Annotated in this window: 59 protein-coding genes (2 of these 59 only partly in view); 16 read left to right on the plus strand and 43 right to left on the minus strand. The window is 69.1% G+C overall.

The annotated features are described in order from the left end of the window. The 7 genes from ASG48_RS07275 to ASG48_RS07305 all read right to left on the minus strand — a co-directional run. Window positions 1–132, minus strand: partial view of a sugar kinase gene (locus ASG48_RS07275; RefSeq protein ID WP_055847294.1) — the beginning only. The gene continues 819 nt to the left of window position 1, outside the view; 132 of the gene's 951 nt are visible here — the first part of the coding sequence; its start codon is at window positions 130–132; its stop codon lies off the left edge, out of view. Between the two features lie 11 nt (window positions 133–143). Then, a complete protein-coding gene (locus ASG48_RS07280) occupies window positions 144–1,211 on the minus strand; it encodes an ABC transporter ATP-binding protein (protein WP_055847297.1) in 1,068 nt (355 codons plus the stop codon). Beyond that, entirely contained in the window at window positions 1,211–2,302 is a 1,092-nt protein-coding gene (locus ASG48_RS07285) for an ABC transporter ATP-binding protein (protein ID WP_055847300.1), read from the minus strand. The genes ASG48_RS07280 and ASG48_RS07285 overlap by 1 nt, the downstream gene beginning before the upstream one ends. 5 nt (window positions 2,303–2,307) lie before the next feature. Beyond that, window positions 2,308–2,592, minus strand: coding sequence for a hypothetical protein (locus ASG48_RS07290; protein ID WP_055847303.1), 285 nt, complete (start codon window positions 2,590–2,592; stop codon window positions 2,308–2,310). Window positions 2,593–2,596: 4 nt separating this feature from the next. After that, on the minus strand, window positions 2,597–3,424 hold the full coding sequence (locus tag ASG48_RS07295; RefSeq protein ID WP_055847305.1) for a carbohydrate ABC transporter permease: 828 nt from the start codon (window positions 3,422–3,424) through the stop codon (window positions 2,597–2,599). Between the two features lie 4 nt (window positions 3,425–3,428). Beyond that, window positions 3,429–4,352 carry a sugar ABC transporter permease gene (locus ASG48_RS07300; protein WP_055847308.1) on the minus strand — a complete coding sequence of 308 codons (924 nt, stop codon included), beginning with the start codon at window positions 4,350–4,352 and terminating at the stop codon, window positions 3,429–3,431. A 179-nt stretch (window positions 4,353–4,531) separates the two neighbouring features. After that, entirely contained in the window at window positions 4,532–5,926 is a 1,395-nt protein-coding gene (locus tag ASG48_RS07305; RefSeq protein WP_244486801.1) for an extracellular solute-binding protein, read from the minus strand. 416 nt (window positions 5,927–6,342) lie between these two features. Between ASG48_RS07305 and ASG48_RS17855 the strand changes: the two genes are divergently transcribed. Further along, window positions 6,343–8,349 carry a bifunctional sugar-binding transcriptional regulator/dihydroxyacetone kinase subunit DhaK gene (locus tag ASG48_RS17855; RefSeq protein WP_244486806.1) on the plus strand — a complete coding sequence of 669 codons (2,007 nt, stop codon included), beginning with the start codon at window positions 6,343–6,345 and terminating at the stop codon, window positions 8,347–8,349. Between the two features lie 139 nt (window positions 8,350–8,488). Beyond that, on the plus strand, window positions 8,489–9,097 hold the full coding sequence (gene dhaL, locus ASG48_RS07315) for a dihydroxyacetone kinase subunit DhaL (RefSeq protein WP_055847312.1): 609 nt from the start codon (window positions 8,489–8,491) through the stop codon (window positions 9,095–9,097). A 286-nt stretch (window positions 9,098–9,383) separates the two neighbouring features. Here dhaL and ASG48_RS07320 read toward each other — a convergent pair whose 3' ends face one another. The 3 genes from ASG48_RS07320 to ASG48_RS07330 all read right to left on the minus strand — a co-directional run bounded on the left by ASG48_RS07320 (window position 9,384) and on the right by ASG48_RS07330 (window position 11,099). After that, on the minus strand, window positions 9,384–9,839 hold the full coding sequence (locus tag ASG48_RS07320) for a DUF6481 family protein (RefSeq protein ID WP_156381491.1): 456 nt from the start codon (window positions 9,837–9,839) through the stop codon (window positions 9,384–9,386). 127 nt (window positions 9,840–9,966) lie between these two features. Then, a complete protein-coding gene (locus tag ASG48_RS07325) occupies window positions 9,967–10,332 on the minus strand; it encodes a hypothetical protein (protein ID WP_082529300.1) in 366 nt (121 codons plus the stop codon). Window positions 10,333–10,463: 131 nt separating this feature from the next. Beyond that, window positions 10,464–11,099 (minus strand): exopolysaccharide biosynthesis protein, encoded by a 636-nt coding sequence (locus ASG48_RS07330; protein ID WP_055847318.1) that lies wholly within the window; start codon window positions 11,097–11,099, stop codon window positions 10,464–10,466. 314 nt (window positions 11,100–11,413) lie between these two features. Between ASG48_RS07330 and ASG48_RS18535 the strand changes: the two genes are divergently transcribed. Both ASG48_RS18535 and ASG48_RS07335 read left to right on the plus strand, forming a co-directional pair. Beyond that, complete coding sequence (locus ASG48_RS18535; protein ID WP_200939572.1) at window positions 11,414–11,560, plus strand: hypothetical protein; 147 nt, start codon at window positions 11,414–11,416, stop codon at window positions 11,558–11,560. 190 nt (window positions 11,561–11,750) lie between these two features. Further along, window positions 11,751–13,304 carry an adenylate/guanylate cyclase domain-containing protein gene (locus ASG48_RS07335; RefSeq protein WP_055847326.1) on the plus strand — a complete coding sequence of 518 codons (1,554 nt, stop codon included), beginning with the start codon at window positions 11,751–11,753 and terminating at the stop codon, window positions 13,302–13,304. Between the two features lie 18 nt (window positions 13,305–13,322). On the opposite strand, the gene ASG48_RS07340 is transcribed toward ASG48_RS07335, so the two are convergent. Further along, window positions 13,323–14,795, minus strand: a complete 1,473-nt coding sequence (locus ASG48_RS07340) for a HAMP domain-containing sensor histidine kinase (protein WP_055847329.1) — start codon at window positions 14,793–14,795, stop codon at window positions 13,323–13,325. Beyond that, window positions 14,792–15,466 (minus strand): response regulator transcription factor, encoded by a 675-nt coding sequence (locus tag ASG48_RS07345; RefSeq protein WP_055847332.1) that lies wholly within the window; start codon window positions 15,464–15,466, stop codon window positions 14,792–14,794. Before ASG48_RS07345 ends, ASG48_RS07340 begins: the two co-directional genes overlap by 4 nt. Window positions 15,467–15,652: 186 nt before the next feature. Here ASG48_RS07345 and ASG48_RS07350 point away from each other — a divergent pair, with 186 nt between their 5' ends. The 3 genes from ASG48_RS07350 to ASG48_RS07360 all read left to right on the plus strand — a co-directional run bounded on the left by ASG48_RS07350 (window position 15,653) and on the right by ASG48_RS07360 (window position 17,750). After that, complete coding sequence (locus ASG48_RS07350) at window positions 15,653–16,621, plus strand: hypothetical protein (RefSeq protein ID WP_055847335.1); 969 nt, start codon at window positions 15,653–15,655, stop codon at window positions 16,619–16,621. A 236-nt stretch (window positions 16,622–16,857) separates the two neighbouring features. Beyond that, window positions 16,858–17,442, plus strand: a complete 585-nt coding sequence (locus ASG48_RS07355) for a HupE/UreJ family protein (protein ID WP_055847338.1) — start codon at window positions 16,858–16,860, stop codon at window positions 17,440–17,442. Window positions 17,443–17,558: 116 nt separating this feature from the next. After that, window positions 17,559–17,750: a hypothetical protein gene (locus ASG48_RS07360; RefSeq protein WP_156381492.1), complete on the plus strand. Its 192-nt coding sequence runs from the start codon at window positions 17,559–17,561 to the stop codon at window positions 17,748–17,750. A gap of 200 nt (window positions 17,751–17,950) precedes the next feature. Here ASG48_RS07360 and ASG48_RS07365 read toward each other — a convergent pair whose 3' ends face one another. Together ASG48_RS07365 and ASG48_RS07370 are read right to left on the minus strand one after the other, a co-directional pair. Further along, a complete protein-coding gene (locus tag ASG48_RS07365; RefSeq protein WP_156381493.1) occupies window positions 17,951–18,289 on the minus strand; it encodes a response regulator in 339 nt (112 codons plus the stop codon). Window positions 18,290–18,482: 193 nt separating this feature from the next. Further along, window positions 18,483–20,468, minus strand: a complete 1,986-nt coding sequence (locus ASG48_RS07370; protein ID WP_082529302.1) for a bifunctional diguanylate cyclase/phosphodiesterase — start codon at window positions 20,466–20,468, stop codon at window positions 18,483–18,485. Window positions 20,469–20,763: 295 nt separating this feature from the next. Here ASG48_RS07370 and ASG48_RS07375 point away from each other — a divergent pair, with 295 nt between their 5' ends. Continuing rightward, on the plus strand, window positions 20,764–21,180 hold the full coding sequence (locus ASG48_RS07375; protein ID WP_244486830.1) for a L,D-transpeptidase: 417 nt from the start codon (window positions 20,764–20,766) through the stop codon (window positions 21,178–21,180). An 18-nt stretch (window positions 21,181–21,198) separates the two neighbouring features. Here the strand turns inward: ASG48_RS07375 and ASG48_RS07380 are convergent, their stop codons facing one another. From ASG48_RS07380 to ASG48_RS07400, 5 genes are all read right to left on the minus strand, one after another. Further along, complete coding sequence (locus ASG48_RS07380) at window positions 21,199–22,116, minus strand: lipid A biosynthesis lauroyl acyltransferase (RefSeq protein ID WP_055847351.1); 918 nt, start codon at window positions 22,114–22,116, stop codon at window positions 21,199–21,201. After that, window positions 22,113–23,159, minus strand: a complete 1,047-nt coding sequence (locus ASG48_RS07385; protein ID WP_055847354.1) for a zinc-binding dehydrogenase — start codon at window positions 23,157–23,159, stop codon at window positions 22,113–22,115. Before ASG48_RS07385 ends, ASG48_RS07380 begins: the two co-directional genes overlap by 4 nt. Window positions 23,160–23,190: 31 nt before the next feature. Next, complete coding sequence (locus ASG48_RS07390) at window positions 23,191–24,474, minus strand: beta-ketoacyl-ACP synthase (protein WP_055847356.1); 1,284 nt, start codon at window positions 24,472–24,474, stop codon at window positions 23,191–23,193. 54 nt (window positions 24,475–24,528) lie between these two features. After that, entirely contained in the window at window positions 24,529–25,734 is a 1,206-nt protein-coding gene (locus tag ASG48_RS07395; protein WP_055847360.1) for a beta-ketoacyl-ACP synthase, read from the minus strand. Between the two features lie 119 nt (window positions 25,735–25,853). Next, window positions 25,854–26,135 carry an acyl carrier protein gene (locus ASG48_RS07400; RefSeq protein WP_055847363.1) on the minus strand — a complete coding sequence of 94 codons (282 nt, stop codon included), beginning with the start codon at window positions 26,133–26,135 and terminating at the stop codon, window positions 25,854–25,856. Window positions 26,136–26,386: 251 nt separating this feature from the next. Between ASG48_RS07400 and dusA the strand changes: the two genes are divergently transcribed. Then, entirely contained in the window at window positions 26,387–27,427 is a 1,041-nt protein-coding gene (dusA, locus tag ASG48_RS07405) for a tRNA dihydrouridine(20/20a) synthase DusA (protein ID WP_082529332.1), read from the plus strand. Between the two features lie 57 nt (window positions 27,428–27,484). After that, a complete protein-coding gene (locus ASG48_RS07410) occupies window positions 27,485–28,309 on the plus strand; it encodes a sulfite exporter TauE/SafE family protein (RefSeq protein WP_055847366.1) in 825 nt (274 codons plus the stop codon). Window positions 28,310–28,318: 9 nt separating this feature from the next. Here the strand turns inward: ASG48_RS07410 and ASG48_RS07415 are convergent, their stop codons facing one another. The 3 genes from ASG48_RS07415 to ASG48_RS07425 all read right to left on the minus strand — a co-directional run bounded on the left by ASG48_RS07415 (window position 28,319) and on the right by ASG48_RS07425 (window position 30,798). Then, a complete protein-coding gene (locus tag ASG48_RS07415) occupies window positions 28,319–29,026 on the minus strand; it encodes a TIGR02281 family clan AA aspartic protease (RefSeq protein ID WP_055847367.1) in 708 nt (235 codons plus the stop codon). Continuing rightward, window positions 29,019–29,198 (minus strand): DUF1289 domain-containing protein, encoded by a 180-nt coding sequence (locus ASG48_RS07420; protein ID WP_055847369.1) that lies wholly within the window; start codon window positions 29,196–29,198, stop codon window positions 29,019–29,021. The genes ASG48_RS07415 and ASG48_RS07420 overlap by 8 nt, the downstream gene beginning before the upstream one ends. Window positions 29,199–29,289: 91 nt before the next feature. Further along, entirely contained in the window at window positions 29,290–30,798 is a 1,509-nt protein-coding gene (locus ASG48_RS07425) for an ATP-binding protein (protein WP_055847372.1), read from the minus strand. A gap of 126 nt (window positions 30,799–30,924) precedes the next feature. On the opposite strand from ASG48_RS07425, the gene ASG48_RS07430 reads away from it, so the two are divergent. The 3 genes from ASG48_RS07430 (at window position 30,925) to ASG48_RS07440 (ending at window position 32,720) form a co-directional block, all read left to right on the plus strand. Further along, window positions 30,925–31,536 carry a glutathione S-transferase gene (locus ASG48_RS07430; protein ID WP_055847375.1) on the plus strand — a complete coding sequence of 204 codons (612 nt, stop codon included), beginning with the start codon at window positions 30,925–30,927 and terminating at the stop codon, window positions 31,534–31,536. Beyond that, the gene (locus tag ASG48_RS07435; protein WP_055847377.1) at window positions 31,536–32,168 is read left to right on the plus strand and encodes a uracil-DNA glycosylase family protein; all 633 of its coding nucleotides are present in this window, start codon (window positions 31,536–31,538) and stop codon (window positions 32,166–32,168) included. The genes ASG48_RS07430 and ASG48_RS07435 overlap by 1 nt, the downstream gene beginning before the upstream one ends. A gap of 66 nt (window positions 32,169–32,234) precedes the next feature. After that, a complete protein-coding gene (locus ASG48_RS07440; protein ID WP_055847381.1) occupies window positions 32,235–32,720 on the plus strand; it encodes an Lrp/AsnC family transcriptional regulator in 486 nt (161 codons plus the stop codon). A 168-nt stretch (window positions 32,721–32,888) separates the two neighbouring features. On the opposite strand, the gene ASG48_RS07445 is transcribed toward ASG48_RS07440, so the two are convergent. From ASG48_RS07445 to moaA, 11 genes are all read right to left on the minus strand, one after another. Beyond that, entirely contained in the window at window positions 32,889–33,758 is an 870-nt protein-coding gene (locus tag ASG48_RS07445; RefSeq protein WP_055847385.1) for an NAD(P)-dependent oxidoreductase, read from the minus strand. A 57-nt stretch (window positions 33,759–33,815) separates the two neighbouring features. Then, a complete protein-coding gene (locus ASG48_RS07450; protein ID WP_055847388.1) occupies window positions 33,816–34,238 on the minus strand; it encodes a type II toxin-antitoxin system death-on-curing family toxin in 423 nt (140 codons plus the stop codon). After that, entirely contained in the window at window positions 34,235–34,426 is a 192-nt protein-coding gene (locus ASG48_RS07455; RefSeq protein ID WP_055847391.1) for a hypothetical protein, read from the minus strand. Before ASG48_RS07455 ends, ASG48_RS07450 begins: the two co-directional genes overlap by 4 nt. Before the next feature lie 67 nt (window positions 34,427–34,493). Next, entirely contained in the window at window positions 34,494–35,300 is an 807-nt protein-coding gene (locus ASG48_RS07460) for an ABC transporter permease (protein ID WP_055847394.1), read from the minus strand. Next, window positions 35,297–36,007, minus strand: coding sequence for an ABC transporter permease subunit (locus tag ASG48_RS07465; protein WP_055847398.1), 711 nt, complete (start codon window positions 36,005–36,007; stop codon window positions 35,297–35,299). The genes ASG48_RS07460 and ASG48_RS07465 overlap by 4 nt, the downstream gene beginning before the upstream one ends. 84 nt (window positions 36,008–36,091) lie before the next feature. Beyond that, entirely contained in the window at window positions 36,092–36,889 is a 798-nt protein-coding gene (locus tag ASG48_RS07470) for an ABC transporter substrate-binding protein (protein WP_055847401.1), read from the minus strand. A 123-nt stretch (window positions 36,890–37,012) separates the two neighbouring features. Beyond that, complete coding sequence (mobA, locus tag ASG48_RS07475) at window positions 37,013–37,621, minus strand: molybdenum cofactor guanylyltransferase (protein WP_055847404.1); 609 nt, start codon at window positions 37,619–37,621, stop codon at window positions 37,013–37,015. Then, entirely contained in the window at window positions 37,618–38,874 is a 1,257-nt protein-coding gene (locus tag ASG48_RS07480; RefSeq protein ID WP_244486808.1) for a multidrug effflux MFS transporter, read from the minus strand. The genes mobA and ASG48_RS07480 overlap by 4 nt, the downstream gene beginning before the upstream one ends. A 14-nt stretch (window positions 38,875–38,888) precedes the next feature. Continuing rightward, entirely contained in the window at window positions 38,889–39,809 is a 921-nt protein-coding gene (locus ASG48_RS07485) for a DMT family transporter (RefSeq protein ID WP_244486811.1), read from the minus strand. A gap of 130 nt (window positions 39,810–39,939) precedes the next feature. Next, the gene (locus ASG48_RS07490; protein WP_055847406.1) at window positions 39,940–40,413 is read right to left on the minus strand and encodes a hypothetical protein; all 474 of its coding nucleotides are present in this window, start codon (window positions 40,411–40,413) and stop codon (window positions 39,940–39,942) included. 4 nt (window positions 40,414–40,417) lie between these two features. Then, entirely contained in the window at window positions 40,418–41,461 is a 1,044-nt protein-coding gene (gene moaA / locus ASG48_RS07495; RefSeq protein WP_082529303.1) for a GTP 3',8-cyclase MoaA, read from the minus strand. Window positions 41,462–41,582: 121 nt separating this feature from the next. Between moaA and ASG48_RS07500 the strand changes: the two genes are divergently transcribed. Then, entirely contained in the window at window positions 41,583–41,945 is a 363-nt protein-coding gene (locus ASG48_RS07500) for a DUF971 domain-containing protein (RefSeq protein ID WP_055848028.1), read from the plus strand. A 51-nt stretch (window positions 41,946–41,996) separates the two neighbouring features. Here the strand turns inward: ASG48_RS07500 and ASG48_RS07505 are convergent, their stop codons facing one another. The 3 genes from ASG48_RS07505 to ASG48_RS07515 form a co-directional block, all read right to left on the minus strand. After that, entirely contained in the window at window positions 41,997–42,728 is a 732-nt protein-coding gene (locus ASG48_RS07505; protein ID WP_055847408.1) for a proteasome-type protease, read from the minus strand. Between the two features lie 176 nt (window positions 42,729–42,904). Beyond that, window positions 42,905–43,852 carry an alpha-E domain-containing protein gene (locus ASG48_RS07510; protein WP_055847412.1) on the minus strand — a complete coding sequence of 316 codons (948 nt, stop codon included), beginning with the start codon at window positions 43,850–43,852 and terminating at the stop codon, window positions 42,905–42,907. A 7-nt stretch (window positions 43,853–43,859) separates the two neighbouring features. After that, a complete protein-coding gene (locus tag ASG48_RS07515) occupies window positions 43,860–45,254 on the minus strand; it encodes a circularly permuted type 2 ATP-grasp protein (protein ID WP_200939584.1) in 1,395 nt (464 codons plus the stop codon). A 298-nt stretch (window positions 45,255–45,552) separates the two neighbouring features. On the opposite strand from ASG48_RS07515, the gene ASG48_RS07520 reads away from it, so the two are divergent. After that, window positions 45,553–46,005 (plus strand): hypothetical protein, encoded by a 453-nt coding sequence (locus tag ASG48_RS07520; RefSeq protein ID WP_156381494.1) that lies wholly within the window; start codon window positions 45,553–45,555, stop codon window positions 46,003–46,005. A 1-nt stretch (window position 46,006) separates the two neighbouring features. On the opposite strand, the gene ASG48_RS07525 is transcribed toward ASG48_RS07520, so the two are convergent. From ASG48_RS07525 to ASG48_RS07555, 7 genes are all read right to left on the minus strand, one after another. Then, a complete protein-coding gene (locus ASG48_RS07525; protein WP_055847419.1) occupies window positions 46,007–46,675 on the minus strand; it encodes a hypothetical protein in 669 nt (222 codons plus the stop codon). A 157-nt stretch (window positions 46,676–46,832) separates the two neighbouring features. Continuing rightward, complete coding sequence (gene dmeF / locus ASG48_RS07530) at window positions 46,833–47,867, minus strand: CDF family Co(II)/Ni(II) efflux transporter DmeF (RefSeq protein WP_055847422.1); 1,035 nt, start codon at window positions 47,865–47,867, stop codon at window positions 46,833–46,835. A gap of 12 nt (window positions 47,868–47,879) precedes the next feature. After that, on the minus strand, window positions 47,880–48,146 hold the full coding sequence (locus tag ASG48_RS07535) for a metal-sensing transcriptional repressor (RefSeq protein ID WP_055847425.1): 267 nt from the start codon (window positions 48,144–48,146) through the stop codon (window positions 47,880–47,882). A gap of 154 nt (window positions 48,147–48,300) precedes the next feature. Further along, on the minus strand, window positions 48,301–49,749 hold the full coding sequence (locus ASG48_RS07540) for a tripartite tricarboxylate transporter permease (protein ID WP_200939585.1): 1,449 nt from the start codon (window positions 49,747–49,749) through the stop codon (window positions 48,301–48,303). Between the two features lie 61 nt (window positions 49,750–49,810). Then, window positions 49,811–50,278 carry a tripartite tricarboxylate transporter TctB family protein gene (locus ASG48_RS07545; protein ID WP_156381495.1) on the minus strand — a complete coding sequence of 156 codons (468 nt, stop codon included), beginning with the start codon at window positions 50,276–50,278 and terminating at the stop codon, window positions 49,811–49,813. An 83-nt stretch (window positions 50,279–50,361) separates the two neighbouring features. After that, window positions 50,362–51,270 (minus strand): tripartite tricarboxylate transporter substrate binding protein, encoded by a 909-nt coding sequence (locus tag ASG48_RS07550; RefSeq protein WP_244486832.1) that lies wholly within the window; start codon window positions 51,268–51,270, stop codon window positions 50,362–50,364. A 319-nt stretch (window positions 51,271–51,589) separates the two neighbouring features. Then, on the minus strand, window positions 51,590–52,756 hold the full coding sequence (locus tag ASG48_RS07555; protein WP_055847434.1) for an SRPBCC family protein: 1,167 nt from the start codon (window positions 52,754–52,756) through the stop codon (window positions 51,590–51,592). Between the two features lie 130 nt (window positions 52,757–52,886). On the opposite strand from ASG48_RS07555, the gene ASG48_RS07560 reads away from it, so the two are divergent. Continuing rightward, window positions 52,887–53,129, plus strand: the 5' portion of a protein-coding gene (locus tag ASG48_RS07560) for a LysR family transcriptional regulator (RefSeq protein ID WP_055847437.1). It continues 669 nt past the right edge of the window; the window shows 243 of its 912 coding nt (coding positions 1–243); its start codon is at window positions 52,887–52,889; its stop codon lies off the right edge, out of view.

Consider the following 53,129-nt stretch of genomic DNA (forward strand, 5'->3'; position numbering starts at 1 on the left):
GCCGGCCGTGCCCGCGACCGTGAGCCTGATCTCCTCGATGAAGTCGACATTGCCGCGCTCGGGGATCGCGGTCACCGGGCGGCCAAGAATGTCGAGGATGTAGAGGCCGATGACGGAGACGTCGTAGCGCATGGGACAGGCTTTCAGGCGATGAAGCGGTTGCCGTCGGCGAAAAGCATCAGGCGCTCGCGCGGGACGGTGAGATGCACGGTGCCGCCAAGCGCGGCCGGCGGGCGGCGCTCGGTGTTGACCTTGATGTCGGTGTCGCCGATGCGCGCCTTGGTGAGATAGCGGCCGGCGATGCCGATGGCCTGGTCGACGAGGACGGCCGGCACGCTGCCGGCTTCCGGCGCGCCGACCATGCGCACGCGCTCGGGGCGGATGCCGATGGTGATCTTGGCGCCCCGCGGCAGGCCGGCGGGCGCGGGCAGGGGGTCGGCGAGGATCGGCGAACGCACGAGCCCGCCCTCGACGCTGGCGGCGACGAAGTTCATGCCGGGATTGCCGAGGAACCAGCCGCCGAACTCGGAGGTCGGCTCGTTGTAGAGCACCTGCGGCCTGTCATATTGCAGGATGCGCCCGCTCTTCATCAGCGCGATCCGGTCGGCCAGCGTCATCGCCTCGGTCTGGTCGTGCGTGACGTAGACGATCGTCTGGCGCAGCCGCTGGGTCACGAGCTTGAAGGCCCGGATGAGCTGCAGCTTGGCGTTGACCTCGACATTGGTCGTCGGCTCGTCGAACAGCACGATCTCGGACTGGCGCGCCACGGCCCGGCCGACCGCCACCTTCTGGCGCGTGCCGGCGTCGAGATCCTCGATGAAGGCCTTGGCGAGGGGGCGGATGTCGAGGACGTCGAGCACCTCGTCCACGCGGCGCTGGCGCTCGGCGGCCGAGACGGAGCCGTCATGCACCATCGGCAGGGCGATGTTCTCGGCGACCGAGAGCGTCGGGTACATGACCGGATACTGGAAGACCATGCCGACATTGCGCTTCCTCGGCGGCAGGGCCGTCACGTCGCGGCCGCCGAAGAGGACGCGGCCGGTGGTCGGGCGCTCGAGGCCCGCCAGCATGCGCATCAGCGTCGTCTTCCCGCAGCCGGACGGCCCGAGAAGGCAGGCCACCTCGCCGTCGGCGAAGCGCATGTCGATATCGTCGACGGCGGTGAAGGCGCCGAACCGCTTGGTGACGCGGTCGATGGTGATCTCGGCCATCAGAGCCTCCCTGCGCCGAGCCGCGCGCCGCTCCCGGCGTCGAACAGCATGATGTCGGCGGGATCGACGGCAAGGCGCAGCCGCGTGCCGAGTTCGGGCGGCGGCGCGCCGGTGAGCGGCATCGTCGCCGTCAGCGGATGGCCACCCGCCTCGACATAGACGACGGCCTCGCCGCCGAGATTCTCGACCAGCGTCACCTCGGCGTCGATCTGGAGAAGCGCGGCGTCGGCCGGCCGGGCGCCTGCCTGCGGCATCAGCCGGATCGCCTCCGGCCGCAGGCCCGCGATCACGGCGCCCTCGAAACCCTGGAACAGGCCGGACGCGCGCAGCGGGCCGGCGTCCAGGCGGCCGCCCGAAAGCGTGCCCGGCACCAGATTGGCATGCGGGAAGCCGACGAGATCCAGCGAGCGCATGTGCCGCGGGTCGTCGTAGACGGCGATGGCGCCGTCGTGCTGGACGACGCGGCCCTTGTCGAGGACGACGAGGCGCTGGGCCATGGTGAGGGCTTCCAGCGAATCCGAGGTCGCATAGAGGAAGGTCGCCTTCAACTCCTCGCGAAGGGCCTTCAATTCATCCATCAGGCGCTCGCGCAGCTTGTAGTCGAGGCCGACGAGCGGATCGTCGAGGACGAAGATCTCGGCGTTCTTCAGAAGGCCGCGGGCCACCGCCACGCGCTGCTTCTCGCCGCCCGAGAGCTGGTCGGGCGTCTTCTTCAGGAGATGGGTGATGGCGAGGATGCCGGCGGTTCGGTCGACGCGGCGGGCGATCTCGTCCTTCGGCGCCTTCGCCAGCGTCAGCGGATAGGCCATGTTCTGCGCCACCGTCTGGTGCGGGTAGAGCGCGAAGCTCTGCGGCACGTAGCCGATGGGCCGCTCGGCGGGCGGGGCACCGGTGATGTCGCGGCCCGACAGGAGCACCTGCCCGGCATCGGGCGTCTCGAGCCCGACGAGGATGCGGAAGAGCACGGACTTGCCGGAGGCCGGGGGGCCGCACAGGACGGTGAAGCTCTGCGGCTCGACCGCGAGATCGAGACCGTCGAGCGCGCGCTTGGCACCGTAGGAGCGGGTGAGGGATCGAAATTCGACGGACACGGCGCCTATCGTCCGAGCTGCGAGAAATAGGGCACGAGCAGGATGCCGGCGCCGAAGATGGCCGCCACGATGGCGAGCACGGTCGCGATGAAGACGAGGCTGCGGCCGACGGACGCGTCCTTGCGCAGGTTGCCGACGGCGATCTGGAGCAGCGTCGAGACGACGAGGATCGACAGGCCGAGCTTGTAGAGCGTGAGATTGTAGCGCTGCGCGATGAGGAGGATCCCCGCCAGGAGGCCGAGGATCAGCGTCGTCTCCAGCCGTTCGGGAAAGGAGCGGGCATGCTTCATGGGATCAGACCTCGCCGCGCACCGTGCCGAAGGTCATGCCGACGAGCAGGTATTTCTGAAAGAAGTAGATGAACGCGATGGGAGGGATGATGTAGATCGAGGTCATCGCGGAGATGAAGGTCCAGTTCACGCCGCCGTCCGCATAGGTTCCGACCGCCAGCGCGTAGGGAATGTTCTGCGTGGTGACGCCGCCGATGATGAAGTTGAACAGGAACTCGTTCCACACGAAGATCAGGTTGAAGATGAAGGCGGCGATGAGGCCGGGGCGGACCTGCGGCAGCACGACCTTGAAGATGACGTGGAACCAGGAGCCGCCATTGACGATGCCCGTCTCGTCGAAGCGCGTGGAGACGCCGTCGAGGAAGCCCTTCAGGATCCAGACCGAGAAGGGGATCGAGAACATCGCGTAGAAGAGCATCAGCCAGAGATGCGAGTCCTTCCAGCCGAAGGCCACATACATCAGGAAGACCGGCAGGATGACGGCCGGGCCCGGCAGCATGCGGATCGACAGGAGCAGGAACATCAGGAAGTCCGTGCCCTTCGGCCGGAAGCGCGAGAAGCAGAAGGCGGCGAGGAAGGACACGAAGACGGCGATGACGACGGCGCCGAGCGACAGGAGGATCGAGTTGCCGATCTGCAGGAACAGCGAGTCCCGGCCGAACAGCGCGACGTAGTTCTCGAGCGTCGGCTGGAACACCAGCTTCGGCGGCACCGCCAGGATGTCGGTGCGCGTCTTGAAGGAGGCGAGCACGATCCAGGCGATGGGCGCGAAGAAGAAGAGCGAGATGGCCCAGAGGCCGGCATAGTAGAGACCGTTGCGCAGGCGCTGCATCGGCTCAGCCCTCCCGTCGACGTCTGAGATTGAGGACGAAGATGAAGACGCTCGTCATCGCGATCGAGATGAGGAGGAGGAGGACCGAATAGGCCGAGGACCAGCCCATGTTGAAGCTCTCGAAGGCCTGCTTGTTGAGCTCCAGCGCCACGAGCCGCGTCTGCTGGCCGGGCCCGCCCTTGGTCATCGGGATGATGAGGTCGAGCGTCTTGAAACTGTCGATCGTGCGCAGGAGGATGCCGAGCATCAGGATGAACTTGCCGTGGTGCCAGATCACGAGGCTGAGGCGTCGGTGGAAGGGCACGCGGTCGATCTCGGCCGCTTCCAGCTCGGCTTTCGGCACGGAGCCGAGGGCCGCGAGCGTCATCAGCGTCATGAAGGGCGTCCACATCCAGCAGTCCACGGCCAGCACCGCCCAGAAGGCGATGTTCGGATTGCCGAGGAAGTCGATCGGCCCGGTGTCGAACAGGCCGTGCGACATGGCGTTGAGAACGCCGAAGGTCGGGTCGTAGATGAAGCGGAAGAAGGTGCCGGTGGCGACGGGCGTCAGCACCATCGGCGCGAAGAGGAGCGTCAGCGCGAGGCGCCGCCCGGGCATTTCCTTCGAGCCCCAGAAGAGAAAGCCGAGCGCGGCGCCGAGCACGGTCTGGATGCCGACGCCGAAGAGCACGAAGGTGAAGGTGCGCGACAGGTCGTACCAGATGGCGTTCTTGGAATTGAAGATCTGGACGAAGTTGCGCAGGCCGACGAAGTCCGGCGGCGTGCCGCCCGTCAGCGAGAAGTTGTAGAAGGAGAGGCCCAGCAGCCAGAGCGTCGGGATCGTGTTGAAGACGATGAAGAAGACGAGGACGGGCGCCAGAAGCGCCGGCACCAGCGATCGTCTCGTCTCGAAGAGGCGCATGCGCCTGCGCGGCGGGGCAACTGACATCGGGGCATGTCCAAAAGTTCGCAGGGCCGGGGCGTCGACGCCCCTCGGCGGCATGGGGCGTTCCGGCGCGGAGCGGCGCGCTCGTCTGCGCTGCAGGCCGGGTCCGGGCGCTTCGCGCCCGCTCCGATCGTGAAAGCCCGGAGCGGGCGCGTCGTCGCGTCAGGCGGCGAAGCCGCGCCTCAGAGCGAGGTCATCGCGCATTTGTCGGACGGCTCGGTCTTGGCCGTGCCGCTGTCGTAGAGGATCTGCTGCTGGGCGCAGGCGATGTAGTCGAGCACCGCCTGCGGATCGGTCGACTGGCCGGTGACGAAGGAGGAATAGCCCTCCTGCTGCACGGCGAGCATCTCGGAATATTTCGGGTCGTGCCAGAAGTCGCGCGAGCGCCCGTCCTCCAGCATGAACTTGTAGGTGCGGTTCCAGGGATTGATGTCGTCGAAGTCGGGCCGCGAGAGGGTCGCCTTGTCGGCGGGATTGCCGCCGCGCTTGGCGAATTCGAGCGCCGTGTCCGGCTGGTACCACCAGTTCATGAAGTCGATGGCCACGCGCATCTTCGCCTCGTCGTTGAAGGCGTTGATGACCCAGGGCTGGCCTCCCATGGAATAGATGCGCTTGGCGCTCTCGCCGGTGCCGTGCTTGGGCGGCGGGACGACGAGGACCTTGCCCTGCAGTTCCGGCGTGATCATCGCCGGGCCGACGGCCGCCCACTGGATGGTGGAGAAGACCTTGCCCTGGGTGAAGACGTCGATGCCTTCGGCGATGCCGATATTGGTGGCGCCCGGCGGGCAGTATTTCAGCCAGTCCTTGTAGGCCTGCAGGGAAGCGGCGTTCTCGGGCGTGTTGAGGATGCCCTCGATCTGGCCGGTCTTCGGATCCCAGGTCTCGCCGCCGCGGCTCCACAGGAAGTTGTTGAAGGCGCAGGTCGCGAAGTCGTAGACGCGGCTGTACTGCTGGGCGAAGCCCCAGCGCTGCTCGTCCGGCCGGGTGAAGAACTCGGCGACCTTCTCGAACTCGTCCATGGTCAGGGCTTCGAAATCCTCGAAGCTCTTGGGCAGCGGCCTGCCGTACTTGGCGGTGAAGGCCTCGTTCTCCTTCGGGTCCTCCAGCCAGTCCTTGCGCACGAAGAGCGCCTCGACGTCGCCCTCCTGCGGCAGGCCCCAGATGTCCTGGCTGCCGTCGGGATAGGTCATGTAGGTGTCGACGACGGTCTTGGAGTACCAGTCGACCTGCAGGCCCTTGTTGGCGGCGATGACGTCGTTCAGCTTCAGGATCCAGCCGGGCTGGGCGAGGGCGCCGAGCCACTGCGAATCCGAGATGATGATGTTGAACTCCTGGCTCTTGGTGACGAGCGAGGTCGCCGCCTTCTGGAAGAGGTCGGAGAAGGGCGCCTCCTGGAAGGCGAAGGAGACGTTGTAGCCGTATTTTTCCTTCACGAAATCGGCGAAGAGCGGCGACATCTTCACGCCGAGCGAGGAGGGCACCCAGCCGGCGATGCCGAGGATGTTCATCTCGATCGACTGGCCCGTGAGCGGATGCGCTTCCTGCGCCGCGAGCCGATTGATGAACGGCGCGCTCAAAGCACTCGACAGGCCGAATGCTGCAGCGCCCTTCAGAATTGTGCGACGCGGCAAAATCAAGCCGTGCCCTGCAGTGGGGATATGCTTCATATGACCCTCCCGACGCGTTCGCGATCGATGGCGTTTCCAACCGACTTCTTGACGAAGTTCGTTCGCTCGCGAAACCCGCTCGATCCAGCGTTGAATTTGCTGTTTTTGCGAGCCGCGAATATTGATTGGCGACATTATTCAAATCGGCTACAACAAAAGTCAATATGGCTCGCAACAATCGTTCCCCGACCCGTCGCGGCAGCAGTGGCTCTTCCCCGGCCGGGGGCGGCGCGAGCGCTTCCGCCCGCCTCGCCGCGCCGGCGGCGGGGCGAGGCGCGGACGCGGCGCCGGCGTCGGAGCCCGATCGGACCAGCGACGCCATCCCCTTGCATTTCCGGGACGATCCGCTGCTCTGGGCCGGCTGGCTCTATGCCGAGGACGGGCTGACGCAGAACGACATCGCGGCCGTCATGGGCGTCTCGCGCGCCACCGTGAACAACTATCTCTCCGAGGCGCGCAGCCGGGGAATCGTCAGCCTGACGATGGAGCCGGCGCGGCTCGGCGAGTTCTCCATCGCGCAGGCGCTGAAGCGCCATTTCCGGCTCGACGAATGCATCGTCGTGCCGGCGGCCGAGCCCGCCCTGCCGCTGATCGAGCGGCTCGGCGTCGCCGGCGCGCGGGTGCTGCGCGGCCTCGTGAAGCCCGGCGACAGCGTCGGCGTCGCCTGGGGGCGGACCGTGATGGCGGTGGCGCGCGCCATGGCGCCGATCCGCGTGCGCGACGTCTCGGTGGTGCAGGTGACGGGCGGGCTGACGGCGACCTTCGACTTCTCGCCCGAACTCTGCGTCTCGCGGCTCGCGCAGGCCTTCGACGCCCGCTCCATCAACATCACCGCCCCCGCCATCGTCTCGACGCCCGCCGTGCGCGACATCCTGATGGGCGAGGGCATCGTCGCCGACCAGTTCGCCCTGGCGCGCGGGGTCGACAAGATCCTCTTCGGCATCTGCTCGACGCGGCCCGACAGCCTGATCTACGAGAGCGCGCTCATCACGCCCGAGGACATGGGCCAGCCGATCGCCAGCCGCGCGACGGCGGTCGTCGCCGGGCGTCTGATCGACGACCGCGGACGCCCGGTGCGCGGCGCGCTCGACGAGCGCACGATCGGGCTGACGCTGGAGGACATCCTTCGCATCCGCACGCGCGTGGCCGTGGCGGGCGGCACGGACAAGGTGCCGGCCATCCTCTCGGTGCTGCGCGGGCGCTACGCCAACATTCTCATCACAGATGCCGTGACGGGGCATGGCATCCTGCAGGCCGAAGGCGTGCCGGAGGCGCTCGGCCAGCTGCGGGGAACCCGGAAGCTACAGGTGCAGGGAGGCACGTTCGTGAAGACCAAGAAGCTCATCAACGACCCGAAGACGATCATCGAGGAGATGCTGGAGGGCATCGTCAAGGCGCACCCGAACCACGTGCGCCAGCTGGAGGGCAGCCCGCGCTCGCTGGTGGCGGTCGACGGCCCGCGCGAGGGCAAGGTCGGCATCGTCATCGGCGGCGGCTCGGGCCACGAGCCGTCCTTCCTCGGCTTCGTCGGCCGGGGCATCGCGGATGGCTGCGCGGTCGGCAACGTCTTCGCCTCGCCGCCGCCGGACCCGATCCTCGAATGCACCAAGGCCGTGAACGGCGGCGCGGGCGTCGTCTATCTCTACGGGAACTATGCCGGCGACGTGATGAATTTCGACATGGCGGCCGAGATGGCGGCGATGGAGGACATCGAGGTGCGCACGGTGGTGACCACCGACGACGTCGCCTCCGCCCCGCGCGACCAGCGCGACCGGCGCCGGGGCGTGGCCGGCAACTTCTTCATCTTCAAGATCGCGGGCGCCGCCGCCGACAGGATGCTGCCGATCGAGGAGGTGGAGCGGCTGGCGCGCAAGGCCAACGAGCGCACCTTCACCGTCGGCGTCGCGCTCTCGCCCTGCTCGCTGCCGCAGACGCTGCGGCACAATTTCGAGATCGGCGAGGGGGAGATGGAGATCGGCATGGGCATCCATGGCGAGCCCGGCATCCTGCGCGAGCCGCTGAAGAGCGCCGACGAGGTGACGGACGCCATGCTCGACCGTATCTTCGACGAATTGCAGACGGAGAAGGGCGGTCGGGTCGCCGTCCTCGTCAACTCGCTCGGCTCGACGCCCCTCATGGAACTCTATGTCGTGAACCGGCGCGTGCGCCAGCGCCTGGAGAAGCGCGGCATCGAGGTGCACGCGACCTGGGTGGGAGCCTATTGCACCTCGCTCGAGATGGCCGGCATGTCGGTGACGTTGATCCATCTCGACGACGAGCTGACGCCGCTGCTCGACCACCCTTGCGACTGCGCGATGTTCCGCGCCGGCTGACGCGCCGGCCGGCCGCCGCCCGCGCGGGCGCGGCCGTCCTCATAGTCCGGAGGGGAGCGCGGTCGCTCCACCTCTCCACCCGTTCGAAGAGTTTGGGAGAACATTCTTGGCCGACATCACAGGCAGGGACCTCATCGCCATGTTCGATGCGATCGCGGCGATGATCGAGACGCAGAAGGGGCATCTGAGCGAACTCGACGGCGTCATCGGCGATGCCGATCATGGCGTCACGATGGGCATCGGCTTCTCGGCCGTCACCGAGGCGCTGTCCCAGCTGGACGCGTCGAGCGCGGAGCCGACGGCCGTCTTCAACGCGGCCGCCAAGTCCTTCCTCAACGCCGTCGGCGCCTCGTCCGGTCCGCTCTACGCCACGGCCTTCATGCGCGCGGGCGCGGCGGCCAAGGGCAAGGCGAGCCTCGACCGGGACGCGATGGTGGACGTCGTCGCGGCGCTGTCGCGCGGCATCCAGGAGCGGGGCAAGGCGACGCGCGGCGAGAAGACGATGGTGGACGCCTGGCTACCGGGCGCCGAGGCGGCGGAAGCGGCGCGCGCGGCCGGCGAGCCGCTCGGCGCCTGCCTTGCGGCGGCGGCGGCGGCGGCGAAGGAAGGCGCGGACTCGACCAAGGCGATGCTCGCCTCCAAGGGCCGCGCCTCGCGCCTCGGCGAGCGGGCGCTCGGCCACATGGACCCCGGCGCCGCCTCCGCCGCGATGATCCTCCAGGTGATCGCCGAGGAGTTCAAGGACTGAGGCGGGAAAGGCCCCGGCCGGCATTCGCGTCGGCCGGACGGCGGCTCCGGTCGAAAAGGGCGGGGGGCGGCATGGAAAAGTTTAGCGCCCTCGCAACGTTCCGACGCCGCACCCGACGGCCGAGGTGACGCAGCCACAGGTCCGTCGATGGCTGGACGAGCGAACCCGGCAACATAGTTGAGTTGCAGACACGACAAGGCACCCGGACGGTTCTCGATCGAACCCGGGTGCCTTCGTTCGTCATGTCCGGCCGAGCGCGGAGGCGTCGGCCGGAACCGTCAGGCGATCAGGACTTGCCGCCGCCGCGCATGGCCGCTTCGAGGGCCGCCATCTGCTCCTTCATGAGCTTCGTGCGGTCCGACTTGCGGGCGTCGCGCTGGGCCTGGCGAGCGGCTTCCTTCTCGGCTTCCTCGGCGGCCTTGCGGGCGGCTTCGGCGGCGATCCGGGCCTCTTCTTCCTGCTTGCGGCGGACGATCTCCTCCGCCTTGCGCTGGGCCTCGGCCTTGGCACGCTCCTCGGCTTCGATCTTCTTCTGCGCTTCGCGAGCCTCGCGCGCCTCGGCCAGCGCGATCCGCTCGAGGCGGGCCTGCTCGGCTTCCGGGCTGTTCAGCCGTGCCTTGGCGCGCTCCAGAAGAGCGAGCTTGGCATCTTTCGCCGCGGAACGGCGTTCGACGAAATCGATATCCTTGGGCTTCAACATTTCACCAGTTATCGTCGGAGCGGCGCCGTGCGGAACCTGCACAGTTCGTTGTCTCGCCGGCTCATGTGTGGACTTGGGTTGGATAGGCTTCTTTGGCACGCGGCGCAACACATGCCCGGCCTCAGGGATAACGCCGCTCTTCAGCCATGCGTTCCGGCGGGGGCTGGCGTTACTTGGACAGACGCCGCCGGTTGGCGCGCACGCGCTTGGTGTAGGGCTTGAGGCCCGCCGAGAGGATGTCGTCCGCATGGTTGCCGCCGGCATGACGCCCCGTCACCGCAGCCAGCGTCGCCTCGCCGGCGATGCGCGCGGCCGCCGCGTTCATGGCCATCACCGATTCGCCGGCCGCCTGCATCTTCTCGGTGACCATGAGGGCGGCTTCGGCCTTGTCCTCGGCGGAGGGCGAAGCCGCGGTCATCCAGAACTGCATCATGCGCGTGCCGATGATGAAGGGCGACATCGTCATCAGCGTGGTCATCGCGGCGATGCTCTTGGGAGCGCCAGAGGCGAAGGGCGTGTTGGACCGGCGGGTCATCGAGGGGCTCCGAAAGAGGATCGTCCGCTGGCGAAACGCGCGACTGGCCGCCAAGGACGCATCCTACCGCGTTTATCTCGCGACTGCGAAGGAAATCGCCGAACGGTGAAGCGCTTCCAGGCGTTCCGCCGTCACAGGAAATGCAGGAGCGCGGCGAGCGCCGCCCCGTAGACGCCCGCGAGAAGCACCATCGAGCCGAGGCCCACCACGACGGAGGCGACGAGCCAGAGCCCGTCGCGCGCGCTGATGGCGATGCCGGACAGGGCGATGGAAACGCCGGGGATCATGTTGGTGAGCGGCATCGGAATGGCGACGAGCACCGCCATCAGGAAGGCGAACCAGCCGACGGCGCACAGGACCGCCTTTTCCGGCTGCGGCCAGTAGCGGTGGCGCGCCAGCCGCTCGACCTTGCGCAGATGCGGGCCGATCTTGCCCATCACCGTCGCCAGGATCTCCGGGCTGATCCGGGCGCGGCGCACGCGGCCGGGCAGCCAGAGGCGATGGCGGCCGATGGCCAGCTGGATGGTGAAGAGCAGGAGGGGTACGCCGAAGAGGAAGGAGCCGCCCGGCGGCAGCGGCACGAGGTTGATGCCGCCGAAGAGGATGAAGAAGGCCCCGAAGGCACGCGTGTCGAAGGCGCGGCTGAGATCGTCGATCGTGGGATGGGCCTGGCCCTTGTGGGTGAAACCGCGCAGGATCGCGGAGATGCGACGCTGGCGCGGGCCGTTCGATCGTCGGCGGACAGGGACCGTTTCGTCCGGGGACACGGGGATTTCCTTCGGGACTGCTGGGCGGCGGGCGAGCGGGCCCTCGCGCGGTACGGTGACGGGCACAGGTTGAAGGCCGGTGAACGGCCGGGCGCAAGCCCGCCACAGCGGCTGCATGCAGCTTTAGGACGGGCGAATGTCAGCCATGTGTCCGGTCCGTCACAATGGGCCTCGCGAAGCGATGCGGGACCCCGGCGGCGCTGTGGCATTCGGGCATCACCCGGAGGTCACGCTCCTCCATGCCCGCGATCGCGGGAACCGGACGCCGGGGAGATCGTTGTCCGGCCACATTCAACTTGCGGGAGCCGACGATCATGGCCAAGCGTAGCATTCTGATTTCCAGCCTTCTCGTCGGCGCCCTGGCGCTCGGTGCCTGCGCCAACACGGTGCGCGGCGTGGGCCGCGACGTCGGCAACACGGTCGACGCCACCGAAGGCGCCGTGCGCGACGTCGCCCGCTAAGCCTTCCCCGATCCTGTATCGCGCGACCGCCGTCCCTCCCGGGGCGGCGGTCGTCGCGTGTCCGGGGGCCGGATTTTCATCCGACGCGTTCGCAAGTCCCGTCTGCCGGTCTGACAGGACGACGATTTCGGCGTAAGTTCCCGCCGGGCATCGATCGGGAGCGGGGCGCGTGGGATCGTTCATCGCAGGCATGATGAAGCGGCCGCTTGCGGTCGTGGCGGCCGTCGTGATGGCGCTGGTTCTGTTGCCGGTGGCCGTCTGGCTGGATCTGCGCCATCTCTCCGACACGACGCTCTCCTCGCAGGCCTCCAGCCTGAACGCCATGATCACCGACATCCGCGGCTACTACGCGCAGAATGTCGTCGGCCGCGTCGTCGCAAGCGAGGGGCGCACGCTCGCGGTCCACAACTATCGCGACATTGCCGGCGCCATTCCCATTCCGGCCACGCTGTCGCTCGAACTCGGCGAGGTGATCGGCAAGGGCCACGACATCGGCTATCGCTTCGTCTCCGACCTCGTCTTCAAGAGCCGCATGCCGCACGAGCTCGATGGATTCGAGCGCCGGGCGCTCGCCACGTTCCGCAACGAAGCCGGCCCCAAGCCGCCGATTTCCGAAGTGTCCGGCTCGATCTTCGACCGCCGCATCCGGCTCGCCGCGCCCGTCCTCATGGGCCCGGCCTGCGTCGCCTGCCACAACGCCCATCCGGAAAGCCCGAAGACGGACTGGAAGGTCGGCGACGTGCGCGGCATCCAGGAGATTTCGATCGCCCAGCCGATCGCCGCCAATCTCCTCTCCTTCAAGTATCTCTTCGCCTATTTCACCGGCGCCGGGCTCTTCGGCTTCGTCTTCGTCGCCATCCAGTGGCGCCAGGCGCGCGAGATGCGGCGCATGAACCGCGACCTGGAGGAGACCAACGGTTTCCTCGCGTCCATCTCGATGAAGATCTCGAAATATCTCTCACCCCAGGTCTATCGCTCGATCTTCAGCGGCGAGCGCGACGTGGTCATCTCGACCGAGCGCAAGAAGCTGACGATCTTCTTCTCCGACATCAAGGATTTTACCGTCACGTCCGAACGGCTCCAGCCCGAGGAACTGACGCAGCTCCTGAACGAATACTTCACCGAGATGTCCACCATCGCCTCGCAATACGGGGCGACGGTCGACAAGTTCATCGGCGACGCGATCCTCGCCTTCTTCGGCGATCCGGAGACGCGCGGCGCCAAGGAGGATGCGAAGGCCTGCGTCGACATGGCGATCGCCATGCAGCGGCGGATGGTGGAACTGAACGCCGAATGGCGCCGCCGCGGCATCGAGAAGCCGTTCCAGGCGCGGATGGGCATCAACACGGGCTATTGCAATGTCGGGAATTTCGGCAGCGCGGACCGCATGGACTATACGATCATCGGCGCCGAGGCGAACCTCGCGGCGCGGCTGGAGCAGATCGCCGAGCCCGGCGGCATCGTCATGAGCTACGAGACCTTCGCGCTCGTGGAGGACGGCATCGACGCGCGGGCGCTGCCGCCGATCTCGCTCAAGGGAATCAGCCGGCAGGTCATTCCCTATGCGGTCGAGGGCATTCTCGACGAACGGGCCGCCGGCGCCTCGATCATCAACGAGGTGCACGAGGGTGCGCGCATCTTCCTCGATCTCGACAGGGTGGACGAGCGCGAGAGCGCGCGGCTGGAGGCGATCCTCGCCGAGGCGATGAGCGCGCTCAAGGCGAGGCGGCCGCTTCCGTCCTGATCGCCGCCCGAAAAACGGTCAGTCGGCCGGGCCCGGGCCGAGCGGCAGGACGAGGAGGGCGGCGAGGCCCCCTTCGCTGCGCCCTTCCAGCGTGAGCGTGCCGCCGTAGAGTTCCGCGAGTTCGGCGGCGATGGGCAGGCCGAAGCCGTGGCCGGGCGCGCTCTCGTCGAGCCGGCGCCCGGGCTGGAGGACGGCGACGATCTCCTCCGCCGTCAGGCCCGGCCCGTCGTCGAGGACGGCGATGCGGGCCTGGCGGTCGATGCGGGCGGCCGTCACGCGCACCTGCCGGCGCGCATGGCGGCAGGCATTGTCGAGGAGATTGCCGAGCATCTCGTCGAGATCCTCCGCCTCGACCGACAGGGCGAGATCGCTGGGAATGGCGGCTTCGATGGCAAGGTCCCGGCCGGCGTGAAGGCGCGCGAGCGCGGCGGCGAGATCCTCGACATGCGGGCGCAGGACGGTGCGGTGGCGCAGAGGACCGCCGAGGGCGGCCGCCCGGGCGCGCCGCAGATGGTGGCGGATGCGCCGGTCCATCAGCTGGGACAGGCCGAGAAGGGCCGCGCGGTCGGACAGGTCCGGGCTGCGCTCGATGGCGGCCGAGAGGGTCGCCAGCGGCGTCTTCAGCCCATGGGCAAGATTGGCGACGTGGAGGCGCGCCTGGCGCAGATTGGCCGCGTCCTGTTCGATGAGCGCGTTCAGCTCGGCGACGAGCGGGCGCAGCTCGCCGGGCTGCTCGGCGGGAATGGCGTCGGCCCTGCCGTCGCGCACGGCCTTGAGGTCCTTCGCCAGGGCGCCGAGCGGCGCGAGCCCGTAGCGCACCTGCACGGCCATCGCGGCGACGAGCAGGGCGCCGAGAAGGGCGAGGGCGCCCGCCACCGTCAGCACGGCCTCCCGCAGCGGGTCGGTCAGGGCGGAGCGCGGGGCCGTCGCCACGATGCGCAGACGATCGCCGTCGATGCGTGCCTCGGCGACGCGGGCGATCAGGGCCGCTCCGTCCGGTCCGCGCGCCTCGACAGGATCGGGCCCGTTGCGCGCGCGCCCGGAGAAAACGTCGAGGTCGAGCCTGTCGCGGCCGAGCGAGCGCGAGGTCAGCGGCGCCTCGCCTCCGTCGAGCGCCACGACCTGCCAGAACCAGCCGGAGCCGCGCCGGTCGAAGGGCGGCCCGTCCACGTCTCGCCCGAGCCGCAGGTCGGGCGCGCCCGGGTGGCCGCGCCGCCCGGCCTCCCTCGGCCCGTCGCGATCCTCCCGCCGGTCCCGCCCGTCGCGGCGGGGCTCGCGATCCTCCAGATCTCCGTCCTGCAGCGCGGCGGCGATGGCGGCGATCTGGAGATCGAGCCGGCCGACGACCTGCCGCTCCACGAAGGCGGAGAGGACCTGCGCGATCACGAGACCGGCAAGGATCACCGCCGCCACGATCAGTCCGGCGGCGGCCAGCAGAAGGCGCGCCCGAAGCGTGCCGGTGAGGCGCGACAGAAGCGCAGGCCGGCTCATCCGGCACCGTCCGCGCCCGCGGTGAGCCGGTAGCCGAGGCCGCGCGAGGTCTCGATGGCGGAATGGCCGATCTTGCGACGCAGCCGGGCGATGATGACCTCGATGGAGTTGGAATCGACCTCCGCGTCCCCCTCGTAGACCCGCTCCATCAAATCCAGGCGCGGCACGATCACCTCCTTGCGCAGCATCAGGCAGGAGAGGACGCGCCATTCGAGGGCCGTCAGCTTCAAGGGCAGACCATCGCGCTCGAACGTGCCGAGCTGCGCGTCGAAGACCAGGGCGCCGCAGGCAATGCGCGAATCGGCGTGGCCACGCGACCGGCGCACGAGCGCGCGCAGGCGCATCACCAGTTCCTCGATGCGGAAGGGTTTGACGAGATAGTCGTCGGCGCCTGCCTTGAAGCCCTGGACCTTGTCGCTCCAGCCGTCCCGGGCGGTGAGGATGAGGACCGGCAGGGGGCGCCCGGCGGCGCGCCAATGCCTGAGGACGGAGATGCCGTCCAGCTTCGGCAGGCCGAGATCGAGAACGGCGGCGTCATAGGCCTCGGTCTCGCCGAGATGGGCGCCGTCCTCGCCGTCGGCGGTGTGATCGACGGCGAAGTTCTCCGCGCGCAGGGCGGCGGCGATCTCGGCGGCGAGGGCCGCGTCGTCCTCGACGAGGAGAACCCGCATGTCGGTCTGCTCCGTTTTCAGAAATCTCGCCGCGCCGCCCCGTGCTCCAGAGCGGACACGCGCGGGAGGGACTGTCCGTCCGGGGTAGGGCGGACGGCTGAACCGAAGCTGAACCGCCCGGTTCAGATCGGGTTCCGGCGGCCCCGCTAGAAGCGCGTCATCGCAATCGAGGACAAGGACCTTCCGATGACGAACCGCCCGACCACCAGGACGACCGCCACCCGCCGCCGCGCCGCGCTGCTCGCCGGCCTCTTCGCCGCGCCGCTGATGCTCGGCACTTTCGCGGCCAGCGCGCAGACCGCGACGGTGCCCGCGCCGCAGGCCGTCGCTCCAGGCGCCGTGCCGCCGGCCCTGCCCGCCGCGCAGCCGCAGAGGGGCCCGGCCGCCGAGCCGCGCCGGATCGGCGACCTCGCCGACATGGGCTCGATCTCGATCTCCGGCCGCGTGGTCGAGATCTTCGGCGACCGTTTCGTCGTCGAGGACGACAGCGGGCGGGCGCTGGTCGAGACGGGCCGCGAGGGCGCCGCGCGCACCGATGTCGCGGTCGGCGACCGCGTCACCGTCGAAGGCCGTTTCGCCGGCGGTGCGCTCCAGGCACGGGCGCTGACGAAGGAGGGCGGCGAGCGCGTGACGCTGCGCGCACCCAGGCGCGGCGACGAGGGTGCGGAGCGCTTCGCCGACGAGGGCCCGCGCGGCGGACCGCGACACGGGCCGGACGGCAAGCGCCACGGCCCCCGCGAGGACGGACCGCGCGCCGAGCGTGGCGAGGGCGAGGAGGACGGCTGGGCCTTCTGGCGCGGCGGCGTCGACACCGACAAGGCCACCGCGGCGCTGACTTCGACCGGCTACCGCGACGTCTCGCTCGTCGATCGGAAGAAGAAGGATGCAAGCTTCAAGGCGACCGACGCCGCCGGCACGGTGTGGCTCGTGAAGGTCGGATCCGACAATGCCGTGCGCGAGCGCGAGCCCTATCGAGCACCGCTGGACGAGGCGGCGGCCAAGGCGGCGGTGGAGCGCCTCGGCTACACCTATGACGGCGATTACGACACGGGCCCCCGCCATGTGGAGGTCGCCGCCAGGACGAAGGACGGCAAGGCGGTCGAACTGGAGCTGAACTTCGACGGAACGCTGAAGAAGGAGCGCTTCGACGACTGACGCCGGCAGGCGCCTGCGCCGGACCTCCGCGGCCCGGACGCTCGGTTCCGTCCCGAAGGACGACCCTTGCGCGCCGCCGGGCCCATGCCCGGCGGCGTCGACGCGTCCTGCGTTGCACGATGCGGCTTTGCCCCGCGGCGACCGGCAGCGTAAGGTCGATCCACGACGCCGCGCGTCGTCATCCGGGACGCGACCGCAAAACGGGCGTCCAGTCGACCCAGAGAGGGACCTTGCGCATGAACCGTTTCGTCACCGCCGCCGGCACCGTCCTCGCCTTCGGAGCGGCTTCCGTCGCGCCCGCCTTCGCCCATGCAGGGCCGGAGGGTCACGGCTCCTTCCTTGCCGGCCTCGGCCATCCCGTATCGGGCGTCGACCATCTCGTGGCGATGGTGGCGGTCGGCGTCTTCGCATCCGTCCTCGGCGGGCGGGCACGTCTCGCCGTGCCGGGCGCCTTTGTCGGGGCCATGGTCGCCGGCTTCGGCATGGCGCTCGCCGGTGTCTCGCTGCCGCTGGTGGAGCCTGCGATCCTCGCCTCGCTGGTCGTGATCGGCCTGATGCTGGCCGCGACGGCCCGTCTGCCGCTCGCTCTTTCGGCCGGCATCGTCGGCGCCTTCGGGCTGTTCCACGGCTTTGCTCATGGCGGCGAGATGGGCTCGGCCAGCGCCCTGGCCTATGGCGCGGGCTTCGTCCTCGCCACGCTCGGCCTCCACGGCGCCGGCCTTCTCGCCGGCAACGCGGTCGCCGCCCGTTCGGGCACGCTCCTGCCCCGCCTGGTCGGCGCCGGCACCGCGCTCACGGGCGTCGCGCTGATGGTCGGCTGAGCAAGGCCCCGAGGCCATGTCACGGCGCCGTCTCAGTTGCCTGCTAACGAATCCGGATGCGTGTGCCGCGTGATTCGCGCCGGCGGCGCATCCGGACCGTCAACGAGCTTCCCGCCATGCCGCCTCTCATTTCGGATCGCCTGCCCGACCGTTTCGACGACTACGATTGCATCGCGGAGGCAATTCGCGTCTTGAAGGCGGGCGGGTTCGATCGCAGGACCGCGGAAGCGGTTCTCGTTCGCCGCGCGCCGGTCGATCTCGACATCCTCGCCCATGCCTGTGACGAGGCCTTCGGCAGGGCGGCCTGACCGCTTCATGCGGCCGGTCGTAACGCGATGGTAACCGTTGCCGACTAATCCTGTCCTCGACGGCACCGCGCCGACCGGCAAAGGTCTCGCGTTCCTACAGGGCGGTGCCGTCTTTCCCTTCGACCGATGATCGGCCCGCGGCACAGCAGTCCCGCGGGTTTCCGCGTGGTATCCACAGCGCCTTTCGCGACGGATGACGATCAGGCCGCGACCGGCAGCACTCTCGCGACATCGTGGGGCGTGAACGGCTTGGCAAGCTTCGGGACGTCGCGGAAGTCCTCCGGTAGCAGCTCGAGACTTCCCGAAATGAAAGCGAAGGGAATGCGTGCGTCGCGGAGCCGCTCGGCGACCGGCAGGGAGGTCCGTCGTCCTTCGCCCAGGCGTATGTCCAGCAACGCGAAGTCTATCCCGAGCGACAGACAACGATAGGCCTCGCCGATCGTCGCCGCGATCACGACATCGGCGCGGACATTGCTCAGCACGATCTCTTCGAGATCGATCGCGATGATGGGTTCGTCTTCGAGGATCAGAATCTTCATGGCGGTGCCCTTCATTCCCTCTCTGAATGCGGCACATCCCTCACGGTTGCGTGGGTGGCGAAGATTTTCTGCAAAGTCGCGGCGGTAACCTCTTGTTAAGCCATGAACTTAAGGGTTCGCGGAGAAAACAGGCGAAAGAGGCGGTCCGGCTCGGCCGCCCCGAAATCGCCGAATTGTCCTGAAACCGCGGGCTTCAGCTCGCCAGAAGCGCCACGGTCTCCGGCGGCTGGCGCAGAAAGGCGTGCGCCTCGGTCGGGCGAAGGAACTGCGCCTCCACCACGGCCGCCGGCCCGGGACGGCCGAAGCGGAAGCCCTGGATCTGGTCGCAGCCGATCTGGCGCAGGAAGTCCGCCTGTTTCTGCGTCTCCACGCCTTCCGCCGTCACCTTCATCTTCATGCCGTGCGCGAGCGAGACGATCGTCGAGACGATCTGCGGCACGTTCGCTTCGCCCGATTCGAGCGCCATCATGAAGGACTGGTCGATCTTCAGCTTGTCGAACTGGAAGCGCCAGAGATAGCCGAGCGAGGAATAGCCGGTTCCGAAGTCGTCCATGTCGATGGAGACGCCGAGGCTGCGCAACCCGCTCAGCTGGTCGAGGATCGCGTCGTTCCGGTCGAGGACGAGCGATTCGACGATCTCGACCTCGAGGCGGTTACCGGTCAGGCCGTTCTTCTCCAGCGCGCCCCGCACGATGCCGACGAGGTCGCGGTCGCGGAACTGGACGGCGCTGAGGTTGACCGCGACGAAAAGGTGCTCGGGCCAGAGCGAGATCTGGCGCGTGGCTTCCTCGATGACCCAGGTGCCGATGGTCTTGATGAGGCCGCGACGCTCGGCGATCGGGATGAAGACCGCCGGCGAGACGTGGCCGCCGGCGCCGTCCTTCAGGCGGATCAGCGCCTCGAAGCCGAGGAGGCGGGCGGTCGCGCCGCAGACGATCGGCTGGTAGAAGAGCTCGAACCCGTCCTTGTCGATCGCGTCCTTCACCATCGCCTCGATCGCGCGCTGGCGATGCATCTCCTCGTCCATCGACGCCTCGAAGAGGACGAAATCCTCGTCGCTGCGCGTCTTGTGGTGGAAATGCGCGAGTTCGGCGCGCTTGACGAGTTCGGAATGGGTGCGTGCCTCGCTGCTCACGGTCGCGCAGCCGAGCGAGATGGACGGCATCACGGTCCGCTCGCGCAGGACGACCGGCTGGCAGACGGTCTTTTTGAGGAGACGGGCAAAGGCGGCCAGCTGTTCGGCGGACTGGGTGTTTCGCTTCAGGATCGCGAAGTCGTCCGGTCCGATTCGCGCCACAAGGTCGCCGCGGCCCACGCAGCCCGCCACGCGCCCGGCCACGATTCGCAGCACCTCGTCGCCGGCGGCCTGGCCGCAGGCGTCGTTGATCTCGCCGAGACGATTGAGGTCGAGATAGAAGTAGGCCATGGGCTCGCGCGTCGCGCGAACCGTGGAGAGGATGCGGTCGGTCTCCTCCTGCATCTTCCCGCGGTTCAGGAGATGGGTCAGCGTGTCCTTGGTGGCCAGGAACTCGATGCGGGCATCCGCCTCGTCGATCTTGTGGCGGCGCTGCAGGAAGATCAGGAGCGGCACGCCGCAGGCGAGGGTCAGGACGCCGAGAAGGATGACGGAGGCCTGCGTCAGCGCCTCGCGGTAGCTGGCGCGGTCCGCCTCGATGTCGGAGACGACGGAGACGTAGCCGATGCGTTTCTCGCCGCGCTCGAGCGGCACCACGACGGACGGGTTGCCGGTGCCGTCGTCCGTGACGAGTTCCCAGCGACCCGGCCGGTCCATGACGGAAGCGGTCAGCCGGTCGCCGAGGCGCATGCCGCCCGGTCGGTCGCGCAGGAGCCAGGAATAGCGGTCGGAGCGCGTGCTGAAGATATCGGTGCCGGCGACGTCGAAGACCGAGAAGCTCTCGATGCCCGACATATTGGCGATGCGGCGCATGTCCGATTCGAAATCGGGATCGCGCGACAGGCCGGTCATGAAGGCTTCCACGTCGCCGCCGCGCTGTTCCAGCGCCGCGGCGAAATTGGCGCCGCGCGACTTGGCGCTGATTTCGACGAGGGAATCCACGGTCCATCCGGCCAGCCAGAGCACGCTCGCCCCGACGAAGCCCGCGATCGCGGCGGCGCCGATGATCGTAATCCAGTACCGCCGTATGAAGATCAGAACCATTCGCCGAAACACCATCCCTCGGTCTAACCCTAGGCCGCAGAAGTAAAAAAACTCTGGCAGGGTTAGTAAACACGTCTTTAGGGTTAGGGTCGGGATCTCGCCTCTCACGCAGCGTGTGTCGGGCGGCGGCCCCCCGTCGCGCGACCGGCGGCCATGTCCGACGGGCCGGGCGCCCGGGCTGCGACAGATCGACCGGGGCTCGAACCGCGCGCCGCCGATTGACCGGGCGCGGAGGCGTTCCTACTCTGATCGTCCGCCTGCAGGGGGCGCGACAGGGGCGGGCTCGATGGTTCAGATGCTGTTTTCGGCCGTTCTCGCCCTCGGTCTGCTGGTCGGGCTTTCCGAGGCCGATGCCGGCGTGGTGGCGCGAGTCGATCTGTCGGCGCAGACCATGACCGTCTCGCGCGACGGGACCGTTCTCCATCGCTGGCCCGTCTCCACGGCGCGCGCGGGCTATCGGACGCCCACGGGGAGCTGGACGCCGAAGCGGCTCCACCGCATGTGGTACTCGCGCAAGTACGACCTGTCGCCGATGCCCTATGCCGTCTTCTATTCCGGCGGTTACGCGGTCCACGGCACCGGCGCCGTGCGCAGTCTCGGGCGGCCCGCGTCCCACGGTTGCGTGCGCCTTCGGACCTCGAACGCGCGCGTCTTCTACGCGCTGGTGAAAGATGCCGGGCGCGCCAATACGCGAATCGTCATCCAGCGCTGAAAATCCCGATGCTTGGCGTCAGGTCTTCCAGCGGCGGTGGAACCACATCCACTGTTCGGGATCCGTCCTGACCCAGCCCTCGACGACGTCGTTCAGAAGCTGGCAGGTCGCCGCGACGTCGATCTCGCCGGTCTCGTCGCGCGGCAGGTCGAGGCGCGGCTTGAGTTCCAGCCGGTAGCGGTTGCCGGGCAGGCGCACGCAGCGGGCGGGGTAGACCTCGCAGTCGTATTGGCGGGCGAGCTTGGGCAGAAGCGGGTTGGTGCGGCAGGCCCGGCCGAAGAAGGTGGTCTCCACGCCGCGCTTGAACTTCTGGTCGACCAGCATGCCGACCGAGCCGCCGCGCTGCAGGATGCCGGCGAGAGCCCAGGCCGCGCCCGCCTTGGAGGGCACGAGATGACCGCCGGCCGTGCGCCGGGCGGACTGCACTTCCTTGGCGACGTATTTGTTGTTCGGCTGACGGAAGAGGGCGGTGAATTCCAGCCCGTAGGCGGCCGCCCCGATCGGCAGCAGTTCGAAGCAGCCGAGATGGCCGGTGAAGAAGACGAACGGGCCTTTCCGCTCGCGCAGTTCGAGGAAGGTCTCGATCCCGTCCACTTCGATCCGCCCCTCGCCGGGCCGCTCGGGATCGAAGTCGAAGAGGTCGTCGAGATAGACGAACTCGGCCGCCAGCCGTCCCATATGGCCCCAGTTGGCGCGCGCGGTGCGATCCACGAAGGCCTCGTCGCGCTCGGGAAAGGCTCGGCGCAGGTTCTCCTTGGCGAGGCGATGGCGCGGGGTGAGCGGTCCGAGGAGGCGCGCCGTGCGATCGGCGATCGCAAGGCCCGTCTCGGCCGGCAGGCGCTTCAGGAGGCGGAGCAGGGCGAAGAGGACCTGCGCGACGACATAGTCCACCACCCGCTTGGTGCGGAAATAAAGCCGCGTGGCGGTCGGGTTCATCGGGCCGGGCTGTCGCTCGCCACGTCGAGCACGATCTTGCCGAACACGTCGCGCCCTTCCATCCGCGACAGCGCGGCGTCGATCCCGTCGAAGCCGATGCACGTGTCGACGACGGGCGAGACGAGGCCGCGGCCCATCTTTTCCATGGCGTCGGCCATGTTCTCCATCCGGCATCCGAAGGAGCCGAAGAGCTTCAGCTGCTGCTGGAAGAGCTGCATCAGGTTGATCTGCGTGGAGACGCCGGAGGTCGAGCCGCAGGTGACCAGCCGCCCGCCGCGCTTCATGCACAGCATGGAGCCGGCCCAGGTGTCGGCGCCGACATGCTCGAAGACGACGTCGACGCCCTTCTTCTTCGTCAGCTTGCGCACCACGCCCTCGAAGCGGTCCGAGCGGTAGTTGATGACGTGATCGGCGCCGAGCGCCCTGGCCGGCTCGATCTTGGCGTCAGAGCCGACCGTGGTGATGACGGTGGCGCCGTGCTTCTTGGCGAGCTGGATCGCCGCCGTGCCGATGCCCGAGCCGCCGGCATGGACGAGGATCGTCTCGCCCGGCTGGAGCCTGGCATTGTCGAAGAGCATGTGCTCGACCGTGCCGAAGGTGACGGGGGCGAGCGCCGCGCCCACCGCGTCGCAGCCGGGCGGGGCGGGCACGAGCTGGCGCGCGGGAATGTTCATGCGCTCCTGCGCGAAGCCGTCGAGATGGAAGCCGTGGACGCCCGAGACGTGCTCGCACAGATTGTCGCGCCCGGCCCGGCACTGGTGGCAGAGGCCGCAGATGCGCGCGCCGTAGATCGAGACGAGCTGGCCCGGCAGGACGTTCGAGACGCCCGCGCCGATGGCGAGGACGATGCCGGAGGCTTCCGCCCCGATGACGAGCGGCATCTTGCGCTTGGCGAAGGCCATGCCGCGCCAGCCCCAGACGTCGATATGGTTCAGGGCCACGACCTGGATGGCGAGCTGCGCCTCGCCGGGGCCGGGGGCCGGGGGCGGGTCGAGCTCGACGGTACGCAATTGCCGGTCGGCGACGAGCTGCAGGGCGCGCATTCTCTGGGTCTTATCCTTGGCGGGGCGCCGGTCAGGCGCCGGGTTCGCGGGCGATGACGAGGCTGGCATTCTGGCCGCCGAAGCCGAAGGAGTTCGACAGGATGGTCGAGACCTCCGCCGGGCGGGCGACGTTCGGCACGAGGTCGAGGGCGATGGCCGGGTCCGGCACCTCGTAGTTGATCGTCGGCGGCAGCACGCCGCGCTGGAGCGTCAGGACGCAGAAGGCGGCCTCGATGGCGCCGGCGGCGGTCAGCGTGTGGCCGATCATCGACTTGTTCGAGGAGATCGGCGTCGTGGCGAGAGCCTCGCCGAAGACGGCGCCGAGGCCGTTGGCCTCCATGCGGTCGTTCTCCGGCGTCGAGGTGCCGTGGGCGTTGATATAGTCGACGTCGGACGGCTCGAGCCCGGCATCGGCGAGGCCGGCGCGGATCGTGGCGATGATCGGCGAGCCGTCCGGCTTGGAGCGCGTGCGGTGGAAGTCGTCGGCGCGCTCGCCGCAGCCCTTGAGGATGGCGAGGACCTTCGCCCCGCGGGCCCGCGCCGATTCCAGCGATTCCAGGACGAGCGCCCCGGCGCCCTCGGCCATGACGAAGCCGTCGCGGTCCTTGGAGAAGGGGCGCGAGGCGCGCTCGGGCACGGCGTTGTTCGTGGAGAGGGCGGAGAGGAGCGAGAAGCGGATGACGGATTCGGGCGTGATCGACCCGTCCGTGCCGACCGCGATGGCGCGCGTCGTCTCGCCGCGCCGGATCGCCTCGACGCCGAGCTGGATGGCGGTGGCGCCGGAGGCGCAGGCCGTGGAGAGCGTGATCGGCAGGCCGCGCGTGCCGAGCCGGTCGGCGAGGAGCTCCGAGATGCGGCTGCACTGGGTGAGGTGGTAGATCGACGGATCGGGCCGCTCGCGCGCGATCTGCAGGAGGCGGTCGTAGCCGGCTTCCTCGATCGTCGCGCCATCCATGGCGTCGAGCGCCATGCGGTGCACCCATTCCATCTCGACCGGCGGGGCGGCGAGGAAGAGCGGGCCGCCGAAGTCGCGGTCGGAGAGGCCGGCCATGCGCACGGCCTCGGCGCCGGCCGCCTCGGCCATGGCGTAGGAGAGGCCGGTCGAGGTCAGCGGGTCGAGATCCATGAAGTCGACCGTGCCGGCGATCGTCGTGCGCAGGCCCTCGGTCGAGAAGCGCTCGATGCGGTGGATGCCCGAGCGCCCGGCGGTCAGGGCCTCCCAGTTCGCCTCGACCCCGGCGCCGAGCGAGGAGACGATGCCGATGCCGGTGATGGCGATGAGGGGGCGGCCCTTGAAGTCGGTCGTGGCGCTCATGTCAGGTCTCCTGCCGTCGGCCACAGGTCGGACGTTGCGGCGGCGATTGCAACCTCACGCACGGCGCCCCTCCACCGCTTCGAGGACGCAGGCGCCCTCCGCGTGGAGATGGCCGACGCAGGTGACGACGGCGCGGCGCGGGGCGGCGCCCATGCGGCGCTCCTCGCCGACGTCGAAGGGCGCGGGAGCCCGGCCGCGCGCCAGGAGGCCGGCGGCCAGCGCGATGCCGGCCGGGAACTGCGCCTCGAAGGAATGGCCCAGCACCGTCCCGTAATGCCGCACGGCCGCCTGCGGCAGGCGCTGGCCGATCGCCTCGCGCTCGATGCGCGACAGCGCCTCGATGCCGGTCGCACCGGACAGGACGAGCGTCTGCGCCTCCGAATCCTCCGGCAGCAGGTCGGCGAGGCGGGAGACGGCGCGCTCGCCCTCGCGCGGACCCCGGTCGCCGGCGGCCGAGACCATGCGGGCATAGGCGGGCGCGGACCGGCTCTGCGCGTGCTCGGCCGATTCCAGGACGAGGAAGGCGCCGACGCTGCCGATGGCGAGGCCGTCATGCGGGGCGATGCGCGAGGAGACGGGCCACCATTCCTCGCGCAGAAGGAGGCCGGCCAGCTCGAAATTGAGGAGGAGGTCCTTGCGCTCGGCCGAGAAGGCGCTGCCGACGAGGCAGATCTCGCTCTGGCCCGACGAGATGCGCGCCAGCGCCGAGGAGACCGCCGAGATGCCCGAGGCCTCCTCGCCCATGAAGGTGCGCGAGGAGCCCGTCACCTTGTGGACGATGGAGATGTTGCCGGCGAGGAGATTGGAGAGCTGGGCGAGGAAGAGCGTCGGGCGAAGCTCGCTCGAGAGGGTCGCGTTGAGCACGGGGCCGGGCGCGTTCGAGCCGCGCAGGCGCTCCAGCACCAGGGCGTCCACCGCGAAGTCCCGCTCGCCGCCGCCGGCCGACACGATGAGGTCGATCGTGGCGCGCATCGCCTCGTCGGCGGGGATGCCGGCATCGGCGAGCGCCAGGCCCGCGGCATAGCTGCCGAGCTTCTGCCAGGTCTCCATCTGCCGCTGGTCGCCCTTCTTCGGGATCTGGTTGGACCAGTCGACCGGGGGCAGGGGATGGACGAAATACGGCGCGTAGCTGTCGGCGTCGATCTTGGGCTGGGGCGCGACCTCGCGCGTCAGGAGATCGAGATGGGTCTCGATTCCCTCGCCGAGCGAGGTCAGAAGTCCGATGCCGGTCACGAGGACGTCTCTGGACTTCTGGCTCATCGTCACTCTTCCAGCGGCTCGCTCGGCCCGGGTTCGATGGCCGGAGCGTCGTTTTCAGGCCGGGCGGGGGAACGCCCCGGCCCCTTCTCCTCGCGGCGCAAGGCGCCGCGACAGGCGCGTCAGGCCGTCTTGGCGGCGCGCAGCTCGTCGATCTTGGCGACGAGGTTCTTCATGACGAAATACTCTTCCGTCGAGGCCTCGCCGTCGTTGACGCGCTGCGTCCAGGTCTCGAGCGGGATCTTGATGCCGAATTCCTTGTCGATCGCGAAGACGATGTCGAGGAAGTCGAGGGAATCGATGCCCAGATCGTCGATCGTGTGGCTCTCGGGCGTGATCTTGTCGCGGTCGATCTCGGAGGTCTCGGAGATGATGTCCGCGACCCGGTCGAAGGTTGAAGACAATGGTCGATCCTTAAGGTGAGCGTCGCGTGACGGGTTCCGGGCGCGAAGCTATAGAAAATCCGTCGCGAGATGCAAAGCGGCGCTGCAACGCACTCGCCCGGCGGGCGAGGGCGGCATCGGTCGCCGAAGGCCATAGCGGGCCGGACGGGCGCAGGCAAGGGGCGGCGCCGGGCGCGCCACGGCGGCAAGGACCGGCGCGGCTTGCGGGCGACCAGGTGGAGCCGCCGCGCGATTCGGTCTATGAGGCAGGCATGCCCGACCTGATCGTCCCCAGCGCCCCGCCCGCGCACGCCCCGCGCGATGCCGCCGCCGCCTCTCGCTTCGCCGTCGCGCCGATGATCGACTGGACGGACCGGCATTGCCGCTACTTCCACCGCCGGCTCACGCGCCGCGCGCTGCTCTTCACCGAGATGGTCGTCGCCGACGCCGTGATCCACGGCGACCGAGACCGGCTGCTCGGCTTCGACGAGACCGAGCATCCGCTGGCCCTGCAGCTCGGCGGCTCGGACCCCGAAAAGCTCGCGCGCGCCTGCCGGATCGCGGCCGACTACGGCTATGACGAGATCAACCTCAATGTCGGCTGCCCGTCCGATCGCGTGCAGTCCGGCGCCTTCGGGGCCTGCCTGATGCGCGAGCCCGCCCTTGTCGGCGAGTGCCTGTCGGCGATGGTCGAGGCGAGCCCCGTGCGCGTGACGGTGAAATGCCGCCTCGGCGTCGACGAGCAGGATGTCGAACTCGCGCTCGACGATCTCGCGGACGCGGCCTTGTCCGCCGGCGTCTCCGGCCTCTGGGTGCATGCCCGCAAGGCCTGGCTGCAGGGCCTGAGCCCGAAGGAGAACCGCGAGATCCCGCCGCTCGACTACGCCCGCGTGGCGCGGCTCAAGGCCCGCCTGCCGCAGGCCTTCATCGGGCTGAACGGCGGCCTGAAATCGCTGGACGAGGCGAGGGCGCAGCTCTCGCTCGGGCTCGACGGCGCCATGATGGGGCGTGCGGCCTACCAGACGCCGGACGTCCTGTCCGGCGTCGATGCGGCGATCTTCGGCGCGGCGGCCGCGCCCTTCGACGCGGCGCGGCTGATGGACGAGATGAGCGCCTATGCCGGCCGCCACATCGCCGCCGGCGGGCGCCTCGCGCAGGTCACGCGCCACATGGTGGGCCTCTTCCACGGCCGGCCGGGCGCCCGCCGCTTCCGCCAGATCCTGTCGGAGGGCGCGACGAAGCCGGACGCCTCGCCGGCGCTGATCGCCGAGGCCTTCGCCGCCGTTCGTCTCGACGAGCGACAGGCCGCCTGATCCGCCGGCCGGCGCCAGCGCGCACCGGCCGCAGTCCCCTCCCATCCCGGACACGCCATGGCCGCCCTCGATTTTGGCACGCTCCTGCCGTTCCTCGCGATCTTCGTCGCGGCCTCGCTCGTCGGCGGCTTCCTCGCCGGGCTCTTCGGCATCGGCGGCGGGGCGATCTACGTGCCGGTGCTCTATCAGGCCTTCGGGGCGCTCGGGGCTTCGTCCGCCGTCAGCATGCATCTGGCGCTCGGCACCTCGCTCGCCATCATCGTGCCGACCTCGGTGCGCTCGCTCGCCGCGCACGGCAAGCGCGGCGCGGTGGACCGCACGCTCCTGAAGGACTGGCTGGTGCCGGTGCCGGTCGGGGCCATTCTCGGCGCCCTGATCGCGGCGGCGGCCTCCTCGGCGGAGCTGCGCGCGACCTTCGCGATCCTGACCGCGCTTCTTTCCCTGAAGCTCCTGATCGGCCGCATGCCCTTCGCGCTCGGCACCGACCTGCCGGGACGGCCCGGCCGCTGGGGCGCGGGGCTCGGCGTCGGCGTGCTCTCGTCGCTCATGGGCATCGGCGGCGGCGTCTTCACCACCACCTTCATGACGCTCTACGGGCGCCCGCTGCTGCAGGGCATCGCGACCAGCGCCGGGGTCGGCATGCTGATCGCCCTTCCCGGGCTCGTCGGCTATGTCGGCGGCGGCTGGGGAGAGCCGGGGCTGCCGGCCTTCAGCCTCGGCTATATCAACCTCGCCGCCTTCCTCGTCATCGCGCCGCTCTCGGTGCTGGCGGTGCCGCTCGGCGCGATGGTGGCGCATCGTCTGTCCAAGCGGCAGCTGGAGGTCGGCTTCGGCTTGTTCCTCCTCAGCGTCTCGGCGCGCTTCGCCTGGAGCCTTCTCTAGCTCGGAAGCTCAGTCGGTGAGGACGAGCCTGTCGCCGCGGAAATCGTAGGAGGTGAGCGTGTTCAGGAAGCTCATGCCGAGAAGGACCGTACCGAGCCCTTCGCCCTCGGTGACGAGCGCGGCGACGTTCCGTCGCTCGATCGGACCGATGCGCACGCTGGACAGCGTGACGGGAGCGGCGCGGGCGACGCCGTTGCCGGTGAGCACGCGCGCCGTGTAGCCGCCGCGCGGCGGCTCGATGCCGAGGCGCGCGGCGGTCCGCGCATCCATCGCGATCGCCGAGGCGCCGGTATCCACCATGAAACGCGTCGCGCGTCCCTCGATCTCGCCGTCGACCTGGAAATGGTCGTCGCGGGCGCGCTGCACCAGCACCTGCCGCCCGTCCGAGCCGGACATCTCGACCGCCCGGCCCGGCACCAGCACGGAGAGGACGCGGTCGCGCGCCTGTCCGAGTTCCGGCCCGTAGGCGTAGAGCGCGATCAGCGCCACGAAGGCGGCCGCCCAGATCGCAAGGGATTTCAAAGCGCTGGCCATGTCGGTCCTCACGAGGTACAGGACGCCCGAGGAGAGGAAGAGGACGAGGGCCGAGCCGCGGGCGAGCGCTGCGAAGCCGTCGGGATCGAGCCCCAGCACCGGGCCCCGGCCGGACGCCAGGAGAAGCACGAGCGCGGCAAGGAGAAGGAGGATCGCAAGGAGCGGGGTTCGGACCTCACGCATGGGCGGCACGTCCGGCCATGCGGGCGGGCAGGGCGGCCATCACCTCGCGCCGCTCCAGGGCGCTCATGCCGGCCCAGGCGCCGATCTCGGCACCCGTGCGCCCGCAGCCGCGGCACAGGCCGCTTGCGGGGTCCAGCACGCAGACCTTGGTGCAGGGTGTCTCGATCGCCATGTCCGCCTTCCGTGCCCGGCGCCTTCGGGCGCTCCGTGCTCGATATGGCGCCCGGCCGCCACGCGCACAAGCGCCGCCGGGCCTCGAGGGATCAGACGTAATCCTCGATGGCCGGCATCACCTCGAGCACGCGCGAATGCGGGAAGATCGCGATGGCCTCGGTGCCCTCGCGCAGCTTCGACAGAAGCTGGAACTCGCCGTCATGCATCTGCACGAGCGACTGGACGATCGGCAGGCCGAGGCCGGTGCCCTGCTCGGCGCTCTTGATGGCGAGCGAGCCCTGGCCGAAGGAGGAGAGCACGACCGGGATCTCCTCGGGCGGGATGCCAGGCCCGTCGTCGCGCACCGAGACGTACTGGCCGCCGCCCGCCGTCCAGCCGACGCGCAGCCACACGACGCCGCCGCGCGGGGTGAACTTCACCGCGTTGGACAGGAGGTTGATGACGATCTGGCGCACCGCCCGGTCGTCGCCCCACAGCGCGGGCAGCTCGGGCTCGTATTCGGCCTTCAGCGTCAGACCCTTCTGTTCGGCCTTGAGGCGCACGTAGCCGAGACTGTCGCGGGCGATGACGGACAGGTCGATCGCCTCCTCGTGCAGCGCGTAGCGCCCGGCCTCGACGCGCGACAGGTCGAGGATCTCGTTGATGAGGCCGAGGAGATGCTGGCCGGACGAGTGGATGTCGCCGATATAGTCCTTGTAGGCGGCGTTGCCGACGGGCCCGAGGATCTCGTTGCCCATCACTTCCGAGAAGCCGAGAATGGCGTTGAGGGGCGTGCGCAGCTCGTGGCTCATCGTGGCGAGGAAGCGCGACTTGGCAAGGTTCGCCTCCTCGGCGCGGCGCCGCGCCTCGTCCGACATATTGCGCGCGGTCTCCAGCTCGGCGATCAGCTCGTCCTTCTCCGCCTGATGCTTCAGTCGCTCGATGGACGCCCGGCGCAGACGCTCGGCCACCACGGCGAAGAACGGCACGGAGGCGACGACGATGATCTTCATCGCGCCGAGAAGCGGTTCGGGCTCGCGCAGCACTTCGAGGAGGAGCGCGGCGACCACCGGCGCGAAGGCGAGCGGCACGACCGCGCGCAGCGGCGAGGAGACCATCGCCGTCACCGCGATGACGATCAGAAGCGTCGAGAACTGGAAGAGGTCGAAGCCGGCCGGGCCGCAGGTCTGGCAGTCGAGCGTCGCGAAATAGGCCCAGGAGAGGCCGACCGCCGCGTGGCCGACAAGGAAGATCCGGCGCCACCGGCGCGGATCGAGCGTCGCCTGGTCCTGCGCCTGGAACTGGCGGCAGATCACCATCAGCACGGCATAGGCGAGGAGCGCGCCGAGCGCCCAGGCGCCCGCCGGAAGCGGCCCGGTGAAGATCGAGAGCGCGAGGCCCGTCAGCGCCACCGGCAGCGGCAGCACCATGGCCGCGGCGGTCAGCGCGGCGGCGTGCTGCGCGAGGAGCTCGCGGTCGAAACGGGGCGACAGGCCGCCGCGCGAGGAGAGACGGTCGCGCGCCGCTTGCAGGGTGCGCCCCAATTCGCCGCCTTCGCCCGCGGCGCGCGGCCGGGGCATCAGCTTCGAATCGTAGGTGGGCGGGGGCGCCAGGGACATCGGTGATCGAATCGCACGCCTTGCGGGGTCGGGACTGCGCCATCATGTTTCGAGAAGCTTAAAAAAGTGCCTTAAGGAACCGCGAAGGCGCACGGGCGCCGGCCGAGCGGATGGGGGAACGACGCGATGAAGCTCTTCGACGGCGGCAAGGCGCCGAACCCGCGCCGCGTGCGCGTCTTCCTGGCCGAGAAGGGCATCGAGGTGCCGATCGAGCCGGTGGACATGACGCGGCTCGAACATCGCGGCGAGGCGATCGTGCGCCGCAACCCGCTCGCGCGCCTGCCGGTGCTGGAGCTCGACGACGGCACGATCCTTACCGAATCGGTCGCGATCTGCCGCTATTTCGAGCTTCTCCATCCAGGGCCCGCGCTGTTCGGCACCGGCGCCATCGGACAGGCGCGCGTCGAGATGTGGAACCGGCGTCTCGAACTCGGGCTCCTCGCCACCGTCGCCGCGGCCTTCCGGCACACCCATCCGGCGATGAAGGACTGGGAAGTGCCCCAGTTTCCCGACTGGGGCGCGGCCAATCGCATCAAGGCCGTCGAGGCGCTGGAAATGCTCGACCGGCATCTGGCGGACACGCGCTTCGTCTGCGGCGAGGACTACACGATCGCCGACATCACCGGCCTCGTCGCGCTCGATTTCATGAAGCCGGCGCGGATCGAGCTGCCGGAGCAGCTTGCCCATGTGCGCCGCTGGCACGCGGAGATCTCCGCCCGCCCGAGCGCTGCGGCCTGATGCGGGACGAGGGCGCGGGCGAGGACCCGGAGGCGCTGGCCCGCAGGATCCGCGGCTGCACCCTGTGCCGCGACGCGCCGCTCGGCCGCCCGCTGCCGATCCCGCCCAATCCGATCCTCTCTCTTTCGGGAACCGCGCGCCTGCTCGTGGCGGGGCAGGCGCCGGGCAATCTCGCAGACCGCTCCTCCAAGCCCTTCAACGATCCGTCCGGCATGCGCCTGCGCGACTGGATGGGGATCGGGCCCGAGATCTTCTACGATCCCTCGCGCGTCGCCATCCTGCCCATGGGGTTCTGCTTTCCCGGCCCCGACGGCAAGGGCGGCGACCGGCCGCCGCGGCGCGAATGCGCCATGACGTGGCACGACCGGGTGATGGCGGCGCTGCCGCAGGTGGACCTGGTGCTGGCGATCGGCCTCCATGCGCAGCGCTATCATCTGGGCGCCGACGCCCGGCCGAGCCTGACGGCGACGGTGGAGGACTGGCGCGCGCTCGTGGATCGGCCCGGCCGGCGGCCGGCGGTGCTGCCGCTGCCCCACCCGTCCTGGCGCAACAACGCCTGGATCAAACGCCATCCGTTCTTCGAGGCCGAGCTCCTGCCGGCCCTCAAACTGTGGGTGGCCACGCTGATTTAGCCCGGCGGGTTACGATCCGGTGCGGGCTCCTGTATGCCACGGGGCATAGCTTGCATGGAGCGTCCGATGGACCGGTTGGACAAGAAGATCCTCAGACTGCTGCAGGAAGACGCGACCCTGGCGGTCGCCGACGTCGCCAAGCGCGTCGGTCTTTCGACGACGCCCTGCTGGCGGCGCATCCAGAAGCTGGAGGAGGAGGGCGTCATCCGCCGGCGCGTGGCCGTTCTCGATCCCGAGAAGGTGAACGCCCGCGTCACGGTCTTCGTCTCGGTGCGCACGAACTCGCATTCGCACGAATGGCTGAAACGCTTCTCGGAAGTGGTCTCCGAATTTCCGGAGGTCATCGAGTTCTACCGCATGAGCGGCGACGTCGACTATCTCCTGCGCGTCGTCGTGCCGGACATCTCGGCCTACGACGCTTTCTACAAGCGCCTGATCCAGAAGATCGAGATCCGCGACGTCTCCTCGTCCTTCGCGATGGAGCAGATCAAATACACGACCGAACTGCCGCTCGACTACATGATCCTCGACCGCGAGCCGCGCGAGACCTGAATGCGATTTGCCGCGCGCGTGGAATCGGTTGGACGCGTCGGTTCGCGGTCCGGATGCGCGTCTTCAAGTCTTGTCTGAAGCGATGCCGGCTCCCGCCGGCCGCCCATAGAGGATCCGGTTATCGCTAGCGCGTGGCCGGCCCGGCCACGCGCCAGGGAGACCGTTTCGTCAGCGCGACAGGCGCGCCAGCAGCGAGGACGTGTCCCAGCGCTTGCCGCCCATGGCCTCGATCTCGCCGTAGAACTGATCGACCAGCGCCGCGACGGGCAGGCTCGCGCCGTTGGAGCGGGCTTCCGCGAGGCAGATGCCGAGATCCTTGCGCATCCATTCCACCGCGAAGCCGAAGTCGTAGCGTCCCTCGATCATCGTCTTGTGGCGGTTCTCCATCTGCCAGGAGCCGGCCGCGCCCTTGGAGATGACGCCGATCACGGTCTCGATGTCGAGCCCGGCCTTCTGCCCGAAATGCACCGCCTCGGCGAGGCCCTGGACGAGGCCCGCGATGCAGAGCTGGTTCATCATCTTGGCGAGCTGGCCGGATCCCGCCGGGCCCATCAGGCCGGCCATGCGGGCATAGGCCGAGAGGACCGGCTCCACGGCCGCGAAATCCTCCTGCGCGCCGCCGCACATCACCGTCAGCACGCCGTTCTCGGCGCCGGCCTGTCCGCCCGAGACGGGCGCGTCGACGAAGCGCAGGCCCGTCTCGCGCGCCGCCGCGTCGAGCTCCCGGGCAAGGAGCGCGGAGGCGGTGGTGTGATCGACGAGGATCGCCCCGGCCTTCATCCCGGCGAACGCGCCGTCCTCGCCATAAAGGACCGAGCGCACGTCGTCGTCGTTGCCGACGCAGACGAAGACGATTTCGGCGCCCTCCGCCGCCTCGCGCGGCGTCGCGGCGGCGCGCCCGCCGAACGTGCCGGCCCATTTCTCCGCCTTGGCGCCGGTGCGATTGTAGACGGCGACCGCGTGGCCGCCCTTCTTCGCCAGATGCCCGGCCATGGGATAGCCCATCACGCCCAGCCCGATGAATGCGACCTTCGCCATGATCCGTCCTCGCTCCGATTGGTCCCGTGTCGCAGTAGGCGAGGCGAGGAAGAGGCGTCAATCTCCCGCGTCGTCGCCGCGGCCATCGAGCGGGGCGAGGCGTGGCTCGAGCCAGCGGGCGAGGTCCTGTTCCGAGAGATCGCCGGCGGCAAGGTCCAGCCATGTCCGCAGGAGATCGTCGTCGCACGACCGAAGCGCTTTCCCGTTCGCTTCGAGGAAAACGAGCGCGGCTGCGAGCGACGTGCGTTTGTTGCCGTCGATGAAGGCATGGTTCCGGATGATGCCGAAGGCCAATGAGGCCGCGAGTTCGGACAAGGAGACCGCACGGCCTCCGTCGAGAAGGCGATTGCCGACGCGCGCGACGGCGGAAGCGAGGAGCCCCTCGTCGCGAAGGCCCGGCGCTCCGCCGAAATGCGCCAGCTGGTCGGCATGCAGGGCGAGCACGACCCACTTGTCGAGAGGAACGAGCCGAGAGCCTATTTCGCCAGTTCCGAAAACACGGTCCGGCGGGCTTCGAAGATCCGCCTCGCCATGGCACGCGCCTCGTCGATGGCGAGTGTTCGCGGCGTGGCCCCGCTCATGTCCGGCCGCGGCGCGGCGTCCCTGTCGGCGTCCGCGGGGCGGCCTTCATGCGGCTCGTGCGAGAATGGCGTCCTGCTGCGATCCATCGCCGGCGTCCGTTTTCGTCCCGAGCGCAGCATGGCGCGTCCGCGGGTAGCGGAGCAAGGCCCGCCTTCAACGCTTCAGATGCCGCGTCAGTCGTCGTTCGGCGAAGTCGGTGAGGTGGCGCAGCGCTTCCACGATCATGAGGTAGAGGACCGCCGCCCAGATATAGGTCTGGAAGTCGAAGGTGCGCGAATAGGCGCGGCGCGTCTCGCCGAGGAGGTCGTAGACGGTGATGATCGCCACGATCGCGGAGGCCTTCACCATGAGGATGATCTCGTTGGCATAGGGCCGCAGCGCGACGATCATCGCCTGGGGCAGGATCACCTTCCGGAAGATCACCCCGCGCGACAGGCCGAGCGCCCGCCCGCCCTCCCATTGGCCGCGCGGCACGCTGGCGACCGCGCCGCGCAGGATCTCGGCCTGATAGGCCGCCGTGTTGAGCGAGAGGGAGAAGGCCGCGCAGTACCAGGCGTCGCGGAAGAACCACCAGAGGCCGATGCCCTCGAAGAAGCCGCGGAACTGCCCGAACCCGTAATAGACGAGGAAGATCTGGGCGATGAGCGGCGTGCCGCGGAAGAAGTAGACGAAGACGAAGGCGAGCCCGCGTGCCAGTGGGTTTCTGGCCGTGCGACCGAAGGCGATCGGCAGCGACAGGAGCGCGCCGAAGACGAAGGAGGTCAGGACGAGCGAGATCGTCGTGCCGAGGCCCTTCAGGTAGAGCGGGCCGTAACGGGCGATGAGCTCCGGGTTCCAGACCTCGACGAGGTAGTAGACGAGGCCGATGCCGGCCAGCGCGATAAGGCCGAGCGCGACGAGGCCGGCAAGGCCGGGGCGGGGCTTCGGCGGCGCCAAGGGCGCGGCGATCGGAGCGCTCATCGGGCGAGCTCGCCGCGGTTCACCCGCCGGTCGATGCGGTCGATGACGAGCGAGGACAGCATGGTGAGCGCCAGATAGGCGACGATGGCGACCCCGAAGAACAGGAACGGCTCGCGCGAGACGCGCGCGGCGATGCCGGCCTGGCGCAGCGTGTCGGCAAGGCCGATGGCGGAGACGAGCGCCGTGTCCTTCAGGAGGTTCATCCAGAGATTGCCGAGCCCCGGCAGGGCGATGCGCACGAGCTGCGGCAGGACGACGAGGAGCATGATGCGCGAGGGGCGCAGGCCGAGCGCACGGGCGCCCTCCGTCTGGCCGACGGGGATGGCGCGGAAGGCCGAGAGAAGCACCTCGCTGGCGAAGGCCGCGAAGACGAGGCCGAGCGCCAGCATGCCCGAGACGAAGCTCGACAGGGCGATCTCGGGCAGGCCCGTCGCGCTGGTCAGCGTGCGCAGGGCGTTGTTCAGGCCGAAATAGACCAGGAAAAGCGTGAGGAGTTCGGGCAGGCCCCGGAACACGGTGGTGAAGATCTGCGCGGCGAGATTGAGCGCCTTGTCCTGCGACTGCTTGGCCAGCGCCAGCAGGAAGCCGCCGGCGAGGCCGAGCGGCAGCGTCGCCAGCGCCAGCGAGGCGGTGACGAGGATGCCGAGACAGATCTCGTCGGCCCAGCCGGTCGGCCCGAAGGAGAGGAGCGTGAGATAGGTGTCCATCGACTCGCGCAATGCGGCATCACCCCAGCGGGTGTCGGAACGGCGGAGCGCTGCCGGCTTCGCTCCGCCGTCCGTGCAGGCGGCTTACTGGCCGTAGACGTCGAAGTCGAAATACTGGTCCTGGATCTTCTTGTAGGTGCCGTTCTCGCGGATGGCGACGATCGCCGCGTCGAACAGGCCCTTCAGCTTGTCCTCGCCCTTGCGAAGGCCGACGCCGACGCCCTTGCCGTAGATCGCGGGGTCGGCGGCCAGCGTGCCGAGCACCTTGCAGCAGGCCCCTTCGGGGGACTTCAGCCATTCGGTGAGCACGACCACGTCGTCCATCACCGCATCGACGCGGCCGTTGACGATGTCGAGCTTGTATTCCTCGGCGGTCGGATAGAGGCGCACGTCGGCGTCCGGGAAATAGGCCTCTGCGGCCTGCGCGTGCGTGGTCGAGGTCTGGGCGCCGATCGCCTTGCCGTCGAGCGCCTCGGGCGTGGCGGCGGTGATGGGCGAGTCCTTGGGCACGGCGATGGCCGGCGGGGTCTGGTAATATTTGTTGGAGAAGGCGATCTGCGCCTCGCGCTCGGGCGTGATCGACATGGAGGCCAGGATGGCGTCGAAATTGCCGTTCTGCAGCGCCGGGATGATGCCGTCCCAATCCTGCGTCACGAAGGTGCAGGTCACCTTCATCTGCTCGCAGAGCGCCTTGGCGATGTCGATGTCGAAGCCCTTCAGCTCGCCGCCGGCATCGAGATAGTTGAACGGGGGGTAGGCGCCTTCGGTGCCGATCCGGATCGTCGACCAGTCCTTGTCGGCATCGCTGCTCTGGGCGGCGGCCGTGCCCGACAGGAGAGCAGCGAAGGACGCTGCGAGGACGACTGACTTCAGAAACTGCATGAGAACCTCTTGGATGGCACGACGACTCCGTCATGGCGCCGATCTATGCATGCCTATTGTAAAGGCGATGCTGCCACCGTTTCGGCGGCGAATGCAATTGGCATCTTGCGGAACGCACGTGATTTATGAAGGGGCCAGATGAGCCTCGCAAAGGGCGAGGTCGTCCGGCGTGTTGACGTTGAAGAACGGATCGCCGCCGGGCGCATCGGGGGCCTCGCCGATGTCGACGGCCTCGAATGTCGCCTCGTCCAGAAAGGCCATGAGCGCCAGCGGCCGCGCCGCGTCGAGCCAGGCCGAGAGGCGCGGGCGCAACGAGAGCGGCCAGAGCGAGACGGCCGGCTGCGGCCTTGCCCGGAACCGGACGATCGCAGGGCGGGACCCGGAACAGGCGAGCCGGGCGGCGAGGTCCTTCGGCAGGAAGGGCGTGTCGCCGGGCACGACGAGAAGCTGCGCGGGCCCGCCCGCCCGTTCTTCCAGCGCCATGAGCCCCGCCTCGATGCCGGCGAGCGGGCCGAGGAAACCGTCCCGCCGGTCGGGCACGCAGGGCAGGCCGAGAAACGCATAGGCCTCGGCGTCCGACGTGTTGAGGAACAGCGGCGCCACGCTGCCGGAGAGCGCGTCGGCGACATGGGCGACGAGCGGTCTTCCGGCGAGACGGCGCAGGGGTTTGGGATGGCCGGCGCCCATGCGCGTGCCCCGCCCGCCGGCCAGGATGAGCCCGGCCGGCCTCACGCGGCGCGCCGTCCCGACCTCGCGGCGAGCGAGGAGGCAAGGCCCGGCAGCGCGAAGCCCAGCATGACGAGCGTGAGGCCGAGCATGCCGGACGAACCGGTCGCGACATGGGCGGCGAGGATCGAGGCGACGGCGCCGAGGCCGATCTGCAGGGCGCCGAGCAGGCCGGCCGCCGCGCCCGCCGCGTCCGGCCGGATGCTGACGCCGCCGGCCGTCGCGGACGGCAGCGCCATGCCGTTGCCGAGGCCCACGAGAAGCATGGGCGCGAAGAGCGCGGCCGGCACGAGGAACCCGAGCAGGGCCGCCGCGACGCTGATCGAGACGCCGACGATGTTGATCGACGAGCCGATCACCATCATGCGCTTCACGCCGACGCGTTCGGAGAAACGCCCGGTGATGAAGTTGCCGATCATGTAGCCGAGCGCGCAGAGCGTGAACCAGAGCCCGTAGCCGGCGGGCGTCATGCCCAGGACATGGACCGCCACGAAAGGCGCGCCGCCGAGAAAGGCGAAGAAGACGCCGGAGGTGAAGGAGGAGGAGCCGGAATAGGCCCAGAGCTGGCGGTCGCCGAGCAGCGCGCGGTAGCTCGCCATCTGCGCCAGCACCGGGCGGCCGCGGTCGCGGTTGGTCTCCGAGAGGTCGAAGACGAGAAGCGCGAGCGTCATGACGCCGAGGGCGCCGAGCAGCCAGAACACGCTGCGCCAGCCGAAGGCGGCATCCATCATGCCGCCGATCGCCGGCCCGACCATCGGCGCGACGGCAAGGCCCATCGTCACGTAGCCGATCATGCTGGCGGCGCGCCGCCGGTCGTAGACGTCGCGCACGATCGCCCGCGACAGGCCGATGCCCGTGGCGCTCGCCGCCTGGACGATGCGCCCGAGGAGGAAGAGATGCACGCTCGGCGCCAGGAGGCACAGGGCGGTTCCGGCGAGAAACAGCACCATGCCGCCGATGATGACGGGACGGCGGCCGAACTTGTCGGAGAGCGGGCCGGCCACCAGCTGGATCACGGCCGTCGCCACGAGGTAGAGCGACAGGCCGAGCCCGATCGTCGCCCCGTCGGCCTGAAGGTCGCGGGCGATCGAGGTCATCGAGGGCAGGAAGATGTTGATCGCGAGGGGCGAGAGAGCGGAGGCGATCATCAAGGTGGCGAGCGCCGGCCGGCGCACGAAGGACGTATCGTCGCGACCCTCCTGGCGCTCGTCCGCGTCGGAGACGTTCATCGTCCCCTTGCCGCTCTGCAGATCGTCCATGGCCACCGTCCGATTCAGCTGGGCACGCTCGTCGCCGAACGCACGGCCTGGACCTGGCCGACGCGGCGTTCGCGCGCGAACGTGTAGATGCCGCTTCCCACGACGATCGCCGCGCCGACAAGCGTCAGCGCCGAGGGAAACTCGCCGAAGACGAGAGCGCCGAGGATCAGGGCGTAGAGAAGCATGAAATAGCGGAAGGGCGCGACGAAACCCGCGTCGCCGATCCGCATGGCGCCGACGATCAGCACGTAGCCGCAGGCGACGCCGATGGCGGCGAAGGCGAGGATGCCGAGCGTGTGAAGCTCCAGCGGCACCCAGCTGCCCGAGGCGAGCGACCAGCCGAAGCCGATCGCCATGTTCGCCGCCGCCGTCATGGTGGCGATGAGAAGGGTCGGGATCGTCTGGTCGATGCCGCGCGTGGTGAGGTCGCGCACCGCGCAGGCGACGACGGCCAGAAGCACGAGCGTCGAGGCGAAGGTGAATCCTTGCGCGTCGGGGCGAACGATCAGGAGGACGCCGATGAAGCCGACGGCCGTCGCCGTCCAGCGCCGCCAGCCCACGGCCTCGCCGAGAAAGATCGCCGCCCCGACGGTGACGACGAGCGGCAGGGCCTGGAAGATGGCCGTGGCGTTGGCGATGGGCAGGAGGCCGAGCGCGGTGACATAGGTGATGCTCGCCATCACGTCCGCGCCGGTGCGCAGCGCCACGCGCTTGTCCAGCATGCGCCCGGGCGCGCGCAGCGAGCCGCGCCAGGCGGCGAGGGGCAACAGGATGAGCGTCGCCATCAGGCCGCGCACGCCCATGATCTGGGAGGTCGGCAGGTCCGCCGAGGCGATCTTCACGCAGACGTCGTTGACGATGAAGCCCGCCATCGAGGCGAGCATCAGGATCGCGGCCTTGGCGTTGGAGGTGGCGACGGGGGGACGGGCGGGCAAGGCAAGCACTCGGACATGGATGATAGTAGGCCTGCCTTACGGTTCCAGGCCCGGGAAAGCGAGCGCCAAGCGCAGCGGGATCAGGAAAAGTCCATCGGCCCGGCCGTCATAGCCCAATGCCGGCGCGGTGTCAGTCGATCGGGCGGGCGCGAAGCGTCAGGGTCACGGGTCCGACGAGCGGATCGTAGACGCGGCGCGCGCTCGGCGGGTAACGGAAGGTGACGGAGTGGATGAGCCGGTCGCGGAACAGGTAGCGCTCGTAGAAGATCTTGCCGTCGCGATAGCCGGAGACCACGGCCCAGCTGTCGCCGGAACGCCGGTAGGTCACGTCGTCGTCCGCGGCCCGTGCGGCGACGAGCGAGCGCGGCGTCTCTCCGCCGGCATTGGGGCGGGCGTAGATATAGAGCTCGCCGCCGTCCGGCGCCGCCCAGCCCAGCCCGTCCTCCTCTTCGGGCGCGGGCAGGCGCTCCGGGAAGACCTCGGCCGGAAAGCTCGCCTGCGTCCCGTAGCGGGCGTTGCGGTAGGTGAACGTGTCGGCGCTCGCGGCGCCGACGAGAAGCGACGCGCCGGCGACGAGCGCCAGAAGGAGGGGGCGCGGCGTCACGCGATCAGCCTCCCGTGACGCTCATGTGGCGCGAGACGGACGGGCGCGACGTCGTGCGGTCGATGACGAAGTCGTGGCCCTTGGGCTTGCGGCCGATGGCCTCGTCGATGGCCCGCGACAGGAGTTCGTCGCCCTCGGAGGCGCGCAGCGGCGTGCGAAGGTCGGCGGCGTCCTCCTGCCCGAGGCACATGTAGAGCGTGCCCGTGCAGGTGACGCGCACGCGGTTGCAGCTCTCGCAGAAATTGTGCGTCATCGGCGTGATGAAGCCGAGCCGCCCGCCGGTCTCGGCCACCTCGACATAGCGCGCCGGACCGCCCGTGCGGTAGCCGATCTCGCTCAGCGTGTAGCGCTCGGCCAGACTGCGCCGCACGGCCGACAGCGGCAGGTAGCGGTCGGTCCGGTCCTCGTCGATCTCGCCCATCGGCATGGTCTCGATCAGCGTGAGGTCCATGCCCTCGCCATGGGCCCATTCGATCATGGAGGGAATCTCGTCCTCGTTGAAATCCTTGAGGGCGACGGCGTTGAGCTTCACCTTGATGCCGGCGGCCTGCGCGGCGCGGATGCCGGCAAGCACGCGGTCGAGCTCGCCCCAGCGGGTGATCGACTTGAACTTGGCGGGATCGAGCGTGTCGAGCGAGACGTTCAGGCGCTTCACGCCGCAATCGGCGAGTTCGCCGGCGAAGCGCGAGAGCTGCGAGCCGTTGGTCGTCAGCGTCAGCTCGTCCAGCGTGCCGGCCACGAGATGGCGCGACAGGCCGCGCACCAGATGCATGACGTTCTTGCGCACCAGCGGCTCGCCGCCGGTCAGGCGCAGGCGCCGCACGCCCTTGTCGACGAAGGCGCTGCACAGGCGGTCGAGTTCTTCCAGCGTCAGGAGATCGCGCTTGGGCAGGAACGTCATGTCCTCGGCCATGCAGTAGACGCAGCGAAAGTCGCAGCGGTCCGTGACCGAGACGCGCAGATAGGTGATGGCGCGCCCGAACGGGTCGATCATCTCCGGCGTGGACGGGAAGAGACGGGCGGACTTGATGTCTTGCGAAAGGTCCATGACAATCCGCTCCGTGGAGCGGTCTCCTCCTGTCTGCTTGGACAGGGAATGTGGAAGCGGCAGGGGGGTAGGTCAAGCGCCTGCCGCCCATCAAGCCATTGGACGAAGGAATGAAATGCCGATGACCGCGAGTGCCGCGCCCCGCGAACTGCGCGTTTCGCCCGACCGACGCACGCTCACCGTCGTCCTGCCGGACGGGGCGAGCGACAGGCTGACGGCGGAAATGCTGCGCGTCCTCTCGCCCTCCGCCGAGGTGCAGGGCCATTCGCCCGAGCAGCGCAAGACGATCGGCGGCAAGGCGAATGTCGCCATCGCCGACATAAGGCCGATCGGAAACTACGCCGTGCGCATCGTCTTCGACGACGGCCACGACAGCGGCCTCTTCACCTGGAGCTACCTCGCCGATCTCGGCGAGCGGCGCGAGGCGCTGTGGCAGGCCTATCTGGACGAGCTGAAGGCCAAGGGCCTGTCGCGCGAGCGCTGAAGGGCCCAGGCGCGCCCCGCCGCTCGCCGCAGAACGGGAAGCGGCGCGCGATCAGCGCTGGAAGGCGGGCAGGGCGTCGAACGCGTCCTTCAGCGAGTTCGACCAGCCTTCCGAGATCGTCCGGTAATAGGGATCGCGGTGGTCGAAGCGGCGACGGTAGCCGGCCTTCAGGCTGTCGGTCTCGTAGAACTGCAGGTCGATCGGCAGGCCGACCGAGAGATTGGAACGGATGGTGGAGTCGAAGGAGACGAGCAGGAGCTTGGCGCAGTCGTCGAGCGACATGCCGCGATCGTAGGTGCGGATGATGATCGGGCGGCCATATTTATGTTCGCCGATCTGGAAGAACGGGTTGTCGGCGCCCGCCTCGATGAAATTGCCCTCGGGATAGATCATGAAGAGGCGCGGACGCCCGCCTTTGATCTGGCCGCCGAGCAGGAACGTGCCCGAGAACATGGAATCCGCGCTCTGCCCGGCGCCGGAGGTGGAGGAGATGACCTCCTTCAGCGTCTCGCCCACGAGCTTGGCGGTCTGGAACATGGAGGGCTGCTGGAGGATCGCCGGCTCGCGCTTCTCGGGCGCGACGGAACGCTCCTCCAGGAGCGAGATCGTGCCCTGCGTCGTGGCGAGGTTGCCCGCGCTTAGAAGACAGATGAAGCGCTCGCCCGGCACCTCCCAGGTCTTCATCTTCGAGACGACCGAAATGTTGTCGATGCCCGCATTGGTGCGGGTGTCCGACATGAAGACGAGGCCCTTGTCGACCAGAAGCCCAACGCAATAAGTCATGGTCCAACCATTTCGGATGCTCATTCCCGCATGGGAATGCGGCGGCGGATGATCCGTTGCCGCGCGCTCTTCCACAATCGCCGGGGCGGGCCTGTGGCAAACTTATCCGGCTCTGTTGCCGAAACGCCCGGCGAGGCGAGGCGGCACACGCAGCCTCGCCGAAGGGTGGCGCGCCTTCAGGGATAGAAGCTGTAGTCCCGGGCGATCTCGCTGGCCAGGCGATTGTTGTCGATGACGAACCCTTCGAGGAATTCGTGCAGGCCGCCGTCGATGATCTCGGTCACGTTGGTCTGCGAGAAGCGCCGGTTCATCGTGCGCGCCGTCTCCAGGCAGCCGTGCCGGGCCTCGTAATTGCGGTCGAGAAAGCCGAGACTCTCTTCGATCGAGGCATAGCAGAAGGCCAGCGAGCGCGGCATGCGCCGGTTCAGCATCAGGAAGTCGATGATGTTCACCGCCCGCTGCTCGCCCTGGTACTCCCAGGCATAGGAGCGGTGGGCCGAGACCGAGCGCAGGATGGACTGCCACTGGAACGTGTCGAGCGGCGAGCCGACCGAGGAATGATCGGGCAGGAGCACCCAGTATTTCACGTCGAGGATGCGCGCGGTGTTGTCGGCGCGCTCGATGAAGGCGCCGAGATTGCAGAAGTCGAAGATCTCGTTGCGCAGCATCGTGCCGTGGAACGTCCCGCGGATAAGCGCGGTGTGGCGCTTCACGAGATCGAGGACTTCCGGCAGTTCGCGCTGGTTCACCGGCCGCTCCAGCCGCTGCTTGATGGTGAGCCAGCTCTCGTTCAGCGCCTCCCAGAGGTCGCGCGTCAGCGCGGTGCGCACCATGCGCCCGTTCATGCGCGCGGTGTCGATGGAGGAGCGGACGCTGGACGGGTTGTCGCGGTCGCTGATGAGGAAGGTGATGATCTTGTCGGGATCGGGATCGCCGTGCTTGGCGGTATAGGCGGCCTCGATACCGGCGCAGACGAGCAGCGACTGCCACTCGTCCGTCTCCTCCGCGATGTTGGTGAGGGAGAGGCGCAGGCCGGCATCGGCCAGGCGCGCCATGTTGTCGGCCCGTTCCAGGTAGCGGAACATCCAGAAGAGGCCGTTGGCGGTGCGTCCGAGAAGCGTCATCGGTCGGTCAGTCCCTCAAAACCCAGGTGTCCTTGGTGCCGCCGCCTTGGCTGGAATTGACCACCAGCGAGCCCTCCTTCAGCGCGACGCGCGTCAGGCCGCCGGGGACGATCCGGATCTTGTCGGAGACGAGGACGAAGGGTCTGAGATCGACGTGCCGGGGCGCGAGCCCCTTCTCCACGAGGATCGGCACGGTGGAAAGCGCCAATGTGGGCTGGGCGATGTAATTGCCGGGGCGCTGGCGCAGCTTGGCGGCGAAGGTCTCGCGCTCGGCCTTGGACGCCGCCGGGCCCACCAGCATGCCGTAGCCGCCCGACCCGTGCACCTCCTTGACGACGAGTTCGTGCAGGTTGTCGAGCACGTAGGCGAGCGTGTCGGCCTCCGCGCAGCGATGGGTCGGCACGTTCTCCAGAAGCGCCTTCTCGCCGGTGTAGAACTCCACGATCTCCGGCATGTAGGAGTAGATCGCCTTGTCGTCGGCGATGCCGGTGCCCGGCGCGTTGGCGATGGTGATGCCGCCGCTTTTGTAGACGCCCATGATGCCGGGAATGCCGAGCAGCGATTCGGGGCGGAAGACCTTCGGGTCGAGATAGGCGTCGTCGACGCGCCGGTAGAGGACGTCGATCGGCTGGTAGCCCTTGGTCGTGCGCATCTGGATGCGCCCGTCGATCTCGCGCACGTCCGAGCCCTCGATCAGCTCGACGCCCATCTGGTCGGCGAGGAAGGCGTGCTCGTAATAGGCCGAGTTGTGGATGCCGGGCGTGAGGACGGCGATGGTCGGCACGCCGTCGCAGGCCGGCGGGGCCACGGCCTCCAGCGAGCGGCGCAGGGTCTGGGGATAGGTCTCCACCGGCCGCACGCGGTTGCGCGCGAAGAGCTCGGGGAACATCTGCATCATCGTCTCGCGGTTCTCGATCATGTACGAGACGCCGGAGGGGGTGCGGGCATTGTCCTCGAGGACGTAGAACTGGTCCTCGCCGACCCGCACGATATCGGTGCCGATGATGTGGGTATAGACGCCGCCGGGCGGCCGGAAGCCCTCCATCTCCGGCAGGTAGGCCTCGTTGCCCTTGATGAGGCGTTCGGGCACCTTGCCGGCCTTCACGATCTCCTGGCCGTGATAGATGTCGTCGAGAAACGCGTTCAGCGCCTTCACGCGCTGCTCGATGCCCTTTTCCAGCTTCTCCCACTCGGCGCGCGCCATGATGCGGGGCACGAGGTCGAAGGGAATGAGCCGCTCGGCCGCCTCCTCCTCGCCGTAGACGGCGAAGGTGATGCCGGTGCGGCGGAAAACGCTCTCGGCCTCGCGCGCCTTCTGCACGAGCGACTCGGGATCCTGCTCGCCGAACCAGTCGAAGAACCGTCTGTACGGCTCGCGGACCGAGTCTTCGCCGAGCAGCATCTCGTCAAACGGCTTCACGGGCATTCTCCATCGCATCCCTTGGACACACAGGATGAGCGGCCGCGCATAAAATCAAGCCTGAAGGAGAAGGGGGCGGCAACCTGCACGATCTTTTTGCCGAAGGCCCTGCCTTTGGGCAGGCCGGTGATGAACGAGCAGGCGCGGAGCGACGGGATTTGCCGTGCGGAGACGGGTTCGGGCGCGGTCACGTTCGCGTTTTCCGGCTCGACGCCCCGTGCGGCCGCGCCACGTCGCGACTCTCGCAGGTCAGGCGGGAACGGGGGGATAACGCATGCGCATGAACGAGCCGAACGGACAGAAGGCGCTCGACGACCGCGGGGGCATCGGGCTTACCGCGGGCCTCGCCCCGCTCGTTCCCCTCGCGGCCTTCGCCGTTCTGGTCTGGCTCGCGCCGCCGGCGCAGGCCTTCTTCGCGCTCAACGCCGCCTTCCTCTGGGCCGGGGCGATGCTTGCCTATCTTGCCGGGCGCGCGCCTTTCTGCCTGCCCGGCCAGCGCGGCAACGCCCTTGCGATCGTCCTGATGGGGCTTGCCTTCGCCGTTCTGATCGCCGCGATCTGGGCCTATCCGCGGCTGTCGCTCGGCCTTTCCGCGGCGGGGTTCCTTCTCGCCTTCGCGGCGCGCGCGCGCGCGGGTGCGGCCCGGCGCGTTCTCGCCGCGCCGGGACTGGCGCTCGCGCTGGTCTCGCTCGCGGCCGTCGCCGTCGCCGTGATCTCCGACCCCGGCCTGTAGCTCAGCCGGCCGGGACGGCGGGCGCGGGCCCGCCGCGCCAGAGCGAGGCGACGGGCTCGCTCGCGTTGTCGGGCTTGGCGTCGCCGATGAAGACGACGACGGGGCCCGGATCGGGCTCGTGCGGATCGTAGAAATCGAGGAGCCCGGGATAGGCCGCCTGCAGGAAGGCGGGCATGCGGCCGGCCTCCCGCAGAAGGTGGTCGATCACCACCTGATCGCCATGCACGGCGTTCGGCACGGGGCCGCAGGAGCCCGGAATCATCCAGCGTGCGGCGTCCCGCGCGAAGGTCTCGTAGACGAGGGCAAGCTCGTCGCCCGCCCAGCGCATCAGGGCGCTGGAGAGTCGGCCTTTCAGGAAATGGTCTTCCATCGCGGCAAGGCCCGGCTCGCAGAGTTCGGGCGCCGGCGCCGCGAAGACCGTATCGAGATCGCAGAGGAGGACGGTGCCGCCGAAGAGCCCTGGCCGGAAGGCCTCCATCTTGGCCCACCAGCCCGGCCAGTCCGTGACCAGCGGGAGGCGTTCCACGCCGTCGCAATCGACGGCGAGATCGGTGAGGCAGACGATGCGACCAAGATCGGGAAGGGCGCGCCGCGCGCCGCGGGCGAGCCGGTCGACCCAGACGCCGTCGTAGCGTCCGCCGCCACGGCAGACGGTGACGAGCGTCAGCATCGTGTCTCCCGTCCGGTCCCGATGAGGATCTGTCCCGCCATGTCGTCTCCGCCGCATCCGATGAGGGAAGCTAGGCGGCTCGGCGCAGGACGACAGGCCGTTTCGCGCCCGTCGGCTGCGACCCGTCGCCTCGGTCGCGGATGGCAGGGTCGGCTCGTCAGGCCGGCACGACCTCGACGCTGACATGGCTGAGGCCGTGGATGGAGGCGAGGCGCCGCTTGTAGGCCGCCGGCTCGAGCGGCTCCGGCGAGACGAGCGAGACGATCGCCGCCATGTGGCCGGGACCGACGCGCCACAGGTGAAGGTCGGCGATGCGGTCTCCGGCCGTCTCGAGGCGCGAGCGGATGGCGCTCTCGGTCTCGGCGCTCGGCACGACATCGAGGAGGACGGCGCCGCTCTGCCGCACGAGGCCGAGCGACCAGCGGGCGATGACGAGCGCGCCGATGATGCCGGCCGCGGCGTCCATCCAGAACCAGCCGTAGAGCCAGCCCGCGCCGAGACCGGCGATGGCCAGCACCGAGGTCAGCGCGTCGGCGAGAACATGCATGTAGGCCGCGCGCAGGTTGGCGTCGCCCGAGGCCGGGGCATCGTGCTCCTGCGCCGTGGCGTGGTGATGGTCGTGGCCGTGGTCGTGCCCGTGACGATGGTGCCCCTGGTGGAGGAGCGCCGCGCTGGCAAGGTTCACGACGAGTCCGAGAATGGCGACGACCATGGCTTCGCCGAAGCGGATGGGCGCGGGCTCCAGAAGCCGCAGAACCGATTCCAAGCCGATGCCGAGCGCAACCATCGCCAGGATGATGGCGCTGGCGAAGGCGGCGAGATCGCCGATCTTGCCGGTGCCGAAGGAGAAGCGCGGGTCGTTCGCGTGGCGGCGGGAATAGAGATAGGCGAGCGCGGCGATGAGCAGGGCGCCGGCATGGGTCGCCATGTGGAAGCCGTCGGCCAGGAGCGCCATCGAGCCGAAGAGCGATCCGGCGACGATCTCGCCGACCATCATCGCCGCCGTCAGCGCGATGACGATCCAGGTGCGCCGCTCGTTGCGCTCGTGGTCGGCGCCGAGGAAGACATGAGCGTGCCCCGCGGCCCCACCGGCCCGTGCCGCTCGCGGCGACTGCGCGGCGTGGCCATGGTCGTGATCGTGTCCGGCCGCGTGCTCGTGATGCCCGGCGGCGCCGTGGTCGTGGTCGTGCATGGCGGGCTCCCGTCAGAGATACCTGGCGATCTCGCGCAGCTGCGCCACGGCCTCGTCCATGCCGTGCGGGCGCGGGCCGGGCAGATCCGCGAGGTGATGGTCGATGTGATCGAGGATCAGCATCTGCTTGGACTTCTCGAGCGCCTTGATCACGGCCTGGAGCTGCTGGGCGAGGAGGAGGGCGTCCCGTCCTTCCTCGACCATGCGCAGCACGCTGGAGAGATGGCCCTCCGCGCGCTTCAGGCGCTTCTTCAGTTCGGGATCCGTCCTGTGGCTCATCGCCGATCCTATCCCCCCGGAGGGGATAGGGGCAAGTCCCGTCTGGCGATGCCGGTGTCCGAACGCAGACGGCCCGCTCCTCGTCGGAGCGGGCCGTGTCTTTCCGGTCGGTCCGCCGGCACCGGGCGACCCGCGCTCGGTGCCGGCGATCGGCTCAGTCTTCCGAGGCCTGGAACTTGCGCAGCTGGCGCGTCGCGAAGGGGGCGACGAGCGCCAGAAAGGCGATGGCCAGCAGCGTCGCCGAGCCCGGATTCTCCAGAAGGATCATCGGGTCGCCGAGGCTGATCTGGAGGGCGCGCCGCAGCTGGTTGTCGGCCATCGGTCCGAGGATGAGGCCGACGATCGCCGGCGCGATCGGGTAGTCGTAGCGCCGCATCAGGAAGCCGAGGAAGCCGAAGATCACCAGCATCACGAGTTCGATCACGCTGGGGTTCGAGGCGATCGTGCCCATGGCCGCGAAGACCAGGATGCCCGCGTAGAGCCAGGGCAGCGGCACGCCGAGGAGGCGCACCCACAGCCCGATCAGCGGCAGGTTGAGGACGATCAGCATCACGTTGGCGATGAAGAGCGACGCGATCACGCCCCAGACGAGGTCCGGCGCCTGCGTGAACAGGAGCGGGCCGGGCTGCAGGCCATATTGCTGGAAGCCGGCCAGCATGATCGCGGCGGTCGCCGAGGTCGGCAGGCCGAGCGTGAGCAGGGGCACGAGCGTTCCGGCGGCGGCCGCGTTGTTGGCCGCTTCCGGACCCGCCACGCCCTCGATCGCGCCCTTGCCGAACTCTTCCGGGTGCTTGGAGAGGCGGCGCTCGGTCGTGTAGCTGAGGAAGGTCGGGATCTCGGCGCCGCCGGCCGGCAGGGCGCCGATCGGGAAGCCGAAGGCGGTGCCGCGCAGCCAGGGCTTCCACGACCGCTTCCAGTCCTCCTTCGTCATCCAGAGCGAACCCTTGATGGGGATCGGCTTCTCCGGCGCGTAGAGGTGGCGGGAGGCGACGAAGAGCGCCTCGCCGACCGCGAAGAGGCCGACGGCGAGCGTCGTCACCTCGATGCCGTCGAGAAGGTCGGGCACGCCGAAGGTGAGGCGCGCCTTGCCGGTCAGCTGGTCGATGCCGATGAGGCCGAGGAAGAGGCCGATGGCGAGGCTGGTGAGGCCGCGCAGCGGGGACGAGCCGAAGGTGGCCGCCACCGTGACGAAGGCGAGGACCATCAGGGCGAAATAGTCCCACGGCCCGAAATTGACCGCCAGGCGCACCAGGATGGGCGCGAGGAAGGCGAGGCCGATCGTGGCGATGAGGCCGGCGACGAAGGAGCCGATGGCGGCCGTGGCGAGCGCGGGGCCGCCGCGGCCGGCGCGGGCCATCTTGTTGCCTTCGAGAGCGGTGACGACGGACGCGCTTTCGCCCGGCGTGTTGAGGAGGATCGCCGTGGTCGAGCCGCCATACATGCCGCCGTAGTAGATGCCGGCGAACATGATGATCGAGCCGCCGGGATCGAGGCGGAAGGTGACGGGCAGGAGCAGCGCCACCGTGAGCGCCGGTCCGATGCCCGGCAGCACGCCGACCGCCGTGCCGAGCAGCACGCCGATGCCGGCGAAGAGGAGGTTCATCGGTTCCAGGGCGACGAGGAAGCCCGAGCCGAGAGCGAAGAAGGAATCCACCCTGCGCCTCCTAGAAGAGCCGCTCGAGCGGACCTTCGGGAAGGGTCAGCGTCAAGAGGTTGTTGAACAGAAGGAAGACGAGCAGGCTGAGAACGAAGCCGATGGCGAGATCGGCCACGATCGCCTTGCGGCCGAAGGCGCGCGCCGTGAAGGCGAAGAGGAGCGTCGAGCCGAGGACGAAGCCGGCGCCGAGCCAGATGCAGGCGATCAGCGCCAGAAGGCCGCCGCTGACCCAGCCGAAGGCCTTCCAGTCCGCCTCGTCGGGCTCGGGCAGGCCTTCGCGGAAGGCGCTGATGAAATGTCCGATGCCCAGAAGCGCGAGGAAGACCGAGACCACGTAGGGCATGGCCGCGGGGCTGATGCCGTAGGTGAAGCCGGCCTTCAGGCGGCTGGCATCGAATGCGGTGACGCCTGCCGCCACGAACAGCAGGATGCCGACGACGAGCGCCGGCCTGTCGAATTTCTTTCCACTCGCCATGCTCAAGGCGATACCCCTTCAGATCCGATCCCCAGATGTGGAAGAGGGCGCCGAAGCGCCCCCTGCCGATCTCAAGACCCCGTTCAGTTGACGAGGCCAATGCTCTTCAGGATCTCGGTGATACGGGCGTTCTCCGAGGTGATGTAGGCGGTGAACTCTTCCGAGGGCATGTAGTAGTCCGTCCAGCCGCGGGCCTTCAGCGTCTCGGCCCACTCGGGCGACTTGACGGTGGCTTCCACGGCGGAGGCGAGCTTGGCCTTGTCCTCGGCGGCGAGGTCCGGGCCGGCGAAGAGGCCGCGCCAGTTGATCAGCTCGACTTCGACGCCCTGCTCTTTGAGGGTCGGCACGTCGACGCCGGCCATGCGCTCGGGGCCCGAGACGCCGAGGGCGCGCAGCTCGCCCGACTTGATCTGGCCCTCGAACTCGCCGTAGCCGGAGATGCCCGCGGTCACGCGGCCGCCGAGCATGGCGGCGAGCGCCTCGCCGCCGCCGGAGAAGGCGACGTAATTGATCTTTGCGGGATCGGCACCGGCATCCTTGGCGATGAGGCCCGCGAGGATGTGGTCGGCGCCGCCGGCCGAGCCGCCGGCCCAGGTCGTGTTGGCGATGTCGTCCTTCAGGGACTTCTCGAGATCGGCCATCGTCTTGAGCGGCGAGTCCTTGGGGACGACGACGACGAGCGGCTCGCCGATGACGCGGGCGAGCGGCGTGACGGCCGAGAGGTCGACCGGCGCCTGGTTGGTCAGGATGGCGCCGACCATGACGAGGCCGCCGACGAGGAGCTGGTCGCCCTTGCCCTTGGCGTCGTTGGCGAACTGCGCGAGGCCGATCGTGCCGCCGGCACCGGGGACGTTGACCACCTGGACGCTCGTCGCCTGACCGGCCTTGGTCATGGCTTCCTGCAGGGCGCGGGCCGTGGAGTCCCAGCCCCCGCCGGCGGCGGCGGGCGCCACGATCTTCACGCTCGGCAGCGGCTCGGCCTGGACCGGCATGGCGGAGGTGGCGAGAGCCGCGGCAAGCGTGCCCGCGGTCGCGAGGCGACGGATGATGCCAAACATGAAATTCCTCCCGGGAAAGTAAGACGGCGTGCCGATCGACGGTGGATTGGGACCTTGCGCCAGACTTCGAAATGCACCGATGGAATTTTCCCGTCAAGCGGGCGCTCTCTTGACCCATGGCGCGAAGAGCGCAATCTCCCCATGCTTTTGCTTCACGGCCGTCGCCGACCGCAGTGCCGCGTCCCGCCGGCGGACCGCGATCGACCCGCGCGTCCCGGCGGCACGGCGCCGCAGTCCAAAGAGTTTCAAGCGTCTATTCCGCCGCCTGCGCCGACGGCTCGAAGGACGGGCGCACGAAGCCGCCGGTGCGTTCGGCGAGATACTGCATGAAGTCGTAGATCGGGCGCTCGAGATAGGAGAGATGGCCGGGCCTTGCGACCGCCGCACTCAACCCGCGATAGACCTTCTCCGTGCAGCCGCGATCCTCGACATTCACCTTGTCGAGCATGGTCTTCAGGAGCTTGAGATTCTCGGCCCCGCGCGGGTCCTCCAGGAAATCCGGCGAAAGGCCGCCGCCGAAGGTGATGTGCACCTGGCCCGGGCCCTTGGGATGCAGGGACAGATACCAGAAATAGCCGGGCGTCAGCGTCACGAGATGGCTCGGATAGATCGCCATCAGCGCCGTGGTCCGGCGCCAGTCGCCGGTGAGGCGCGTGTTGTCCGGATGGGCGTTGCCGATCGGCAGCGTCGCGTCCTTGATGATCCAATGGTAGTTGAAGGCTTCCAGCCCCGGCGGGCAGTCCATCTCCTCCAGCTTGTGCAGGGGGCCGATCGTGCCGGCATGGCAGACGGGCAGGTGGTAGCTCTCCATGAAGTTCTCGGCGAGCACCTTCCAGTTCGTGTCCCAGACATGCGTCTCGCGGAAGGACTCGACGTAGGTCTCCATGCCATATTGCGAGATCATCGCCTCGAGCGGGGCGAGCGCCTCGGCGACGCTCGGGCGCGTGGCGTCGAGAGTCACATAGACCCAGCCCAGCCATTCCTCGCAGCGGATCTGCGGCAGCGCGTAGTCGCCTTTGCAGAAGCCGGTCGTCGCCTGCATGAAGGGCGCGCCGCGCAGCGTGCCGTCGAGATTGTAGGTCCAGGCATGATAGGGGCAGACGATCGAGCGCACGTTGCCGGAGCCTTCGAGCAGGGTCGACATGCGGTGCAGGCAGACATTGGACAGGGCCCGCAGCACGCCCTCGCGATCGCGCAGGACGACGATCGGCTGGCCGGCGAGGTCGTAGGCGAGATAGTCGCCGGGCGACTTCAGCGAGGAGGCGCGGCCGACGCAGACCCATTCCTTGGCGAAGACGTCGGACAGTTCGCGCTCGACGAAATCCTCGTCCGTGTAGACGCTGGGCGGCATGGCCAGCGCGTCCTCGAAGGGGCGCGCGGCCGTGTCGAGCAGTTCGCGGACGGCCTTGATCTCGGACATGGCGACGGTCCCTCTCGCGGACGGAAAAGCGGAGCGGGCGAAGTCTGCCGCCCGATCTGGAAGAGTTCCAGGATAGTGCGGGCTTGAGCAGGCGGAAAACCTATTTATCCTCTCTCGGGAAAGGTTTTTCATGGTTCGTTTCACGCTGCGCCAATGCGCCTATTTCCGCGCCGTCGCCTGCGAGGGCGGGATCGCGCAGGCCGCGCGCGCGATGAACATCTCGCAGCCTTCCGTCGCGCAGGCGCTCGCCAAGCTGGAGGACGTGACGGGCCTGCGGCTCTTCGAGCGCCACCACGCCCGCGGCGCCACTCTGACGGCCGAGGGTCGGGCCTTCCTCGCCCATGTGGAGGCGCTGGAGCTCCAGGCCGAGCAG

The sequence above is a fragment of the Aurantimonas sp. Leaf443 genome (assembly GCF_001425575.1).
Classification (GTDB): Bacteria; Pseudomonadota; Alphaproteobacteria; order Rhizobiales; family Rhizobiaceae; genus Leaf443.

What these genes read in the sequence shown, in the direction of transcription:
- ASG48_RS07555 (WP_055847434.1), bottom strand. Translation starts at nt 52,756, where the DNA reads ATGTCCGAGATCAAGGCCGTCCGCGAACTGCTCGACACGGCCGCGCGC.
- ASG48_RS07435 (WP_055847377.1), top strand. Translation starts at nt 31,536, where the DNA reads ATGCGGGACGAGGGCGCGGGCGAGGACCCGGAGGCGCTGGCCCGCAGG.
- ASG48_RS18535 (WP_200939572.1), top strand. Translation starts at nt 11,414, where the DNA reads ATGGCCAAGCGTAGCATTCTGATTTCCAGCCTTCTCGTCGGCGCCCTG.
- ASG48_RS07415 (WP_055847367.1), bottom strand. Translation starts at nt 29,026, where the DNA reads ATGCGTGAGGTCCGAACCCCGCTCCTTGCGATCCTCCTTCTCCTTGCC.
- ASG48_RS07340 (WP_055847329.1), bottom strand. Translation starts at nt 14,795, where the DNA reads ATGAGCCGGCCTGCGCTTCTGTCGCGCCTCACCGGCACGCTTCGGGCG.
- ASG48_RS07425 (WP_055847372.1), bottom strand. Translation starts at nt 30,798, where the DNA reads ATGTCCCTGGCGCCCCCGCCCACCTACGATTCGAAGCTGATGCCCCGG.
- ASG48_RS07375 (WP_244486830.1), top strand. Translation starts at nt 20,764, where the DNA reads ATGCTGTTTTCGGCCGTTCTCGCCCTCGGTCTGCTGGTCGGGCTTTCC.
- ASG48_RS07440 (WP_055847381.1), top strand. Translation starts at nt 32,235, where the DNA reads ATGGACCGGTTGGACAAGAAGATCCTCAGACTGCTGCAGGAAGACGCG.
- ASG48_RS07525 (WP_055847419.1), bottom strand. Translation starts at nt 46,675, where the DNA reads ATGCTGACGCTCGTCACCGTCTGCCGTGGCGGCGGACGCTACGACGGC.
- ASG48_RS07385 (WP_055847354.1), bottom strand. Translation starts at nt 23,159, where the DNA reads ATGCGCGCCCTGCAGCTCGTCGCCGACCGGCAATTGCGTACCGTCGAG.
- ASG48_RS07295 (WP_055847305.1), bottom strand. Translation starts at nt 3,424, where the DNA reads ATGCAGCGCCTGCGCAACGGTCTCTACTATGCCGGCCTCTGGGCCATC.
- ASG48_RS07420 (WP_055847369.1), bottom strand. Translation starts at nt 29,198, where the DNA reads ATGGCGATCGAGACACCCTGCACCAAGGTCTGCGTGCTGGACCCCGCA.
- ASG48_RS07345 (WP_055847332.1), bottom strand. Translation starts at nt 15,466, where the DNA reads ATGCGGGTTCTCCTCGTCGAGGACGACGCGGCCCTCGCCGCCGAGATC.
- ASG48_RS07370 (WP_082529302.1), bottom strand. Translation starts at nt 20,468, where the DNA reads ATGGTTCTGATCTTCATACGGCGGTACTGGATTACGATCATCGGCGCC.
- dmeF (WP_055847422.1), bottom strand. Translation starts at nt 47,867, where the DNA reads ATGCACGACCACGACCACGGCGCCGCCGGGCATCACGAGCACGCGGCC.
- ASG48_RS07545 (WP_156381495.1), bottom strand. Translation starts at nt 50,278, where the DNA reads ATGGCGAGTGGAAAGAAATTCGACAGGCCGGCGCTCGTCGTCGGCATC.
- ASG48_RS07515 (WP_200939584.1), bottom strand. Translation starts at nt 45,254, where the DNA reads ATGCTGCTCGGCGAAGACTCGGTCCGCGAGCCGTACAGACGGTTCTTC.
- ASG48_RS07510 (WP_055847412.1), bottom strand. Translation starts at nt 43,852, where the DNA reads ATGACGCTTCTCGGACGCACCGCCAACGGCCTCTTCTGGATGTTCCGC.
- ASG48_RS07455 (WP_055847391.1), bottom strand. Translation starts at nt 34,426, where the DNA reads ATGGATCGCAGCAGGACGCCATTCTCGCACGAGCCGCATGAAGGCCGC.
- ASG48_RS07550 (WP_244486832.1), bottom strand. Translation starts at nt 51,270, where the DNA reads ATGCCGGTCCAGGCCGAGCCGCTGCCGAGCGTGAAGATCGTGGCGCCC.
- ASG48_RS07460 (WP_055847394.1), bottom strand. Translation starts at nt 35,300, where the DNA reads ATGAGCGCTCCGATCGCCGCGCCCTTGGCGCCGCCGAAGCCCCGCCCC.
- ASG48_RS07380 (WP_055847351.1), bottom strand. Translation starts at nt 22,116, where the DNA reads ATGAACCCGACCGCCACGCGGCTTTATTTCCGCACCAAGCGGGTGGTG.
- ASG48_RS07290 (WP_055847303.1), bottom strand. Translation starts at nt 2,592, where the DNA reads ATGAAGCATGCCCGCTCCTTTCCCGAACGGCTGGAGACGACGCTGATC.
- ASG48_RS07280 (WP_055847297.1), bottom strand. Translation starts at nt 1,211, where the DNA reads ATGGCCGAGATCACCATCGACCGCGTCACCAAGCGGTTCGGCGCCTTC.
- ASG48_RS07480 (WP_244486808.1), bottom strand. Translation starts at nt 38,874, where the DNA reads ATGGACGATCTGCAGAGCGGCAAGGGGACGATGAACGTCTCCGACGCG.
- ASG48_RS07365 (WP_156381493.1), bottom strand. Translation starts at nt 18,289, where the DNA reads ATGAAGATTCTGATCCTCGAAGACGAACCCATCATCGCGATCGATCTC.
- ASG48_RS07360 (WP_156381492.1), top strand. Translation starts at nt 17,559, where the DNA reads ATGCCGCCTCTCATTTCGGATCGCCTGCCCGACCGTTTCGACGACTAC.
- ASG48_RS07500 (WP_055848028.1), top strand. Translation starts at nt 41,583, where the DNA reads ATGACCGCGAGTGCCGCGCCCCGCGAACTGCGCGTTTCGCCCGACCGA.
- ASG48_RS07445 (WP_055847385.1), bottom strand. Translation starts at nt 33,758, where the DNA reads ATGGCGAAGGTCGCATTCATCGGGCTGGGCGTGATGGGCTATCCCATG.
- moaA (WP_082529303.1), bottom strand. Translation starts at nt 41,461, where the DNA reads ATGGACCTTTCGCAAGACATCAAGTCCGCCCGTCTCTTCCCGTCCACG.
- ASG48_RS07335 (WP_055847326.1), top strand. Translation starts at nt 11,751, where the DNA reads ATGATGAAGCGGCCGCTTGCGGTCGTGGCGGCCGTCGTGATGGCGCTG.
- ASG48_RS07505 (WP_055847408.1), bottom strand. Translation starts at nt 42,728, where the DNA reads ATGACTTATTGCGTTGGGCTTCTGGTCGACAAGGGCCTCGTCTTCATG.
- ASG48_RS07390 (WP_055847356.1), bottom strand. Translation starts at nt 24,474, where the DNA reads ATGAGCGCCACGACCGACTTCAAGGGCCGCCCCCTCATCGCCATCACC.
- ASG48_RS07300 (WP_055847308.1), bottom strand. Translation starts at nt 4,352, where the DNA reads ATGTCAGTTGCCCCGCCGCGCAGGCGCATGCGCCTCTTCGAGACGAGA.
- ASG48_RS07540 (WP_200939585.1), bottom strand. Translation starts at nt 49,749, where the DNA reads ATGAACCTCCTCTTCGCCGGCATCGGCGTGCTGCTCGGCACGGCGGTC.
- ASG48_RS07410 (WP_055847366.1), top strand. Translation starts at nt 27,485, where the DNA reads ATGGCCGCCCTCGATTTTGGCACGCTCCTGCCGTTCCTCGCGATCTTC.
- ASG48_RS07520 (WP_156381494.1), top strand. Translation starts at nt 45,553, where the DNA reads ATGAACGAGCCGAACGGACAGAAGGCGCTCGACGACCGCGGGGGCATC.
- ASG48_RS07535 (WP_055847425.1), bottom strand. Translation starts at nt 48,146, where the DNA reads ATGAGCCACAGGACGGATCCCGAACTGAAGAAGCGCCTGAAGCGCGCG.
- ASG48_RS07325 (WP_082529300.1), bottom strand. Translation starts at nt 10,332, where the DNA reads ATGACCCGCCGGTCCAACACGCCCTTCGCCTCTGGCGCTCCCAAGAGC.
- dusA (WP_082529332.1), top strand. Translation starts at nt 26,387, where the DNA reads ATGCCCGACCTGATCGTCCCCAGCGCCCCGCCCGCGCACGCCCCGCGC.
- ASG48_RS07465 (WP_055847398.1), bottom strand. Translation starts at nt 36,007, where the DNA reads ATGGACACCTATCTCACGCTCCTCTCCTTCGGGCCGACCGGCTGGGCC.
- ASG48_RS07470 (WP_055847401.1), bottom strand. Translation starts at nt 36,889, where the DNA reads ATGCAGTTTCTGAAGTCAGTCGTCCTCGCAGCGTCCTTCGCTGCTCTC.
- dhaL (WP_055847312.1), top strand. Translation starts at nt 8,489, where the DNA reads ATGTTCGATGCGATCGCGGCGATGATCGAGACGCAGAAGGGGCATCTG.
- ASG48_RS07395 (WP_055847360.1), bottom strand. Translation starts at nt 25,734, where the DNA reads ATGAGCCAGAAGTCCAGAGACGTCCTCGTGACCGGCATCGGACTTCTG.
- ASG48_RS07355 (WP_055847338.1), top strand. Translation starts at nt 16,858, where the DNA reads ATGAACCGTTTCGTCACCGCCGCCGGCACCGTCCTCGCCTTCGGAGCG.
- ASG48_RS07430 (WP_055847375.1), top strand. Translation starts at nt 30,925, where the DNA reads ATGAAGCTCTTCGACGGCGGCAAGGCGCCGAACCCGCGCCGCGTGCGC.
- ASG48_RS07350 (WP_055847335.1), top strand. Translation starts at nt 15,653, where the DNA reads ATGACGAACCGCCCGACCACCAGGACGACCGCCACCCGCCGCCGCGCC.